Raw genomic sequence first — 57128 nt, 5'->3', positions numbered from 1 at the left:
GCGTCCCTTCTTCGGCCAGCCTGCGGCGCAGCGTCCAGGTGGGCAGTTGCAGCGCAACGGCCACCTCATCCAGCTCCGGTTCACGGCCCCCACTGAGCAGCGGCCCGAGCAGGTGGGTAATACGCTCGCCCAGGCTGCGCACGCGTGTCAGTTGCTGCAGTTGGGCTTCACACAACTGCTGCAAATGCTGCCAGGTGCTCGGGCAGTGCCCAGGGTTGGGTAGGCGCAAGGTTTGCTGGCTAAGCCTCAGCTGGTTGTATGCAGCGCCGAATTGCACCGGGGTGCTGGACAACACCTGGTACTGGCCGGCGTAGGCGGGTGCGGTAAACTCGATTTCCAACCGCTCCGCCTGCACAGGCTTGCCGGCCAGGTCAGCCAGTTGAGCCAGCCAACCCGCAAGCAGTGAGTCCACCACGAAGCGGTTGTAGGCGTTGTAGGGGCTAATGGAATAGAAACGCAGCCATGCTCCGCTGGCGTCTTCATGAAAACTCGAGTGCCCACGGTAATTGGCGGCATACAGGGGTTCGAAGCGCAGCAGCGTGCGTGCCGCCTCACCCAGCGTTGGGGCTTGAGCCGCAGTCACCCCAGCCAGCCCTGCCTGGGCCAGCCGGCTGCGCAAGCCCATATGCAGCCCCAGTGCGGGCTCCTGGCACAGTTCTATGGCCGCGTGACCCAGGTGCATGTACCGCGGGATCGATAGGCGAGCACCGGCTTCGGCCAGGCGGGCTGGCCCCAGGCCATAGCGGCGCAGGAGTGGTTCGGGGTCATGGCCCAGCGCCCTGACGGCTTCGGCCAACGGCTGCACGAACCCTACCGACAGGTCGCCAAGCCTCACGCGAGGGCGGGCCATACACCTACAGCCATAGGTTCAGCAGACGGGCGCCGGCACTGGGAGCGCCGGTGAACAATTGCCCAGACTGGCGTGCAAAACCCTGACCATCCGTCCCTTGCTCCCAGAACTGACCTCGCATGAACACGCTCATGCTGCCGAGCATCGGCCCCGTAGTGTCGGTGAGGCGATGCCAGGCCACTTGCTCGCTGACCTCCCCGCGCTTGAGCGGCAGGTGTGTCGCCGCCGGTTGATGACGGTTGCCGCGCCAGGGTGATTGCCAGCTGCCCTTGCCAGGCAGGTACACCGGGTTCACCACCAGTTCCACAGCCTGGCTGGCCAATTGTTGGTGGGTTTGCGGGTACCAGCTGTCGCTGCCCAGCAGCACCCCCAGCCGGCCGGCCGGGGTTTGTACAACGTGCAGGGGCTGTTGCCGACCGTTGTGGATGTAGCGGCGGCTCTCGCTGTCTGGATACTGCTGGCGCTGAGGCTCGCCCAGCAGGGAGCCATCGCTTGCGAACACGACGCTGTTGTTGAACAGCGGGCCGCGCCCGGCATGCAGAGCGCCCTGTTTGACGTAGGGCGCTGGCAGCACGATGGACCCTGCCACCAGGGTGACACCGAACTCCCTGGCCAGGCCGCCGAACAGCTGCTGGTAATCCGTTGCCATTTGCCCTGCTTTCATGCGCAGGTGAGCATCGGCGCGCCGGTCATCGCCTTCGGCGGCAAGCATGGCCAGGCCGTAGCGCAACGGGTTGCTCAGTTCCAGCCATTGCAGGGCCTCACGGCTTTGCGTCACCTGGTACAGCTCGTTCTTCTCGCCCCGTGCCCATAACCAGGTACCAATATGCTCGGGCAGCACCACCACCGTTCTGGCATTCACCAACCCCAGTGCGCGTGCCTGCTCCAGATAGGCGGCAAGTTTGCGGTGCAGACGTTGCAGGTTCTGGTAATCACCTGGATAAAGCAGTGGTTCAACGCCAAGCAGGTTGCCACGGTCGCCGGGCACGCCTTGGTCGACCGCCAGTTCGATACGCAGGTCAGAGAGGTAATGGCCTTCCGGGCGTTGTTGTGTCCAGAAACCGTACCCGCACAGGGCGGCAACCATCACCAGCGCCAGGGCGCTTGCCAGAATTTTTCGCATGAAGCTGTAAGGTGCCTTCAGAGCAGGGGAGGCTTAGGTTAGCCCTGCTGTACGTCAGGATCAATAACTTGTCAGTTTCAGTCATTGAGCCTGTTCAAACGGCTGTTTAATGTCAGGGGCATACAACAGCGGGGCCGCCAAGGGCGAAGCACCCGAATACCGTGATCACCTGGGAATCGAACCATGGCAACCGACCTTTACCCGCACCTGCTGGCCCCGCTGGACCTGGGCTTCACCACGCTGCGCAACCGTGCATTGATGGGTTCCATGCACACTGGCCTGGAGGAACGCCCGGGTGGCTTCGAGCGTATGGCTGCCTACTTCGCGGAGCGTGCCCGGGGCGGCGTCGGTTTGATGGTGACCGGCGGTATAGCGCCCAACGATGAGGGCGGCGTGTACGCCGGTGCCGCCAAGCTGAGCACCGAGGAAGAGGCTGACAACCATCGCATCGTGACCGAGGCGGTGCATGCTGCAGGCGGCAAGATCTGCCTGCAGATCCTGCATGCCGGGCGCTATGCCTACAGCCCGCGACAGGTGGCACCCAGCGCGATCCAGGCGCCGATCAACCCCTTCAAACCCCAAGCACTGGACGAGGCAGGTATCGAGAAGCAGATCGCTGACTTCGTAAACTGCGCGGTCCTGGCCCAGCGTGCCGGGTACGACGGCGTAGAGGTGATGGGGTCGGAGGGTTACTTCATCAACCAGTTCCTGGCCGCCCACACCAATCACCGCACTGACCGCTGGGGTGGCAGCTACGAAAACCGCATGCGCCTGGCGGTGGAAATCGTCACCCGGGTAAGGGCGGCGGTGGGCCCGAACTTTATCATCATCTTCCGCCTGTCCATGCTCGACCTGGTCGAAGGCGGCAGTAGCTGGGAAGAAATCGAGCAACTGGCCAAGGCCATCGAGCGGGCTGGCGCCACGTTGATCAACACCGGTATTGGCTGGCACGAGGCGCGCATTCCGACGATTGCCACCAAGGTGCCACGCGCTGCATTCACCAAGGTTACCGCCAAACTGCGGGGTGCGGTCGGCATCCCGTTGATTACCACCAACCGCATCAATACCCCGGAAGTAGCCGAAAGGGTGCTGGCCGAGGGCGACGCAGACATGGTGTCCATGGCGCGGCCATTTCTGGCGGACCCGGCATTCGTCAACAAGGCGGCCGCGGGCCGTGCCGACGAAATCAACACCTGTATCGGCTGCAACCAGGCGTGCCTGGACCACACGTTTGGCGGCAAGCTGACCAGCTGCCTGGTCAACCCACGTGCCTGTCACGAAACCGAGCTCAACTACCTGCCGGTGCAAACGGCCAAACGTATTGCCGTGGTGGGCGCAGGCCCGGCCGGCCTGGCAGCGGCCACCGTCGCCGCCGAGCGGGGGCATGCAGTGACGCTGTACGACGCCGCCCGTGAAATAGGCGGGCAATTCAACGTGGCCAAGCGGGTGCCCGGCAAGGAGGAGTTCTACGAAACGCTGCGGTACTTCGGCAACAAGGTGCGTAGTACAGGCGTTGACCTGCAGTTGAACACCCGCGTTGATGTACCGACGCTGCTGGCGGGCGGATACGACGAAATCATCCTGGCCACGGGTATTGCGCCCCGTACGCCAGCCATCCCGGGTATCGAACACCCGATGGTGCTCAGTTACCTGGACGTGCTGCTGGAGCGCAAGCCGGTAGGCAGGGCTGTCGCGGTCATCGGTGCGGGGGGCATCGGCTTCGACGTATCCGAGTACCTGGTGCACCAAGGTGTGGCTAGCAGTCAGGACCGGGAGGCCTTCTGGAAGGAATGGGGCATCGACACGCACCTGCAGGCGCGAGGTGGCGTGGCAGGCATCAAGCCCGAGCCTCACGCCCCGGCGCGCCAGGTCTATCTGTTGCAACGCAAAAAGACCAAGGTAGGCGACGGCCTGGGCAAGACCACCGGCTGGATCCACCGTGCCGGGTTGAAGAACAAGCACGTGCAGATGTTGAACAGTGTCGAGTACCTGGCCATCGACGACGCCGGCCTGCACGTGCGGGTAGCAGGCGGCGAGCCCCAGGTGCTTGCGGTGGACAACATCGTGATCTGCGCCGGGCAGGAGCCACTGCGTGAACTGCAGGCGGGGCTGCTGGCAGCAGGGCAGTCGGTGCACCTGATTGGCGGCGCCGACGTGGCGGCAGAGCTGGATGCCAAGCGGGCGATCGACCAGGGGTCCAGGTTGGCGGCGCGGCTTTGATACGGTGGAACTCACGCCCTTTCTGCTACCCGTTTGCATCTGCAAATTCGCCCCTAAGGCGTTCAGCCGCAATGTGTTGCGTTACCCTGTTTGGGGTTGAGTTATGAACCTTTTTTGGTACACTTGTGCATGAGTCAGATCCCTCCGACGCTGAATGTTCATTTTTATCGTACAGAAGTAGGCAACGAACCCGTTCGAGAGTGGCTGGCCCAGATCCCTCGTGAGCACAAACGAATGATCGGTACCGAAATCAAAACAGTTCAAATTGGCTGGCCAATTGGGATGCCGGTGGTCAGGAAGCTTGACAAAGGCCTATGGGAAGTCAGGGTGAATCTTGTGGACACTGTGGCTCGTGTCCTCTTCACCATCCACGGGAACGCCATGGTTCTACTGCATGGTTTTATAAAGAAGAGTCAGAAAACACCGGCTTCTGACCTGGACACTGCCAAGCAGCGTAAGGCAACACTGGAGAGGAACAAGCAATGAATCAGCATATTGGCTCGGATTTCGACGATTTCCTTTCAGAGCAAGGCCTTGCAGAAGAAGTGTCTGCTGCTGCCCTAAAACGCGTCATTGCATGGCAGATCGCTGAAGCCATGAAAATGCAGAAGGTCACAAAAAAAGCACTCGCTGAACGCATGCATACCAGCCGAACCGCAGTTGATCGGGCGCTTGATCAAGATGACCCAGGTATGACGTTGGCAACCTTGGCTAGCGCCGCGCGTGCGCTCGGGCAGCGCGTTGAGGTAAGGCTTGTACCTGAGCAAGAGACTGTCCGCGCTCAATTCCGATGAGCCGAGCCATCTAGGAGCGCTTTCCAGCTGCGATGACCCATGCGCTTCGACCTCCCCCAAGCCCCTCTGCAACCGCTGCACATGCCCTGGCTGGCCAGTGCCAGGGTGCAGGTCGCTGTCTTGCGCCTTGACCTGATCGACCCGCTGATCAGCGGCAATAAATGGTTCAAGCTGCGCCATCACTTGGCGCAAGCCGACGCCAGCGCGGCCCCGGGGCTGATCAGCCTGGGCGGCAACCACTCCAACCACCTGCACGCCTTGGCGGCTGCCGGCAGGCGTTTCGGTTTTGCCACGGCTGGCCTGCTGCGTGGCCAGCCGCAAGACACGCCCACCGTGCGCGATATAAAGGCTTTGGGTATGCAATTGCACTGGTTGGGCTACCAGGGTTACCGCGCACGGCACCAGCCTGGTTTCTGGGCGCCTTGGCAGGCGCAGTACCCAGGCTGGCATTGCATTGCTGAGGGCGGCGGTGGGTTGGCGGGGGCCGAAGGTTGTGCACTGATCATGCAGCAGGCACGTGCGGGGCTTTCGGCGATAGGCTGGGCCGGCTATGACGCCTGGTGGCTGGCTGCCGGTACGGGCACCACGCTGGCCGGCCTGGTGCTGGCGGAGGCGGGGGAGCACACCGTGCATGGGGCACTGGCGGTACCTTTGGGGCATGGCGTGCCGCAGGCAGTTCAGGCGCTGGCTGGCGACCATGGCTACCAGTTGCATGAGGCGTGCCGTGGCGGCTTTGGCAAATTTGATGAAGAATTGCTGACCTTTATCGAAGCCAGCGAACAGGCCACTGGCGTACCCCTCGAAGCCCTTTACACAGGCAAGGCGTTGCTCGCGTTGCGCGATAAGGTAGAGGCCGGATACTTTGCCCCCGGCACGCGGCTGGTCTTCGTGCATACCGGGGGGCTGCAGGGGCGCCGGGGTTACTTGTAGGGCAGCATCCGCAACAGAGTGTTATCGCGCTTGATGTAGTGGTGATACAGCCCGGCCACGGCGTGCAGGCCGATCAACCAGTAGCCCCAGGTGCCGATACGTTCGTGCCAGCCCTTGATGAACTTGGCCTGGTCGGGGTCTGCGCCTACCAGGTGCGGCAGTTCCAGCCCATAGAAGGGCACAGGCTTGTCGGCCGCGCTGAGGATCAGCCAGCCGGCCAGCGGCATGCCGATCATCAACACGTAGAGCAACAGGTGCATCAGGTGTGCAAGGCCTGTCTGCCAGGCTGGAGGCTTGGGCAGGATGGGCGGCGTAGGGTGTACCAGGCGCATGGCCAGGCGCAGCCAGACCAGCACGAAGACGCTGAGGCCGAGCATGAAATGCAGGTCTTTCATCAGGTTGCGTTCGGCGCTGTCCCGCGGGAACAGGCCGCGCAGTTCGATGCAGGCATAGACGGCAGCCAGCAGCACCAGCATCAGCCAGTGCAGGATTATGGACGCGCGCGCGTAGTGGGGCGCCGGGGTGGATGAAACCATGCGTGTTCCTCATCGTCAGGTCGGGGGGCGCTCTTGATGGCGCTCAGGTGCCAGTGTACCGGCAACCTCAGGCAGATCTTTGCTTCAAATCCGTGAAAATTGTGTAGTCGGGCATCGCTACTCAGGCGGCTGGCGCGCACGGCCAACCCTCTGACACCACGAACACGCGCTCGGCCTCCTGCCAGGCACCGTTGCCATCCGGCACCAAGCGCACCAGCAATTGCGCGGGTGCATGGACAGGCAGCAGGTGCAACCAGGCCGCGAAGCGCGCCGTACCCCAGACATCGGTGGCCTCCGCCCGCGCAGGTGCCAGCCAGGCGTGGCGTGGCAATGGCTGCCAACAGTCACCTGCATGGGTGTACCACGCCGGGCGCCGCACCCAGCGGCCGCGCAAATGATAGGGGTTTGCCCCTTCAGGCGCCTCGGCGTGCGCGGGCCATGGGTAGAACAGGTACCCGCCCATCCACACGTGCGCCTGCAGCGCGCCCACATCGAGGCTGTCCAGCCTGGCCCGGCCCTGGGCACTGGCCGACATGGGCAGCTGGTGATGCCCGAGGTGGGCGAGTTTGCTTCCCAGCCGGTCATGGCAGCCTGGCCCCAGCCAGCCGTCACGGTCGGTGCCGGCTCCCTCCGGGCCGAGGTACAGCTTGATGGCAAGTTCCAGGTGGTGCACCCCGTCGCGGTCGCGCACTACTGCATCCAGCTCGCCCAGTGTGCGCCCCCCTTCGCGAATGGCCAGGTTGGCACCCAGCAGCTCCACCCCTGGCGCATGGTGCAAGGCAAACTGCCAGAGCCGCTCGTAATACATGCCCAGGCGGCGGCTGGTCAGGGTTGCCAGCCATGCCTGCAAAGGGCCATCGTCGGCGTCCAGTGCCCGCAGCCAATGCTCGAGCTGCTGCGGATGGTCCACCCACAGGCTGCCCGCCAGCGGATGGCGCTGGGGGCAAGGCGCGGCGCTGAGCAGCGGCGGCGACAGCAGCGTCCAGGCCAGGTCGCGGACGGCAGGGCGGCGTAACTGGCGTGGCAGGTGTTCAAGCTGGGCAAATGGCATCATGCTGCGAGCATAGCCGGTTTGCTGCTGCCCTGTGGTTTCGCCCATAATCGCTGCATCGTCACCCGTCGCAGAGCCTTGCAGGAGCCCCATGGAGCAATTTCGCAATATCGGTATCATCGGTCGCCTTGGCAGCTCGCAGGTGCTCGACACTATCCGCCGGCTGAAGCAGTTTCTCCTCGAGCGCCACCTGCACGTGATCCTCGAAGACACCATTGCAGAAGTGCTGCCCGGCCATGGCCTGCAAACGTCTACCCGCAAGCTGCTGGGGGAGGTCTGCGACCTGGTGATCGTGGTGGGTGGTGATGGCAGCCTGCTAGGCGCGGCCCGCGCGCTGGCGCGCCACAACATTCCGGTACTGGGCATCAACCGTGGCAACCTGGGCTTTCTCACCGACATCCGCCCCGACGAGCTCGAAGAGAAGGTGGCCGAAGTGCTCGATGGCCACTACCTGGTGGAAAACCGCTTCCTGCTGCAGGCCGAGGTGCGCCGGCACCATGAAGCCATCGGCCAGGGCGATGCCCTGAACGATGTGGTGCTGCACCCTGGCAAGTCCACCCGCATGATCGAGTTCGAGATCTACATCGATGGCCAGTTCGTCTGCAGCCAGAAGGCCGATGGCCTGATCGTGGCCACGCCTACCGGCTCCACGGCCTATGCCCTGTCGGCAGGCGGCCCGATCATGCACCCCAAGCTCGATGCCATCGTGATCGTGCCCATGTACCCGCATACCCTGTCTGGGCGGCCCATCGTGGTGGATGGCAACAGCGAACTGAAGATTGTGGTGGCCAAGGACCTGCAGATCTACCCGCAGGTGTCCTGCGACGGGCAGAACCACTTCACCTGTGCCCCGGGTGACACCATCACCGTAAGCAAGAAGCCGCAGAAACTGCGTCTGATCCACCCCCTGGGCCACAATTACTACGAGGTCTGCCGTACCAAGCTCGGTTGGGGCAGCCGCCTGGGGGGCAGGGACGACTGATGCTCGATCCGGCGCGCAGTTTCGACATCATCGGTGACGTTCACGGCTGTGCCCACACCCTGGAACGCTTGCTCGACACCCTCGGTTACCAGCGCATCGGCGGCGTCTGGCGCCACCCACGGCGCCAGGCGCTGTTCTTGGGCGACATCGTCGACCGCGGCCCACGCATTCGCGAGGCCCTGCATATCGTCCATGGCATGGTCGAGGCGGGGCAGGCGTTCTGCATCATGGGCAACCACGAATACAGCGCCCTGGGCTGGGTGACCCCGGCGCTGCCGGGCAGTGGCAAGGCGTTCGTGCGTGAGCACACACCACGCCATGCGCGCCTCATCGACGAAACCCTCACCCAGTTTGCCCAGCACCCTGGCGACTGGCACGCGTTCGTCAACTGGTTCTATCAACTGCCCCTGTTCATCGACGCCGGCCGTTTTCGCCTGGTGCATGCCTGTTGGGACGCGAGCCTGATCGACCCCCTGCGCCAGCAGTACCCGGATGGTCGCATCGACCAGCACTTTCTCCAGGCCTCGGCGGTGAGCGGCAGCTTTGCCGCCAATGTCTGCAACCGGCTGCTGCGCGGTACGGACATGCGCCTGCCTGACGGCCTTACCCTGACCGGGGGCGATGGCCTGACCCGCGCCTTCTTCCGCACCAAGTTCTGGGAGGAAGACCCGAAAACCTACGGCGACATCGTGTTCCAGCCCGATGCCCTGCCCGCAGAAGTGGCCAGCACGCCGCTCAGCCACAGCCAGAAAAACGCCTTGTTGCGGTATGCCGAGGACGAGCCGTTGCTGTTCGTCGGCCACTACTGGCGCAGCGGGCGCCCGGCGCCGATTCGCAGCAACCTGGCCTGCCTCGACTACAGTGCAGTGCTGTACGGCAAGCTGGTCGCCTACCGGCTGGATGACGAAACCCGTATCGACCCGCACAAGTTCGTGTGGGTGGATGTCGACCGACCACAGGCAAGCCAATGAACATTATCGAAGTGATGCGCCTGCCGCTGGCGGTGGACCTCAGCGGCTTCATCCAGTTGCTGCAGCGTCTGCAGGTGCCGCACCGGGTCAGCGAGGAGGGTGAGAGCCAGGTGCTCTGGGCGCCCGATACCCTGGCCGAGCAAGTGCAACAGCTGTACCAGCGCTACCCGGACGGCGATGCCGATCTGCAACTGGCCGAGCCTGCCGACGGGCCAGATGCAGGCGAACGAGCGCCCGCACAGCCATCCCTGGCTGCCCAGGCCAAGGCCTGCAAGGTCACCGCCCTGACCTTGCTGCTGTGCCTGGTGGTGGCCGGGCTGACCAGCCTTGGCGAGAACTTCACCACCCTGCGCTGGTTCACCTTCCTCGATTTCCGGGTGCAGGGTGATTACCTGTATTTCCGCCCGCTGGCCGAAGGCCTTGCGCAAGGCCAGTGGTGGCGGCTGGTGTCGCCCATGTTGCTGCACTTCGGTGTGCTGCACCTTGCCATGAACAGCCTGTGGTTCTGGGAGCTGGGCAAACGCATCGAGCTGCGTCAGGGGGCATGGTCCCTGCTGGGCCTTACCCTGCTGTTCAGCGTGGTGTCCAACCTGGCGCAACACTTCACCAGCGGGCCAGGCTTGTTCGGCGGCTTGTCAGGGGTACTGTACGGGCTGCTCGGGCACATCTGGTTGTACCAGTGGCTGGCGCCCAACCGTTACTTCGCCCTGCCCAAGGGCGTTCTGGTGATGATGCTCATCTGGCTGGTGGTATGCCTCACCGGCGTGGTCGGCACGCTCGGCCTAGGCCAGATCGCCAACGCGGCACACGTCGGCGGGTTGCTCATCGGATGCCTGACCGGGCTCTTGGGCGGGGCGCTGGCGCGGCGTAAACTGTCGGCTTGAATCAGGAGACACTATGTCCACTTTCGCGCAAATGATCGAAAACATCACACCGGAAATCTACGAAAGCCTGAAGCTGGCCGTGGAGATCGGCAAATGGTCCGACGGGCGCAAGCTGACCGCCGAACAGAAAGAACTGTCGTTGCAGGCGGTCATCGCCTGGGAGATTAAAAACCTGCCCGAGGACCAGCGTACCGGTTACATGGGCCCGCAGGAATGCGCGTCCAAGTCCGCGCCTGTCCCTAACATCCTGTTCAAGTCGGACTCGGTACATTGATCGAACTCGCTCGTGGCTCGTTGAGCAAGATGGCTGTCAGCCTTGCAGCCCCCGTTGTGCAGTACAGCTTTCGCCTGGGCGATACCCAGGTACCGGTCAACCCGCTGATCGGTCAGCGGGTGCGCCTTGAGTACCTGGGCGCCATTCACTGCAGCCACTGTGGCAAGCGTACCAAGACCAGCTTCAGCCAGGGTTACTGCTACCCGTGCATGACCAAGCTGGCCCAGTGCGACATCTGCATCATGGCGCCGGAGCGCTGCCACTACGACGCAGGCACCTGCCGCGAACCCTCCTGGGGCGAGCAGTTCTGCATGACCGATCACGTGGTCTACCTGGCCAATTCCTCCGGGATCAAGGTTGGCATCACCCGCGCCACTCAACTGCCCACCCGCTGGCTCGACCAGGGTGCCAGCCAGGCACTGCCGATTCTGCGGGTTGCGACCCGCCAGCAGTCCGGGCTGGTCGAAGACCTGCTGCGCAGCCAGGTGCCTGACCGCACCAATTGGCGGGCACTGCTCAAGGGCTATGCCGATGTGCTCGACCTGCCGGCGGTGCGTGACCAGGTGCTGGAGGCGTGCGCGCCTGGCCTGGCCGAGCTGCAGGCGCGCTTCGGCTTGCAGGCCATCCAGCCGCTCACCGATGCTGAAGTGGTGCACATGAACTACCCGGTACAGGCCTACCCGCAAAAGATCGTTAGCTTCAACCTGGACAAAGACCCGGTCGTTGAAGGCACGCTGCTGGGTATCAAGGGCCAGTACCTGATCTTTGATACCGGCGTGATCAATATTCGCAAGTACACGGCCTATCAGTTGGCCGTGCTCCAGTAAAAAGGACCTGCACATGCGTACCGAACAACCCCAAGTGATCTACCTCAAGGATTACCAGGCGCCCGATTACCTGATCGACGAGACGCACCTGACCTTCGAGCTGTTCGAGGACCACACCCTGGTGCATGCGCAACTGGTGATGCGCCGTAACCCGGCGCAGGGCGCCGGCCTGCCGCCCTTGCGCCTCGATGGCCAGCAGATCGAACTGCTGCGCGCAGCCCTGGACGACGAAGCGTTGCAGCCAGGTGATTACCAGCTGGCCGCCGACAGCCTGACCGTGCAGCCCAGGGCCGAGCGTTTCACCCTCGACACCAGCGTCAAGATCCACCCCGAGAGCAATACCGCGCTGGAAGGCCTGTACAAGTCGGGCAAGATGTTCTGCACCCAGTGCGAGGCCGAGGGCTTCCGCAAGATCACCTACTACCTCGACCGCCCCGATGTCATGAGCACCTTCACCACCACGGTGATTGCCGAGCAGCATCGCTACCCCGTGCTGCTGTCCAACGGCAACCCGGTGGGCAGCGGCCTGGCAGAAGATGGCCGCCACTGGGCCACCTGGGAAGACCCGTTCATGAAACCGGCCTACCTGTTCGCGCTGGTGGCAGGTGACCTGTGGTGCGTGGAGGACAGTTTCAGCCGCCAGTCGGGCCGCGACGTGACCCTGCGCATCTACGTGGAGCCGGAGAACATCGACAAGTGCGACCACGCCATGGTCAGCCTGAAGAAATCCATGCGCTGGGATGAAGAGGTGTACGGCCGCGAGTACGACCTGGACATCTTCATGATCGTCGCGGTGAACGACTTCAACATGGGCGCCATGGAAAACAAGGGCCTGAACATCTTCAACTCCAGTTGCGTGCTGGCCCGTGCCGAAACCGCCACGGATGCTGCGCACCAGCGTGTTGAAGGGGTGGTGGCCCACGAGTACTTCCACAACTGGTCGGGCAACCGTGTCACCTGCCGTGACTGGTTCCAGCTGTCGCTCAAGGAAGGCTTCACGGTGTTCCGCGATGCCGAGTTCAGTGCCGACATGAACTCGCGCACGGTCAAGCGTATCGAGGACGTCGCCTACCTGCGCACCCACCAGTTCGCCGAAGACGCAGGCCCCATGGCCCACCCGGTGCGCCCTGACAGCTTCATCGAGATCTCCAACTTCTACACCCTCACGGTGTACGAGAAGGGCGCGGAGGTGGTGCGCATGGTGCGTACCTTGCTGGGGGCAGATGGCTTCCGCAAGGGCAGTGACCTGTACTTCGAGCGTCACGATGGCCAGGCGGTGACCACCGACGACTTCATCAAGGCGATGGAGGACGCGAACGCGGTAGACCTGGCCCAGTTCAAGCGCTGGTACAGCCAGGCCGGTACACCACGGGTGGAGGCCACCGACGCCTACGATGCCGCCGCGCAGACGTACAGCCTGACCTTCCGCCAGAGCTGCCCGCAGACGCCGGACAAGGCCGAGAAGCTGCCGTTCGTGATCCCGGTCGAGCTGGGCCTGCTGGATGCCCAGGGTAACGACCTGCCCCTGCAACTGGCCGGGGAACCTGCGGCGGGCGGCACCACGCGGGTGTTGTCGGTAACCGAGGCCGAACAGACCTTCACCTTCCAGGGCGTACAGGCCAAGCCACTGCCGTCGTTGCTGCGAGGCTTCAGCGCGCCGGTCAAGCTCAGCTACCCCTACGACCGTGACCAGTTGATGTTCCTGATGCAGCACGACAGCGACGGTTTCAACCGCTGGGAAGCCGGCCAGCAGTTGTCGGTGCAGGTACTGCAGGAACTGATCGGCCAGCATCAGCGTGGTGAAGCCTTGACGCTGGACCCACGGCTGATCACTGCCCTGGGCACCGTGCTGGGCGACGCCTCGCTGGACCCGGCCATGGTGGCTGAAATGCTGTCGCTCCCTGGTGAGGCCTACCTGACCGAGATCAGCCAGGTGGCGGATGTGGACGCCATTCATAGCGCACGCGAATATGCGCGCCAGCAGATCGCCGAGCAGTTGTTCGATGCCTTGTGGGCCCGCTACCAAGCAAACCGCGAAGTGTCCCGGAGCACGGCGTACGTTGCCTCTGCCGAGCATTTCGCCCGCCGCAGCCTGCAGAACATTGCCCTGTCGTACCTGATGCAGACTGGCCGGCCCGAGGTGCTGCAGGCTACGCTCGAGCAGTTCGAGCACTGTGACAACATGACTGAACGCCTGACGGCACTGGCGGTGCTGGTCAACTCACCGTTTGAGGCTGAGCGGGCCAAGGCGCTGGAAACGTTCGCCGAACACTTCAAGGACAACCCGCTGGTCATGGACCAGTGGTTCAGCGTGCAGGCAGGCAGCACCTTGCCAGGTGGCCTGGCACGCGTGAAAGCCCTGATGCAGCACCCGGCGTTCACGCTGAAGAACCCGAACAAGGTGCGCGCGCTGGTGGGGGCGTTTGCCGGGCAGAACCTGGTCAACTTCCATGCTGCCGACGGTTCCGGTTACCGCTTCCTGTCGGATCTGGTGATCGACCTGAATGCGCTCAACCCGCAGATTGCGTCGCGGCAATTGGCACCGCTGACCCGCTGGCGCAAGTACGACGCCGCCCGCCAGGCGCTGATGAAGGCCGAGCTGCAGCGGATTCTCGCCTCTGGTGAGCTGTCCAGTGATGTGTATGAAGTGGTGAGCAAGAGCCTGGCCTGAACCGCGCCCCCGCGCGGCAAACCCCGTTATGCCAATCAGGGCATGACGGGGTGTGTGTGGGGGTAATTAACAAAACATAACGTCCCCCCCGTTGCATCCCCGCCACCACCCCTCCTACGATCCACGCAAACCCTTGCAGGCCTTGGCCCGAACTGCTGCACGGCGCCTGTAACGCACAGATCCACCCAACAATAACAACTACGGGGGCAGGGATGAGCTTGAAGCCGATTGCGGGTGCGCTATTGATGATGCTGTGGGGGGCAGGCGCCGTCACTGCCGCCCCCGCCGAGGAATACTCCACCGAGTCGGCCCAGGCCACTCAAAGCCTGCTGATCGATGCCACGCACGCCGGCAAGCGCCTGGTGGTGGTCGGTGATCGGGGCCATATCCTGTTCTCGGACGACCAGGGCACCACCTGGACCCAGGCCCGCGTGCCGACCCGGCAATTGCTTACAGCCGTGTTTTTTCTCGATGACAAGCGGGGCTGGGCGGTAGGCCACGATGCGCAGATTCTTGCCAGTACCGATGGCGGCGCCACTTGGAGCAAGCAGTTCGAAGACTTGGCGCGCGAAGCCCCGCTGCTGGATGTCGCCTTTACCGATGCTCAGCACGGGTTCGCCGTGGGTGCCTACGGTGCAATCCTCGAAACCACCGATGGCGGCCAGCACTGGCAGGATGTGGCTGAGCGCCTCGACAACCCCGATCAGCTGCACCTGAACGCGATCACCCAGGTGCGCGAAGCCGGCCTGTTCATTGTCGGCGAGCAGGGCGGCATGTACCGCTCGGCAGACAACGGCCAGCGCTGGGCGAAGGTGCAGGGCCCTTACGAGGGGTCGCTGTTTGGCGTGATCGGTACGGCGCAACCCCGTACCCTGCTGGCGTTCGGCCTGCGCGGCAACCTGTTCCGCTCCACCGACTTCGGCGACACCTGGCAGCCCATCGAACTGAAAGCCGCACGTGGCGAGCTGCAGTTCGGTCTGGCCAGCGCCACACTGTTGGATGACGGCACCGTGGTGCTGGTGGGCAATGGCGGCAGCGTGCTGCGCAGCACCGACGATGGCCAGCGCTTCACGGTCTACAACCGAGCCGACCGTATCGCCCTGTCTGGCGTCAGCGCTGCGGGCGAGGGCGGGCTGCTGCTGGTAGGGCAGGGTGGTGTGCACCTGGCCAATGCCGAAGGCGCCGACCGTGCCCCCCGCGAGGTGCGCCCATGAACAGCAAGGAGAGCCTGCCCATGCAGCCGCACCATCAGGACAAGGCCACACTGCTCGAGCGCCTGATCTTCAACAACCGGCCCGTGGTCATTACCTTGTGCGTGCTGGTCAGCATCCTGCTGTTCTGGCAGGCCACGCAGATCCGCCCGTCCACCAGTTTCGAAAAGATGATCCCGCTGCAGCACCCATTCATCGAGCAGATGATGGAACACCGCAACGACCTGGCGAACCTGGGTAACACCGTGCGGATTTCCGTGGAGGCGGTCGAGGGTGACATTTTTGACAAGGCCTACATGGAGACCTTGCGGCAGATCCATGACGAAGTGTTCTACCTGCCGGGTGTCGACCGTGCCGGGCTCAAGTCTTTGTGGAGCCCCAGCGTGCGCTGGAGTGAGGTCACCGAAGAGGGCTTCTCCGGTGGCGAAGTGATCCCCAATACCTACGACGGCTCGCAGGCCAGCCTCGATACACTGCGCGACAACGTGCTGCGCTCCGGGCAGGTTGGTCGGCTGGTGGGCAACAACTTCAGGTCGAGTATCGTCGACGTGCCCTTGCTCGAAAGCTACCCGGACCCGCAGGACCCGGGCCGCCAGGTCAAGCTCGACTACCAGCAGTTCTCGCACCAGCTTGAAGAAAAGATCCGCGACAAGTTCCAGGCCCAGAACCCCAATGTGAAGATTCACATCGTCGGCTTCGCCAAGAAAGTCGGCGACCTGATCGATGGGCTGGTGATGGTGGTCATGTTCTTTGGTGTGGCGTTGGCGATCACCTGGGTACTGCTGTACTGGTTCACCTGGTGCATCCGCAGCACCATTGCCGTGCTTGTCACTACCTTGGTGGCGGTGGTCTGGCAGCTCGGCCTGATGCATGCAGTGGGTTTTGGCCTGGACCCTTATTCGATGCTGGTGCCGTTCCTGATCTTCGCCATCGGCATCTCCCACGGGGTGCAGAAAATCAACGGCATCGCCCTGCAGTCCAGCGACGCCGACAATGCCCTCACGGCGGCGCGGCGCACCTTCCGGCAATTGTTCCTGCCCGGGATGATCGCCATTCTGGCCGATGCCGTGGGCTTCATCACTTTGCTGATCATCGATATCGGCGTCATCCGCGAGCTGGCCATTGGCGCGTCCATCGGCGTGGCGGTGATCGTGTTCACCAACCTGATCCTGCTGCCGGTAGCCATCTCCTACGTGGGTATCAGCAAGAAAGCCATCGAGCGCAGCAAACGGGACGCTACCCGTGAACACCCGTTCTGGCGGCTGTTGTCGAACTTCGCCAACGCCAAGGTGGCGCCGGTATCCGTGGGCCTGGCGCTGTTGGCCTTCGGCGGCGGGCTGTGGTACAGCCAGAACCTGAAAATCGGTGACCTCGACCAGGGCGCGCCAGAATTGCGCCCCGACTCGCGCTACAACCAGGACAACCACTTCATCATCAGCAACTATTCCACCAGTTCCGACGTGCTGGTAATCATGGTCAAGACGCCGCCAGAGCACTGCTCGGTTTACTCGACCCTGGCGCCCATCGACGAATTGATGTGGACGATGGAAAACACCCCGGGTGTGCAATCGGCCATCTCCCTGGTGACCGTGTCCAAGCAGGTGATCAAGGGCATGAACGAGGGCAGCCTGAAATGGGAAACCCTCTCGCGCAACCCGGATGTGCTCAACAACTCCATCGCCCGTGCAGACGGGCTGTACAACGGCGACTGTTCGCTGGCGCCTGTGCTGGTGTTCCTCAACGACCACAAGGCCGAAACCCTGGAACGGGTCACCGCGGCCGCCAAGGCGTTTGCCGAAAGCCACGACAAGGAGGGCCTGCAGTTCCTGCTGGCGGCGGGCAATGCCGGCATCGAGGCCGCGACCAATGAGGTGATCAAGTCGGCCGAGCTGACCATCCTGGTGCTGGTGTACATCTGTGTGGCCATCATGTGCCTGATCACGTTCCGTTCGTTTGCCGCCACCTTGTGCATCGTGTTGCCGCTGGTACTCACCTCTGTGCTGGGCAATGCGTTGATGGCGTACATGGGCATTGGTGTAAAGGTCGCCACCTTGCCGGTGGTGGCGCTGGGTGTAGGTATTGGCGTGGACTACGGCATCTACATCTACAGCCGCCTGGAGAGCTTCCTGCGGGCCGGCCTGCCGCTGCAAGAGGCGTACTACCAGACCCTGCGCTCCACTGGCAAGGCGGTGCTGTTCACCGGTTTGTGCCTGGCCATCGGTGTGTGTACCTGGATCTTCTCTGCCATCAAGTTCCAGGCAGACATGGGCCTGATGCTGACCTTCATGTTGCTGTGGAACATGTTTGGCGCCCTTTGGCTACTGCCCGCCCTGGCGCGGTTCCTGATAAAACCCGAAAAAATGGCAGGCAAGGCCGGGGGGTCAATTTTCGCTCACTGACATGCTGGGTGGATCCAGGTCGCGCCTTCCTGTAGCCAACTGGCCGAACAGCGTGCCGGCCACTTTATGGCCGAACGTTACGGTAGAGCATCACCCTTGAGGTTTCGTGCATGGCACGCGTGAGTTCAGTGAGGCGGCTGAACGCTTCTGGGTGTTGGCCGGCTACGTTGTCCAAAGGCGTTGGTGAGTAGAGGTCGTGAAGTGTCGGTGAGCTGCCGTCGTGCTGCATTTGCAGTAGAAACCGCTTGGTAACGCCTCCGATAACCGGGAAAGTACCTTCTTGAAGCACCAGAGGTACCACACGTTCGCCTTCGGGGGCAGGTTGCATCAAGTCCCGCCCCATGCCGTTGTTCATGTACGGTTTTCCAAGCATCCCCAGCACGGTGGGCAGCAAATCAACCAGGCCGGCGGCCTCGTCGACGTTTCCAGGTTCAACGAGGCCGGGCGCGTAGATGATCATGGGCACATTGTTGCTTTCAAGGCCAAGCTGCTCGAAGGCCGGGGCCATGTGCGGAATCTGGCTGATGCGCGTGTTGTGGTCCCCGAAAAATACAAAAATAGTGTTCTTCAAGAACCCTTCGTTCTCTGCCATCTCCAACAACTTGCCAATGTTGAAGTCCAGAAGACGAACCGCGTTGAACTGCGCTACGCTGCGTGAGCCTGCGTGCTGCACCACCTCAAGCGGCAGATCAAGCGGCTCGAAGCCATCGTTCTCTTTTGGGATCGTAAAGGGTCTGTGGTTCCCAGAGGTTTGCAGGAACGCGAAGAAGGGCTGGTCGTCACGGTGCTCGCCAAGGATTGCTGTACTTTCTTTGAAGAAGTTCAGGTCGGAAATCCCCCATACATCGATACGCGGAGACCGCCAGTCGGGCTCGTCGTAGAGGTGAATGCCGTCCACGCTCTGTTGTACGACAGCATTGATGTTGGCCCAGCCTGCGTTACCACCGATCATGTAATATTTTTCGTAACCCGCCAATGCGTTGAGCAGGCTGTGCTGCTTGGAGATGAGCGGGTTACGGGTTGCAGTCTGCTCCCTCGTCACATCAGGTACGCCAGTAATACTTGCCCACACGGTTTTTGCCGTGCCTGTCACGGGGACGTAGAAATGGCGAAAAAACAGACCTTGGCTGGCGATGCGGTCGAGGTTTGGGGTTGGGTTGAGCGGGTTGCCATAAGCACCCACCGCACTGGTGCCCAATGATTCAAGCATGACAAATACGACGTTAGGTGTCTTGTGGGTGGTAAAAACTGACGGATGCGCTGAATGCTCGCGTTGATAGTTCAAAGTGACGGGGTCAGGTTTCGTGACCCCCAGATAGTTTGCGATTGCTGGGTAATGGCGCCGTGCCTCTTCTTCATCGTAGGAGACACGGTCAACCCGAAGGGTATCGTAAAGAAATAGAACAGGGTTCAATCCCGTTGCAGCGATTTGAGCATTGCCCGTGTAAAACGCATCGCTCCAGCGTAGAGGCACCGGGTTTTTGATATTGAGGTTCTCTAAACGGCCCACCAACCCCAAGAGCGTGACACTTAAAACGATGGCTGTTCCAAACGCTATCGCCCCCCTGGAGATGGGGATTGAGGGTGAGCGAAGGGTGCGCCTTTCGACCCACCTGACGGCCGCCAGCGTGGCCATTATCGCGCACAGCCAGCCGAGGCAAATCCATACAACAGGGTACGTCTGCCAAACCATCTCCGAAGCAGTCTTTGCGTCTTCGAAATAGCGTAATACGGTGGCATTGATCCGGACGCCAAGGTAGGCGTAATGACCAAAATCAATAATGTAAACCAGCAGTACCAGTGAAACGGCCAGCGCCAGGTAGGCATTGGATAGTGTAATTGCGGTGCTGTTAGTCACCAGGTTTATTTTTGGGGCCCACGCCAACAGGGCCAGTGGAGCGGTCACCAGCAACGCAAGCCGAAGATCAAATCGCAACCCGATGCCTGTGGTAAACAGGATGTCGTTGCGGCTCAGTATTTCCTGCAGGGGTACGCCAGAGAACCCCAGTAGGAACACCAGGCGCAGGGCAATGAAGAGGGTAAATAGAACCGCGACTACACCGGCTAGATAACGGAGTCGCCTTGAGTGAGTCCAGTTCATCGAGGCGTCTCGGTAGATTCGGCGGAGGCCGTGTGAGTAGCAAGCGTTGGCGTGGCGATGATGCGGATACGGTGGACTGAAAACCGTGCGAGTGAGCGTAAGCCGTACAGTAGCGCAAGCATTACCAGTGCTGGATCAATCAAATAGTTCCAGTAGTTTTCTGTCGTGCCCAAGTCCAGGCAATAGACCAAGGCAGGGAGCGTCAATACCGTGGCCCCGAACATATTGCCGCTGTGGAGGAAATACAGTGCAATCGCGCCTGTCGCCAGCATCAGCCCTGCAGGCTCGTAACCCCAACGATAGGGATCGAGGTAGCTCAGGCCGAGAGAAGCTGGGTAGAGCAGCATGGCCCCTGCGCCTATAACCCAGAGCAGGTGGCGATGATCGGCTGGAGCAATATCAATGAGCCCGAGCTTTTTCAGGCAATAAAAACAGACCATCACAACGAAGCTGACGGATACGTCATGCGTAAGGCTCCGCACGGCCTCGGTGAGTGTTAGTTCGCCCACTGGCACAAAGGTGAGCGTGACGGCCAGCGCCAGTTTACAACCTTGTAAATAAACGCCGGTGCCAAAGGGAGCGAGCACAAGAAATAGAAGGGCTGCCAGCGCCACGTGTGCTTGAATCAGGTCGATGATCATTTTTTGCCCTCCACCCAGGCGTCACTGAAGCTGACGTGCTTGATGAATGTGTCGTTCCAGGAATACACCAGGTGGTAGCGCCCTGATGTGTCGCGCGTGAAGTACGGGTACTCATACTCGAATCGGCACTTTCCGGACTCACACATACGCTCGCTGACACGTGACAACATCGCGTGTTTGGTCTGGGGTAATGTTGAGCCCCGCGCCGCCCAGGCCTCACCAATCTTTGCGTGGAAGGCGGTTTGGTCGATGGGATCACCCCAAGGGTCGGGGGACTCATCAACGTGGGAAATGAGCGTCCAGTCACGCATTTCCTTATCGGTCTCATAAAGTGTGAGACGGAAACGCCCATCCTCCAGGTCGTTCATCGCTACCAGGAGCTTGCCATTGTCGCGGCCGACAGCCGCAAGTGAAGAGTTGGGATTACTTGGCTCAACCGGCTGGGGCTCGGTCCAATGGCGACCCGAGTCAGTGGTACGGCTTGCGAGAACACGGTGATATCGCTCCCCGGCGTAGCGGAGTAGAGCGACGGCTTCGCGGCCATTTTGAGCCACGATCGTTGGCTGGAGCGAATGCTTGCCCTTGCTGATGCGAAACTTGTCGACGACTTCGCCATTCGAGTTCAAGTACAGGTATTCAGCGAATTTACCCATGAACTCGTGATAGATCGGCAAGCCGATAGAGCCATCCGTATGAAATACCGGTGTACTCCGCACGAGGGTGCTCAGGTTGAAAAAGGGCGTGGTTACCAGCTGGCGAGGTGCAGTCCAGGTCGTGCCTAGATCGTCGGAGTACATGACATTAACGGCGCTTCCGGCCCAACCACCGACTGAGACGGAGACATAGAAAAGCCACAACCGATTGTTCGGTGAAAGCGCAATCACCGGGTTCCCGAGTTTACGAACATGCTTGCGGACGGCTGTTTGCGTACCTATCCGGGTGGCCAGTACCCGCTCCTGGCTCCATTCATCAGCGCGAGGGTCGAACTGGGAAGCACGGATTTGCACATCTGCTGCGCCTTCCCGGCTTCCTGCGAACCATGCCGCAATTGCCCCGCCGTTTGGCAGTGCAGTAATGGAGGCAGAGTGGACGAAGGCCGTCATGTCAGCCGAGGCGAAGCGGTGTTTCACGTCCGGGGCTGATTCGACATTGGTCGCGTGTGCGTTAATCACCGAGAAGTCAGCGACCTTGACAGTGGGTGCCTTGCTCAAAGCGAACCCAAAAACGGTGACGACTACAGACAGGTAGACGGTTTTTTTTAGAAGGCTCATCGCGTGTATCTCACCGCTGGGGAACTGGCTCAGCCTTGACCAAGGCAAAGGTGATCGGGTGGAAATACAGCTCCACCCGTTTGCCCTCTGTGTCAAACCCGTAGATTTCGTAACAGTTGCCCTCCGTCACGCGAAATTTAGTGATGCGGTAGCCGCTCTGCTTGATTGATCGTCTAAAGTCGGACTCAGACTTCCAGGTGGATTTTTCGGCGGTAGCACACAAAGTGTCGGCCTGTGCGACCTGGGTAATGCCAAGAACTGCAGTAAATAGACACAGGTTACGCACGGTGAACCCCCCGTTATTGATTGAGGCGCGAGGCTAAAGAGGGGGAAGTGAAGGATATGTAAAAATTAATATGCGGTTACACACTTCACAACGCACTTCAATGCAGGGAAGTTGACCAGCGGCATCGTTTCTATGGAGGCAATGAAAAGGGTTACCCTGTGCGAATTTCAACGTGCCGCCGTGACGTACGCAATGAGGCTTTTTTTTTCGGTCTTTTCACGAAATTTTCATAGGTGTATCCATAACCTCTCTCGCTTCTTTGGGGAGTAGCCTGCTTTCGAGCTTTCGAAGGCGCCTTGGTCAACATTCTCGGCAATCGCCGTGGTCAAGGCATCCATCCGGACTGGTGAGACCAACGACAACCCTGCGTAGTGAGTCGGGCGCGCAGGGCCGATGTCGTTTGTCTTATGCCCGGCTGGAGTTTGCATTGAGCCCTCTCTCCCTCGTTTTCCTTGCCTTTGCCATGTCGACAGATGCTTTTGCAGCGGCGATCGGCAAAGGGTCCGTCCTCCAGAAACCTAAATTTTCAGAAGCACTTCGGACAGGCGTTATTTTTGGCGCAATCGAAGCTGTTACGCCTGTGGTGGGTTGGTTTCTGGGTCAGGCTGCCAGTGCCTATGTTGAGGCCTGGGACCACTGGATTGCGTTCGGGCTGTTGATCGCGTTGGGTCTACATATGGTTTACAACGGCGTGAAGCCGGAGGAGGCTGAAGTTGAGAAGCCGGTTCAGCATTCTTTCTGGTTGTTGGCTGCGACGGCTTTGGCTACCAGTATTGATGCCCTTGCTGTGGGTATTGGCCTTGCCTTCGTTGACGTGAACATCCTGGTTGCGGCGGCTGCAATAGGCCTCGCGACCACCACCATGGTCACCATTGGCGTGATGCTAGGGCGAGCACTGGGTGCGGTTGTGGGCAAGCGCGCTGAAGTCATCGGCGGCGCTGTACTGATGCTGATCGGCGCGACGATCCTGTACGAGCATTTGACGGCGATCTAGCGCATGGCGAAACCCCCGAAACGCCAGAGCCGACCGTTGAGAAAACAGCAACGCCCTGGCGCTATAATCCAGACCCCTTTACCCCGGTGCCTCCCATGTCTGCTCTCGCAACCGCCTTGACCTCTTGTGACATGATTCTCATCGATGGGCTGCATGCCTTCGACTTCACCTGCGATGAAAACGGCCTGACCATCGAATGCATGGATGGCCGCCAGCTCCGTCGCTGGGTGTTCACCGCCGATCAGGTGGCCGCAGCCTCCCGTGAAGGGAACGACTGGTGTATCGCTGCTGCCGAAACTGAGCATCGGCTTACCTGCCTGGATGCATTTCGCGCACCGGATGAAGACGACCATGAACCGGACCTGGAAGACACTGCTGACCGCTAGCCTCATGCCCGTAGTCCTCAATGCCCAGGCGGCTACGCTGCTGGTGGGCAGCTACACCGACAGCCCCAGCAAGGGCATCTACCGCTACGCATTCGATACCACCACCGGCAGGATTACCCCCGCGCCGCTGCAGGTGGTGGAGAGCGTCAGCCCGTCATGGCTGGTGCTCTCGGAAGACAACCGGCAACTGTTCGCGGTCAATGAAACGCCCCAAGGCCATGTGAGCAGTTTTGCCGTTGGCAGCGACGGCGCCATCACCTTCATCAACCAGGTTTCCAGCCTGGGTGACGAGCCCACCCACGCCAGCCTCAGCCAGGACCAGCGCTACCTGTTCGTGGGCAATTACTCCGTCAGCGCCGAAACCGGCGGCAGCCTGGTGGTGCTCCCTGTAGACAAGCACGGCAAGCTCGGGCCTGCGGTGCAGCAGGAGCGGCACGTGCCCAGTGGCGTCAACCCCGAACGCCAGGCCGGTGCCCATGTGCATGCCATGGTTCCATCACCGGATGGCCAGCATGTGTATGCCAGTGACCTGGGCGCAGACAAGGTGTTCATCTACCGCTACGACGGCGCCAGCCAGGGCCACCCCTTGACCCCCGCCATTCCCCCGGCAGCTGCCTTGCCACCCGGCAGCGGCCCCCGTCACCTGGTATTCGATGCCAAGGGCAGCCATGCCTACCTGACGCTGGAGATGAGCGCCGAGGTGGTGGTGTTCGATGTGCAAAAAGGCGCGCTGGTGGAACGCCAGCGCCTGCCATTGACCGAGCGGCCTGAGGCAGCAGCGAAGGCCGCTGGCGGTTTGCACCTGTCAGCCGACGGTCGGTTCCTGTACGTCAGCAATCGCGGCACGGTGAACCAGATAGTGGTGTTTGCGGTGGGCAAGGATGATGGTCGGCTGGCGCTGTTGCAGCGCCGCTCCGTAGAGGGTGACCACCCCCGTGAATTCACCCTGGACCCCAGCGGCAATTTCCTGCTGGTCGCCAACCAGAAAAGCAACGAGATCGTGGTGCTGCACCGCGACCCGCTCAGCGGCAAGCTGGGCGAGGCGGTGCAGACACTGCACCAGCCCGCGCCCTCGGACCTGAAGTTCATTCCCTAGCCGTTAGCCGCACACTTCTACGTCGCTGAGGCCATTGCCTTGGCGGCGAACCTGGATCTGCACCGGGATGCGCTCGTGCATTTCCTGCACATGGGAAATGACCGCCACCTTGCGGCCTTGGGCCTGCAGGCCATCGAGGGCATCCATGGCCAGTTGCAGGGACTCAGGGTCGAGGCTGCCAAAGCCCTCATCGATGAACAGCGATTCGATACGCAAGGTGCTGGACGCCATCGACGCCAGCCCCAGGGCCAGGGCCAGCGACACCAGGAACGTTTCCCCGCCTGACAGCGAATGCACCGAGCGCAGCTCATCACCCATCTCGGTGTCAAGTACCAGCAGGCCCAGCGCGCTGCCACCACGCTTGAGCCGGTAGCGACGTGCCAACTGGCGTAGCTGGGCATTGGCATGGTGCAGCAGCAGGTCGAGGTTGTAGCCCTGGGCGATCTTGCGGAATACGTCGCCGGACGCCGAGCCGATCAGGCTGCTGAGCCGGGCCCAGCGTTGCCACTGCTGGCGGGCCTGCTCGATCTGCCCGGCCAGCGCCTGGTGGGCCTCTTGGCGGCGTTGGTCATCGGCCTGTTGCCCGCGCAGTTCGGCGCACTGCTGTTCGTGGCTGGCCAAACGCTGTTGCACGTCGCTCAAGGCCTGTTCAAGCGCCTCGGCAGAGCTGTCCACCGCCATCTGCGCGGCATGCTGTTGCAGGCGCTGTTGGCGTTCCTGCTGGAGCACACGGCCCTGCTCAACGGCCTTCTCAGAGGCCTGCAAACGGGTGCGCAAGGCATCGACTTGCCCATCGTCCATCCCCAGTAGCCGTTCCAGCCCGCTGTCGTCCAGCTCGGGATGGGCACCGCGCCACTGCTCGACCTGCGTTTGCAACGCCTGGGTTTCCGCCTCGAGGGCCTGGTGCTGTTGAGTGTTGGCGCCGAGTTCGCTGGCCAGCTGCACGCCTTGTGTGCGCAGGGCCTGCAGGCGCTGGGCGGTTTCGGCCTCCAGCGCCCGGGCGTGCTCCACCGCGGTTTCCATGTGCTGCTGCCAGGCTTCAGCGCTGGTGTGGGAGGCTAGCAATTCAATCAGCGATGCCTGGGCTTGCTGGCGCTGCGCATCCAGGCTGGCGAGTTTCTGCTGTTGCTGCTGCAGGCTCACAATGCGCGTTTGCTGCTGGCCGTTCAGCTTGTCGAGTTCGGCCTGACGGGTTTGCAGGTCCTGCTGTTCGTCCTTGCGCCGTTCGACCTGCTCCAGGCGCTGGGCAATCTGCTGGTCGAGGGCGAGGAAGGCATTGGCGGGGTCTTCCTGCAGGGCCTTCACAGTGCTGGTTGGCAGCACGCTGGCCAGGTCGCCCAGCCCTTGCTCCAGCTGCTGCTGGTCAGTGGCCAGTGCCTGGTGCTGCTCGGCCAGGTGGCGCTGTGCCTGTTGCTGGGCTTCTTGAGCGGCGTGTAGCTGCTGGGTCAGCTGCGCTGCATCCTTTTGCAGGGCGAGCAGGGCACGTTGGCGCTTTTCGTCGCGGTCAATCTCGTCGGTGAGGCGACGCAGTTGGCCGTCGAGCCAGGTGCCGCGGGCCTGATCGTCCTGGGGGGCGAGTGCGTGCCACAGGCTGTGAGACTGCACCTGCGCCTGCAGTGGCTGCAAGTGTTCGGTCAGCTGCTGTTGCTGCTGGTGCAGCTCCTTGAGCTGGGCGTTGATGACGCCCAGTTGGGTGCGCAGCTCTACCAGTTGGGCGCCAAGGGTATCGACCTGTTGCTGGGCGTTTTGCTGCTCTGCCTGGTCGTTAAGGTCCAGGCTCTGCAGCAAGGCGTCGGGCTGGTGGAACGGGTGCTCGGCGCTGCCACACACGGGGCACGGCTCGCCCTCGTGCAACTGGCTGCGCAGTTCCTCGACGCTGGTGTTACGGGCCAGGCGCTGGCGCTCCAGCAATTGGCGGGTCAGGGTAAGCGCCTGTTGCGCGGCGTCCAGTTCAGCCTTGGCGGCGGTGCCTTGGGCAATCAGTTGCTGGCGCTGCTGCATGGCCTGCTGCTGGCGCTGGCGGGTGGTGTCCAGTTGCTGGCGCAGCTCGTGCTCGCGGGCATGCAGGCGTGACAGCTCCTCGACGGCCCGGTGCTGTTTGCGGTTGTCCTGCAGCATGCCGCTCAACAGGTCCACTTGTTCGGCCAGTGCTTGGGGTTCGGCATTGGCTTCGCGGAACAGCAGTTCGAACGCATCACGCTTGGCCTGCCACTGGGCGGTGGCCTGGCTGGCCTGGGCCTGCAGCCCCGGCAGCTCTTCGCGGCCCTTGGCCAACCGGCCCCCCACCAGCATCACTTGCTTCAACTGGGGCAGGTAGGCTTGCCAGGCTTGTGCCAGCTCAGCCAGGTGCTGGCTGCTGGAAAGCGCGGTATCGATCTGCGCCAGGTTCTGCTCGCTGCGCTGCTGGTTGGCCTGCAGTTGCTGAATTTGCGCCTGGCCCTGGGTGACTTCTTGGTCGGCCTGCAGCTGGGCGGCATGCTGCGCTGCCAGTTCTTGTTCAAGCCTTGCCACCGTGTCCTGGGCGGCAAAGGCCTGGCGCAAGCGCGGGGTGCTTTCGCTGTAATGGGCCTGGCTATCGACCAAGGCCTTGGCTGCTGCGGCGAGTGTTTGTTCGAGTGCAGCGGCATCACGCTGCAGTTGCGCGTCCTGCTGCTGTTGCTGGTCGATTTTCGACGCCATCGACGCCACCTGTGCGCTCAAGGCCTGCCGGCGGATGAACGCATGGCGTTGCGGGGCCAGGCGTTGCAGGCGCTGCAGGTCCAGCCGGGCATCGGCCAGTTGCTGCCACTGCTGCTCGGCGGCCTGTAGTGCGCTACTGGCTTCAGTCAACTGCGTTTGCAGCTGCTGTTGCTCATGCAGCCAGGTGCGTTGCTGTTCCAGTTGCCGCTCGGCAGCCTGATCGGCCTTGAGCTGTTGCTGCGCCTGCTGCAGGTGTTGGTCGAGCGCTGCCCGTGCTTCGGCAGCCAGAGGCAGGAGGTGGCTGGCACGCTCCTTCAGCGCATTATGGGCATCGCCAGCTTCGCGTGCCTTGCTGAATGCGCGTTGGCCCAGGCGAGTATAAATAGCCGTGTTGGTGAGCTTCTCCAGCAGTTCGCTGCGCTCACGGTCGTCGGCTTTGAGGAAGGCGCCGAATTCGCTTTGGGCCAGCATCACCGCCCGGGTGAACTGCTCGAAATTCAACCCCAGGCGTGCCTCTACCAAGGCTTTGTACTCATTCTTGGCGCTGGCCAGCACCTGCTCGCTGTCGAGGTCGTAGAAGCTCTGGCGGCTGAGTTGCAACTTGCCGTTGGCCTTGTCGCGGGCGCGGTTGGCTTCCCAGCGGGCGCGGTAGCGACGCCCGTCGATGCCGACGAAGTCAACCTCTGCAAAGCCGCTACCGGTGCCCCGGCGCAGCAGGTTGCGCGGGTCGGAGGTGGGTATTTCACCGTCTGTATCGGGCACCTTGGCTTCACGGCCAATGTCGTTCAGCCGTGGCACCGTGCCGAACAACGCCAGGCACAGGGCATCGAGCAAGGTGCTCTTGCCGGCGCCGGTTGGCCCGGTGATGGCGAACAGGCCGGCGCTGGCCAAAGGTTCGCGCGTGAAGTCGATGTCCACGGGGCCTGCCAGCGAGGCGAGGTTCTTCAAACGAATGGCGAGAATTTTCATGGCTGTTCCTCTTCCTGCAGCACGTCTTGCAGCAACAGGGCGAAGTCGGCCAGCGCCTGCTCGTCGGCAGGCTGGCCGTAGGCCTGTTCCCAGGCGCGGCCAAACAGGTCGTGCGGGGTCATCTGGGCCAGTTCGACAAAGGCCTGTTCGTCGTCATCGGCCTGGTGGCGCCCGGCGTATTCGACGCCGATGCGGATCAGCCGCACAGCCTTGCCTTCAAGCGCGGCCTCTATCTGCTGGCGCAGGTCGGGTTGCGGCTCGTCCAGCACAACGCGCACTTCAAGCCAGGGCTTGCGGTTGGGGTCATCCAGCAGGTCGATGACCGGCAGGTCGGCCAACTGCGCCAGCACTTCGCCCAGCGGCGCCGGGCCCAGGCGTTGCAAGGCCACGGCACGTGGCACCGGGCGCGGCTCCACACTGACCAGCGCGGCACCGTCCAGCTCCACTTCCAGCACCTGATGGGGGTAGTTGACCTCGGCAAACGACAAGGGGATGGGCGAGCCGCTGTAGCGGATGCGGTCTTCGCGGTTGACCTTTTGTGGTTTGTGCAGATGGCCCAGCGCCACGTAGCTGATCGCTTTGTCGAACAGCCTGGCTGGCAGCGCTTCGGCATTGCCGATGATCAGGCTGCGTTCGGAGTCTTCCGACACCGCGCCGCCGGCCATGTGCGCATGGCTGATGGCGATGAGCGCCTGATCCTTGCGGCGCCTGGCCTGGGCTGCGGCGATCAGCTGCTGGTGCACCTGGGTGATGCCCTGCAGGTAATCGTCGCCCAATTGCAGGCCGGTGACTTCGGCCGGGCGCAGGAAGGGCAGGGCCAGGCACCATGCCGTGACCTTGCCACGGCTGTTGGTCAACGGGATGAGTAGCCGCTCGGCATCCAGCTGGCCTTCATCCAGCCAGTGCACGCGGCCCAGGGCGTGGGTACGCAGGCGGCGCATCAGCGCCGCAGGCAGCTCGATGCGCGAGCCGGAATCGTGGTTGCCGGCGATCATCACGATGTCCAGTTTGGGCTGTTGCTCATGGGCATTGACGATGAAGTCGTACAGCCGCTCCTGGGCTTTGACCGGCGGGTTGACGGTGTCGAAGATATCGCCGGCAATCAGCAGCGCGTCGGGCTGACGCAGTTGGAGTTGGCCGAGCAGCCAGTCAAGGAAACAGGCGTGTTCGAAGTCGCGTTCCTGGCCGTGCAGGCTTTGGCCCAGGTGCCAGTCGGAGGTGTGAAACAGACGCATGGGTGACCTGTTGGTGTCGAGTCGAGCAAGCGTTGGGGCTTGGCTTTGGGAGTGGGGCGTATGGTAACCCATCGCGAGCTACCTGCTGCCATGCCAGGTACCCCGTGGCAGAGCGTGGGGCGTTATTTGGGGTAGAGGGGCGGGAGGCTGCCGGTGTCGGTGGTTGGCAACAACACGTGTTCGGCTGGCGGTATGGTGCCGATTGCGCGCCACAAGTCTTCACCCTGCCAATGCTGGCCGCTCTCACTGTACAACGCGCCATTCAGGCCATCCAGCGCGTCCGACAGGGGCACGAAGCGCGCGGCCATCTCGGCCAGGGTTTCTGGCTGTTGGCGGGCCCATGCATCCAAGGCCTGGCGGGTGGCCTGGGGGTCGTTGGCAAGGCACGCGCGCTTGAGGTCGTCCAGCAAGGTGCGCGGGCTGGGGCCTGCCTGCGCGGTGCGCAGCACGGCAGGCTGCGACCGGGCGCGCCACCACAGGGTAAACCCCAGCAGGGTGGTGAGGGCGAACACCATCGTTGCCAGTTGCCAGGGCCACGACGGGTTGCTGGCGCTGCGGTTGTCGCCAACCGGCGTTTCGGCGGTAAGTGCCGGGTTGTCCAGCACGGTGATCGCCCGCGCCGGCAGGCTGCTGTGCTCCAGGTGATCCTCGCGGGTATTCCACCAGGTGACTTCCAGCGCAGGCAGGGCCAGCGCGCCGCTGTGGGTGGGGACTAGCGCTTCGCGCTCCTCCCGGGTGGCCGTCATGCCGCGCTCGCTGACTTCGTTGCGCAGCAGGGGCTGGTCGGGGTAGCGCCGCAGGCCAGGGGCTTCGGTAGCCGGCAGGGGCGGCAGTTGGGTGCTGGACAACCCTTCGGCGCGCAGCGTCACGTTGCGGGTCAGCGAGTCGCCAATCTGCACCTGCTGGCTGCCGGGGTCCGGGCTCCAGCGCTCTTCCAGGCTCAGGCCACGCGCCGGCAGCCAGGGCTTGTCAGCAGGCCAGCCGGGCGGGATGGCCCGCACATTCAGGCGCAGAGGCAGCGAGCTGACCTGCACCTGGCGGCCAGTGCGCGCACCGCTGGTTGGCTGCGCCTCTTCGTTACTGGCCGCTGCAGTGGCGGTGAAGGTCAGTGACGGGATAGCCAGGGTGCCGCTTTGCTGGGCGTACACTGCGTAGCGCGTTTCGATCACACCGTGCCTGACGCCGTTGATTTCCTTCTCGTAGGTGCGCGATTCACCCAGCGGTTCCACCTTGGCGTTGTCCAGTTGCAGCGGGCTGAGGCTGCTGTCGTCGTACAGGGCTACGGAGTGGTAGATGCGCAGCGTCAGCACCGCTTGGGCCTGCACGTACACGTCGGGGGCGTCGAGCGTGGCCTCGATGAATACCTGGGCGTTGTCCTGGCGGCTGGCATCGGCTTGCAGCACCTGCAGGTCGATGGGTTGGCTGTACGACTGGCCCAGCTGCAGGGCCGGGATGCGCAGGCTGCCGCTGCGCCGCGGCAGCAGGGTGATGATCCAGCGGGTGCTGGCCCGGGTTTCACCGTCCAGGCTGTGCAGGCTGTTGAGCTGGCGGGTGCTGCGCACGTCGAAGTCGCCCTCGAGGGCACGCAGGTCCGGTTTGCCGAACTCGGTCACATCCTGGCTTTCCAGCGTCAGCTCAAGGCTTTCACCGGCCTCCAGGCGGCTGCGGTCGACGCTGGCGGTCAGCGAGGGTTCGGCATGGGCCAGCACGGCCCACAGCAGACTGAGGAGAAAGACGCCGTAGCGACTCATTGTGTTGGGGTTTCCTGATGCAATTGCTGTTCATACCAGAATTTGCGCCGCAGCAGCTGCGCCGGGTTGTCCGGGATTTCCCGCAGCCATTGTTCCAACGCCTGACGCTGCTCGGCGTCCAGTGCATTGGATGCCGGGCGCTGTGGGGGCTGGACGACGCTGTCATCGTCGCCGGCCTGGTTGCCCGGGCTGGCCTGGCTATTGTCGCTGCTGTCCCCGCTGTTGTCTGCGCCTGCCTGTGGGTCGTTGCCGGGTGTGCCCTCGGCCTGGCTGCTGGCCGAGCTGCTGTTGCCGTCGGTTTCCCGGCCGGGCGTGCCTTGGGCCTCGCCGCTGGCGGGCTGTTCTTCGGCCTTGCCCTGGCGCTGTTGCAGCATTTGCTCGACCAGCGCCTGGTTAGCCAGCGCTGCCTGCAAGTCTGGCTGGCGGTCCAGTGCCTGTTCATAGGCATCCAGGGCGGCTTCCAGTTCACCGCTGCGTGCCAAGGCGTTGCCGCGGTTGTAGTGGTCGGCAGCTGTATCCCCCTGGGAAAATGCCTCGGCGGCCCCTGCATAGTCACCGGCCTGGTACAGCGCCATGCCGCGCCATTGCGGGTTCTGGAAGTGGCGTGCGGCGCTGGCCGGGCGGTTTTGCTCAAGCAGGTGCTGGCCTTGCTGGTCGGGCCGCAGCCACAGGTCGGTGAACTCGAAGGCGTGGCTGGGCTGAGGCACGGCCAGCAACAACGGCAGGCAGAACAACCAGCCGCGCCGCCCGGCGCAGGCCGCCAGCAGCAACAGGGGGATGAGCAACCAGTAACCCTGGTCGGCCCAGCTGTCCAACTGCAACGTCTGCCCCTCGTTGCGCGCCGTACGCGGGTTGTCGAACAGCCCCAGGCCGCGCAGGTCGAGGTCGTCGATACGGGCATGCCGGTAGCGCCCGCCGGTACCACTGATAAAACCCTTGAGCGCGGCGTTGTCCAGCCTGGGCAGCAGAATGCCCCCCTGATCGTCCTTGAGATACTCACCGTTGGCCTGCCGCACGGGCGCGCCGTCGCGGCTGCCAATCCCCAGCATCAGCAGGCTTGGCCCCTGGCGGCCCAGCGCCTGGCTGATACCTTGGCGCTCTGCCGCGCTGAGTGACGAACCGATCAACAGCAGCCGCCCCTGGCCCAGGCCGCTCTGGGCCAGTAATGCCAGGCCTTTCTGCACGGCCAGGTCAGCGCGTTGGCCGGGCTTGGGCATGATCGAGGGGTCGATGGCCTCAAGCAGGTTGCGGGTGGTCGCCAGGTCGTCGGACAGCGGCACCAGGGTGTGCGCAGAACCTGCATAGACCACCAGCGCAGTCTGGCTGTCGCGGCGGTGCTCGAGCAGGTCGAGCACCTTGCGCCGAGCCTGCTCCAGGCGGTTGGGCGGGCTGTCCTCGGCGAGCATTTGCGGGGTGAGTTCCAGCAGGATCACCAGCGGGTCGGCGGGGCGCTGGCGGCTCTCTTCCACGCGTTGCCAACTGGGGCCCAGCAGGGCCAGCACCGCCAGTGTCCAGGCCAGGCCAAGGGCCACCCATGGCAGCTTGCTGGTGCTGCCACTGCCACCCCCCAGCAGCACACCATGGAACGCCGCTGGCAGGATCATCTGCCAGCGCCCGGCGCGCTTGCGCCGGTGCCAGAGCTTGAACAGCAGCCAGGCCAGCACAGGCACGGTCAACAGCCACAGGGGGCGCAACCATTGCGGCCAGAGTTCGATCATCGTGGTTTCCTCAGGCGCAGGCGCTTGAGGCGCTGGCGCCATTCGGGGTGCGGCTGCAGGAAGCGCGGCTTGCGTAACTGGCGTTGCAACAGGTTGTCGGGCCATTGCACTGCCACCACCAGCAGCACGCTCAGTAGCAGCGCCAACGCCAGTGGCCAGGCATACAAGGCCTTGGCCGTACGCGCCTGGGTGGGCTGCTGGGCCACCGGTTCCAAGCGGTCAAGGGTATCGCCGATGGCGCTCAGCTCGGCGCCATCGTGGGCGCGGAAATACGCGCCGTGGGTAATCTCGGCGATTTCCCGCAGCGAGGCTTCATCCAGGTCCAGGCTTGGGTTGAGGCCGAGCAGGCCAGGCGTGCCGGTGGCGTCCGGGTTGGCACCGATACCGATGGTGTAGATACGCACGGCCTCCTGCGCGGCCAGCCGGGCAGCGGTCAGCGGGTGAATCTGCCCGCCGTTGTTGGCACCGTCGGTGATCAGCACCAGCACCCGGCTTTGCGCGGGGCGCTGGCGCAGGCGCTTGACCGCCAGGCCAATGGCGTCGCCCAGCGCGGTGTTCTTGCCGGCGATGCCGATTTGCGCTTCGTCAAGGAAGGTGCGCACGGTGCGCCGGTCGAAGGTAAGCGGGGCTTGCAGGTACGCCTGGCTGCCAAACAGGATCAGGCCAACCCGATCGCCCCGGCGGTCCTGCAAGAAGTCGCCCATCAACGCCTTCACCAGGTCCAGCCGGCTGATATCGTCGTTTTTCCACTGCATGTCGGGGAAGTCCATCGACCCCGACACGTCCACCGCTACCAGCAAGTCGCGACCGCTGGCCGCCACTGGCACGGGTTCGCCCAGCCATTGCGGGCGTGCGGCCGCCAGCAGCAACAGCGACCAGATGATGATGAAGGGTGCCTGGTGGCGCCAGGTGGGCAGGTTCAGCCGCGCCCGGCGCCCGGCCAGGCCTTCCAGCTCGCGCAGGAAGCCCACCTTCAGCACCGGCTCGCCGCTGTCGGCAGCCGGCAGCAGCAGCCGTGCCAGCCAAGGCAGCGGCAACAGCACGAAGACCCACGGCCAGGCCAGCTCAAACATGTTTGCGGATCCAGGTTTCGACGGCCTGACTGAGCCCGACGATTGCCTTGTCGTCGAGCCGACACTCAGGCTTGTAGGCGCCTTCTACCAGCACCATCCAGCGCGTCAGGCCAGCCGCTGGGCAGCGGTTGTCGAGAAACGCCAGCCATTGCCGGCCATTGAGCGTATGACTGTTGGCGAAAGGGTAGTGGCTGCGGCACAAGCGCTTGAGCAATGCATTGAGCTGCTGCAGCCAGGCACCGGCCGGGGCGTTGTCGTAAGGGCGCGCCAGGCGGGCCAGCTCGTCGAGGGCGGCAACACGGGCCGGGTCCAAGGGTTGCTCGGCACGCACCACGCGGCGCTTGCGCGGCCGCCAGTGGCGCACCCGCCACAGGCCCCAGCCTGTCAGTGGCAGCAACGCCAGCAACACCCACCAGCCCGGTGCCGGTGGCCACAGGCTTACAGCGGCCGGTGCGATCAGTGGCTGCAACTGGTCCAGGGGGTTCACGGGTTGCTCCCCCCGCGTTGGGCGCTCAGGTATTCACGCAGTTGCTCGATCATCTCGCTCTGGGTGCTCAGCGGCATCAGCAGCACCCGCAGCTTCTGCGCCATCAGCTCCCAGCGTTCGATACGGGCCTCTGCCTGCTGCCGGTAGGCCAGGCGCAGGCCATCGTCCAGGGTGTCGAGCTCCAGTTGCGCGCCACGCTGGGCAAAGCGCAGCAGGCCAGCGGCCGGCAGGGCATGGTCGAGCGGGTCTGACACCGGCATCAGCAGCAGATCGCAATGCCGCGACAGCATGGCCAGGTGCTGCTCGCACTGAGGGGTCAGCGAGCGCTCGTCACAGATCACGATGGCCAGGCTGCCGGGGCGCAGCACCTCGCGCGCACGGCGCAGGGCCAGGCCCATGCTGTCGGCCTGGGCAACGCCCTCGGTGTGCAGTGACTGGTTGACCTTGGCCAGCCGGTTGAGCAGTTGCAGCAGGCTCTGCTTGCTGCGCCTGGGCTTGATTTCGTGCGGGTCGTTGTCGCCGAACACCAGGCCGCCGATCCGGTCGTTGTGGCCCAGCGCCGCCCAACCGAACAGTGCCGCTGCCTGAGCCGCCAGCACCGACTTGAACATCAGCCCCGAGCCAAAGAACAGCCGTTGGCTTTGCTCGACCAGAATGAAGATGGGCCGCTCGCGCTCCTCATGGAACAGTTTGGTATGCGGTTCCTGGGTACGTGCGGTAACCCGCCAGTCGATGTTGCGCACGTCGTCGCCTGCCTGGTAGACCCGCACCTGGTCGAAGTCCACGCCGCGCCCGCGCAGCTTGGAGTGGTGCAGGCCCACCAGCGGGCTGCGTTGGCCCGGCTTGGAAAACAGCTGGATCTCGCGCACGCGGTGGCGCATGTCGATCAGCTCGGCAAGGCCGATGCGGATGCCGGGTTCGGCCAGCTGGGAGGGCGGCATGGGTCAGGCGACGGCGACGACGTCGAGGATGCGCTGGACCACCCGGTCCTGGTCGATCCCCGCTGCCTCGGCCTCGAACGAGAGGATGATGCGGTGGCGCAGCACATCGAACAGCACCGCCTGGATGTCCTCGGGGCTGACAAAGTCACGCCCGGCCAGCCAGGCGTGGGCGCGGGCGCAGCGGTCCAGGGAGATGGAGCCACGCGGGCTGGCCCCGTAGGCGATCCAGTCGGCCAGCTCGGTGTCGAACTTGGCCGGGGTGCGGGTGGCCATCACCAGCTGCACCAGGTACTCCTCCACCGCATCAGCCATGTACAGGCCCAGGATTTCCTTGCGTGCGGCAAAAATGGCCTGCTGGCTGACCCGGCGCTCGGGCTTGGTTTCGCCGCCCAGGGCTTCGCCGCGGGCCTGGGCCAGGATACGGCGCTCTACAGCAGCGTCGGGGAAGCCGATCTTGACGTGCATCAGAAACCGGTCGAGCTGGGCTTCGGGCAGCGGGTAGGTGCCTTCCTGCTCGATCGGGTTCTGCGTGGCCATCACCAGGAACAGCGGCGACAGGTCGTAGGTGCTGCGGCCCACGCTGACCTGGCGCTCGGCCATGGCCTCGAGCAGGGCGGACTGCACCTTGGCCGGCGCCCGGTTGATTTCGTCGGCCAGCACCAGGTTATGGAAGATGGGCCCCTGCTGGAACACGAAGCTGCCGGTTTCGGGGCGATAGATCTCTGTGCCGGTGATGTCGGCCGGCAGCAGGTCAGGGGTGAACTGGATGCGGTGAAACTGCGCCTCGATGCCCTCTGCCAGTTCCTTGATGGCCTTGGTCTTGGCCAGGCCCGGCGCGCCCTCTACCAGCATGTGGCCATCGGCGAGCAGGACGATCAGCAGCCGCTCGACCAGCTTTTCCTGGCCCAGGATCTGGGTGGAGAGAAAGGTGCGCAGCGCGATCAGCGCTTCACGGTGTTCCATCGATGGCGGTTCCTGGTAGGGGGCCACGGGCTGCTGATAGCAGCAGCCCTGGCAAGGGCTGATACTTTAATCCATCCGGGGGGGCGGCGACCAATGGCGGCTTGGAAATTTATCCGCGGCCGTGCGCTGGCAACTGCAGAAATGTCCGGCCCAGGGTGGGGCATTGGCTGATGGTGGGGCGGTGGCGGGCGGCGCTTGCTTGTGTTTTTCAGCGAGCAGGCGCGACCATGATGAAGGCCGATAGCCCCAGCTTTGACTCAACCAGCCCAGTCACACTGCGCTTTGGCGTGTTTTTCGACGGTACGGGTAACAACCAGCACAACGCGCTGGCGCCATCACCCAAGGGCGGGAAGGGCGCGAGCTACGAGAGCGCCCTGACCAATGTGGCCCTGTTGCACGCGCTCTACCCGGTGCATTCGTTGCGGGGCGAACCATTGCAAGTGTGCTTCAAAGTTTACGTGGCCGGTATCGGCACCCAGGCCGGGGAGGCGGACGATGCGTATTCGTCGGCAACCGGCCGCGGCCGTAGCGGGGTGCAGGCGCGGGTGGAGGAGACCTTGGCCGACATCGCCCGGGCGTTGGCGCAGTGGCGGCAGCAGCACCCGCACGCCAACGTGCAGTGCGTGGCGTTCGACCTGTTTGGCTTCAGCCGTGGCGCCGCAGCGGCGCGGCACCTGGCCAACCTGTTGCATGATCGCGGTGCGATACCGCTGAACTGCGCTGTGAATGTGAATTTCGTCGGCCTGTTCGACACGGTGGCGGCCATCATCGCACCGCTACGAGGCGGCTTCGACCCGGCTGATGAACGCCTGGGTGGCCTGCGCCTGGGCCTGAGTGCCGGCATTGCCCGGCAGGTGGTGCAGTTGGTGGCTGCCGATGAGCAGCGGCATAACTTCCCGTTAGTACTCAGTGGCCACGACATCCGGTTGCCGGGTGTGCATTCGAACATCGGTGGTGGCTACCCGGACACGACCCATGAGCAGGTATTGCTGTGCAAGCCCGAGTCCCAGCACGTGCCGTTGGCCACGCGTGTCGAGCACACGGGTGCCTACGCCAAAGTGGCCGCCTTGCAGGGTGGCCTGGCTGGCAAACTGGGTGATCCGGCCCCGGAACTGGTGACCTGGGAGCACCCCGTCCCTGGCGGCGCGCGGGGCGAGGAACAGAAGCAGGTCTATGTGGCGCTGAGCCGGGCACGAGACGTGGCGGGGCATCTGTCGCGGGTGTACCTGAGCATCATGCATGCATTGGCGCTGCGGGCCGGCGTACCCCTCGCGCCGCTGGGCAATGACCCGCATCACCAGGTGCCTGAAGACTTGCATGCCATAAGCCGCAAACTGCATGCTTACGCGTTGGGCGAACAGAAGCAGCTGGGGCTGGACGCCGCCGAAGCGCGCCTGCTGCAAGCCCGCTACGTGCATACATCGGCGCACTGGAATGCCCTCAAAGGGCTGCGCAGCAGTGCACTCGACGCGCTGTTCATCAACCGGCCCGCGGCGGCGGGCCGGGTAATCCTTGCCAACCCGGTCTAGCGGCTGTTCGGGGCGCGGCTGAGCGCCGGGGTTGGCGCCACCTATCGATCACGTTGATGAATACTATCGACTGGCGTGCCTCCGGCTCTGCCACCCAGCCCTTTACAATCACCCCCCTGATGTCACCCGCCTTGCGCCTGTTCCAGGCGCCCTGTAATGGAATTTTGCCCAATGCCAAGCGCCAGCCCGGCCCCTCGCGGTCTGCCCGAGCACAATCAACAGAGCCTGACCCAGCAGTGGTTGGCGATTCTTTCGGTCGCCGTTGGCGCATTCGCCCTGGTGACCAGTGAATTCCTGCCGGTGGGGGTGCTCAACGATGTGGCCAACGACCTGGGCATCAGTGCCGGCCTTGCCGGGCTGATGGTGACCTTGCCCGGTATCATGGCCGCCCTGGCGGCACCGGCCATTTCCGTAGGGGTCGGCGGGCTGGACCGTCGTTACCTGCTGATCGGCCTGACGCTGGTGATGATCCTGGCCAACGCGATAGTGGCCTTCGCCGGCAACTTCCACCTGTTGCTGCTCGGCCGCGTGCTGCTGGGCGTGAGCATCGGCGGCTTCTGGGCAACCGCCATCGCGCTGAGCGGCCGCCTGGCACCTGACGGCATGGGCGTGGCCAAGGCCAACTCGATCATCATGGCCGGTGTCACACTGGCCACGGTGGTGGGCGTACCGGTAGGTACCTGGCTGAGTGGCTTGATGGGCTGGCGCATGACCTTTCTGGTCACTGCACTAGTCGGCGTGCCGGTGCTGTTGGCCCAGGTGTTCCTGCTGCCACGGCTGATGCCGGAGCAGGCCATCCGCGTGCGTGACTTGCCCGCGCTGTTCATCAACCCGCAGGCGCGTGTCGGCCTTATTGCGGTGCTGCTGATAGGCATGGCGCACTTTGCCGCCTATACCTACGTAGCGCCGTTCTTCAAGCAAAGTGCGGGCTTCGATGGGCCCACGATCGGTTCACTGTTGCTGCTCTACGGGGTGGCCGGCTTCATGGGCAATATCTTTGCAGGGTTCGCTGCCAACCGAAGCGTGCGCCACAGCCTGTTGCTGGTAGCGCTGCTGATTGCGCTGAGCACCGCGTTGTTCCCGCACTTCGCCACCGGCATGAGCGGTGCGGCGATGCTGATTGCCCTGTGGGGCTTCGCCTTCGGCGCGTTCCCCGCGTGCGCCAACATCTGGATGTTCGTGGTAGCGCCCAAGGATGTGGAGCGGGGCATGCCGCTGTTCGTGGCCATGTTCCAGGTGATTATCGCGGTGGGGTCGTTCTTTGGCGGTCAGGTGGTCGACCACCTGGGCACCGGCGTATTGCTGAGCATGGCCACTGCCCTTGCAGGGTGCGGCTTTGTGACCGTGCTGGTATTGGGGCGTGGTGTCAGCAATGAGTTGGCTGGGCAGCCTGGCTGATCGAAGTGCCAGCCCCATCCAACTGAACGTTGCGCAATGCTGCCCGGTCGCATCCTTACACCACTCGATAAGGATGTGCGTCATGAAAGCGATCAAGCAATTGTTCACTGGCCTTGCCCTGATTGGCACCCTGAGCGCCGCTTCGGCCTGGGCCGACCAGCCTGGCGCTGACTGGAAAGTGAACAAGGACCAGGCCGAGGCTGCCTTGAAAGGTGCTGGCTACACCCAGATCACCAAGATCGAGGCAGACGATGGTCACTGGGAAGGTGAGGGCATCAAGGCCGATGGCAAGCAGTATGAATTCAAGGTCGACCCTCGCGATGGGCGCATCGTCAAGGATGAGTTGGACGACTGATCAAGTGCCAGGCCCGCGCAGTCGTGCGGGCCTGGTGCGTTCGATCAGCGGCGCAGCAGGCGCGACACCACCAGGGTGATGGCTGCGGTAATTGCCAGTGCGGCAATGGGTTTTTCCTTGACGAAGGTCGACACGCAATCCACGGCATCGCCGTAGCTCTTGGTCACCTGGCCTGCCGCCTGGCGGCCTTCGCCTTCGGCTTCCAGTGCCGGGTCATCTACCAGCCGGCCCACAGCGCTCTGTGCCTTGCCCGCAAGATTCTCTGCTACACCTTCGATCTGTTCGCGCTTCATGGTTTGGTCATCCTTTCTCTGAACGGCATGGGTTAACAGCACAAGGTTAGGGCGCCCAGGGTGTGGAATGGTTCAAACTCAGCGTAATCGGTGCAGCCTTGGTCATCGCGCCGTCAGCGTGCCTTGTCTTCCAGCAGGCGCGCCCCGCTGCCTTCCTGGCCCAGTACGTCCTGCGGGTTACGCAGCGGGCATTCATCCAGTGACAGGCAGCCGCAGCCTATGCAGTTGTCGAGGTTGTCGCGCAAGGCCTCCAGCATGCGAATGCGGCTGTTCAGGTCTTCGCGCCAGGCGCTGGACATTTCACCCCACTGGGCGGCCGTGAGCTTGCTGTTGGGCGGATAGCGCCCCAGGGCGCGCTTGATTTCTTCCAGGGCGATGCCGGTACGTTGGGCCACTTTGATGATTGCCAGCGTGCGCAGCACCAGGGACGGGTAGCGGCGCTGGTTGCCAGCCGTGCGGGTGCTGGCGATCAAGCCTTTGCTTTCGTAGAAGTGCAACGCCGACACGGCCACGCCGCTGCGCCTGGCCACTTCGCCCACCGTCAGCATCCGGGTTTTGTCCGCTGCCATGCGTCGTTTCTCCAGGGGTCAGGGGGCAGGTGAGGGGGAACGGTCCCGGCGCATCTGCGTCACCAGGCTAAAACGGTCGGCAGGGTGGACCGTTTCGGAAACTGCCATCAAATCACCGTTTTCTTCACGGTAGTGGCGGATGATCTCAAGCCCGGGCGCCCCAACCTCGGCTTTCAGGGCACGGGCCACCTCGGCGCTGAGCACCACAGCCCGTACCTGCTGGTCCACCACCGCGATCACCCGGCCATAGTGCTGCTCGATGAGCCCTGCAATCAGCTGATCGGGGTTTGCCTGAGCCTTCTCGATGACCTGTTCGTAGTCCCGTTGTGCATACACATCCGTCCAGCACAGCGGCGCGGCATTCTGCTGGTGGTCTACACGGATGCTGGACACACAGAAGTAATGCTCGCCCGGCACCAGGCCCAGCCGTGCCGCCTCGCTCAGGTCCGCCACAAAGTGACGCACGTTCTGGATTTCCCGCTGCTGGGTCTCGGCAAGGTGGGCGAGGTCGGCAATGCTGGCCAGCGAGTGGGAGTAACCACCACGCGGGCTGCTGGCCTCGACCCGGGTACCCACGCGCTTGCGCCGCGACACCATGCCCTGGCCTAGCAACTGGTCAATCGCCGCCCGCACCGTGTGGCGGCTCACGCTGTACAGCTCGCACAGCTCGAACTCGGTGGGCAGCAAGCCGCCCACCGGGTAGCGGCCGCTGGCAATGGCCTCCATCAAGTCCTTGGCCACGATGGCATAGCGCGCCTTGTTCATACCTTTGGTCTGTCTCGCAAATTTCGTCGGTTGACAGTGTAACAGCGACGAGGCAAGAATTATGTACGTACATTACATATATGTACGGTCAAAAAATAACATTTCAGGATTCCAGCCCATGTCCACCACTGTTTTCGACTCCACCCTGTTCCGCGACATGTTCGGCACTGCCGAAATGCGTGCCGTGTTCTCAGACAAATCGCTGATCGAGCGGTACATCGAAGTGGAGGTAGCCCTGGCCAAGGCCCAGGCGCGCTGCGGTGTGGTGCCTGCCGAAGCGGCCGCCCAGATCGCCCGGCTGTCGCGCTACGAAGACCTGGACCTGGCGCTGATGCAGCATGAAACGGAGATTGTCGGCTACCCGATCCTGCCGTTGGTGGAGCAGCTGTCCAAGCTGTGTGGCGAGGCTGGCCGCTACGTGCACTGGGGCGCCACCACGCAGGACATCATGGACACCGCCGTGGTGCTGCAAGTACGCGCTGCACTGGCCATCGTCGGCCGGGATATCCAGGCCGTGCGCGGCCTGCTGGCGGAGCTGGCGCAGCGTTACCGTGACACGCCGATGGCCGGCCGCACGCACCTGCAGCACGCGCTGCCCATCACCTTTGGCTACAAGTGTGCCGTGTGGCTGAGCATGTTTGACCGCCATGCCGAGCGCCTGGTGCAACTGCGCCCACGGGTAGAAGTGGGGCAGTTTGCCGGTGCCGCCGGTACCCTGGCTTCGCTGGGTGACAAAGGCCTGGAGGTGCAGGCCGCGCTGATGGACGAACTGGGCCTGGGCATACCGCAGGCTACCTGGCACGTGGCGCGCGACGGGCTGGCCGAGGCGCTGAACTTCCTCGGCCTGGTCAGCGCCTCGCTGGGCAAGGTGGCGCTGGACATCATGATGATGATGACCAGCGAGTTGGGCGAAGCCTACGAGCCGTTCGTCAAGGGCCGCGGCGCCAGCAGCACCATGCCGCAGAAGCGCAACCCCATCTCCTGCGAGCTGATGTACGCCGCGGCCAAGGGCGTGCGCCAGCAGGCCGGCCTGATGCTCGATGCCATGATCCAGGATTTCGAGCGCTCCACCGGCCCATGGCAGGCCGAATGGATCGCCATCCCCGAAGCGTTCGCGCTGACCGCAGCCTCCCTGGGCCAGGCGCGGTTCATGCTGGCCGGGCTGGACGTGCGCACCGAGCGCATGCGCAAGAACCTGGACATGACCCAGGGCCTTATCGTTGCCGAAGCCGTGATGATGGGGCTTGCCCCGGCCTTGGGCCGCCAGGTGGCGCATGACGTGGTGTATGCCGCCTGCCGCCTGGCCAACGACCAGGGCATCAGCCTGCTGGAAGCCCTCAAGGCCCAGGGTGAAGCGACTGCGCGCCTGGACCTGGCAACGCTGGAGCACCTGTGCGACCCGGGCAACTACCTGGGCCTGGCGCCACAGATGGTCGACCAGGCACTGGCCTGGCCAGCTGCCGTACCCCGCTGAAAGCCCGCTGCCCGGCCAGGTCGGGCCATGACGGGTGACTTCCTACAAAAACAATGAGAACGCTACCATGGCTTCCACTTCGAAAAAGCCGCTGTACAAGGACCTCACGTTCCAGGTGCTGGCGGCAATGCTGCTCGGTATTGCCTTCGGCTTCATCGCCCCCGAACTCGCTGCCAAGTTCAAGATGCTCGGGGACATCTTTCTCAAGTTGATCAAGACGGCCGTAGCACCCCTGGTGTTCTTCACCGTGGTGCACGGTATTGCCTCCGCCGGCGACATAAAGCGGGTCGGCAAGGTGGGCTGGCGGGCGTTGGTGTACTTCGAGCTGTTGTCCACCTTCGCCCTGGCGCTGGGGCTGCTGTGGGGCAACCTGATCGGCATCGGCTCGGGCATGCACGGGGCCCACGCCAGCGGGGCGGCCACGGCGGCGGCCAGCGCAGCGGTGGCCAAAGGGCATGCGCCCACGTCCACGGTCGAGTTCATCTACGGCATCTTCCCCGACAACTTCGTCGGCGCCTTCGCCGGCGGGCAGTTGTTGCAGGTGCTGGTGATTGCGGTGTTGTTCGGCTTCGCGTTGCTGGCGCTCAAGCAGGAGCGCCGGGTGGTGATCGAGGACGGCCTGAACCGGGTATCGGAATGCTTCTTCGAGTTCATCAACCTGATCATGAAGTTCGCCCCCCTCGGTGCATTTGGCTCCGTTGCCTATGCGGTGGGCAGCAATGGCTCGGCCGTACTCATGTCGCTGGCCAACCTGGTGCTGATGTTCTACCTGGCCATCGCGTTCTTCCTGTTCGTGGTGCTGGGCGCCGTGTGCCGGCTCTCGGGCTTCAGCCTGTGGCGCTTCCTGCGTTATATCAAGGACGAGATCCTGATCGTGCTGGGCACGGCCTCGTCGGAAAGCGCATTGCCGCGCTTGCTGCAGAAGCTCGAGCGCTTCGGCTGCTCCAAGCAGAGCGTTGGCCTGGTGTTGCCCACCGGTTACGCGTTCAACCTCGACGGTACTTCCATCTACATGTCGATGTGCGTGCTGTTTATCGCCAACGCCTACGGTGTGCCGCTGGGCTGGGAGCAACAACTGGGTATTCTGGCCATCATGCTGGTGACCTCCAAGGGCGCCGCCGCCGTGTCCGGTGGCAGCTTTGTGGTGTTCGCCGCCACGGTGACGGCCATCGGTATACTGCCGGTGGAAGGGCTGGCACTGCTGTTTGGCGTATACCGCTTCATGTCCATGGCCATGGCAGCCTGCAACACCATCGGCAACAGCGTGGCGACCGTAGTGGTGGCCAAGTGGGCGGGGGAGTTCACAGAGCAGTCGGCGCGTGAGGAATACACCCGCGTGCTGGGCCGAGCGCCAGGTGCCGTGCTTTGACATGATTCACCCAGCAAAACGTGCCGGGGCGCTTGCGCCCCAGGCATTCACCTGGCCGGGCGTGTTCTGAGCAATAGCGCCCCCAGCGCGCAGCCGAGCAGTGCCAGGCACGCCAGGTAGAACGCGTCGCTGTAGGCCATCAGGTAGGCTTCGCGGCGAATGGTCCCGGCCAGCCCTTCCAGCATCTGCTGCGGGTGGGGCAGCCAGGTGGGCACCGTCTGGCCGAGGCGGGCCTGCACCTGGGGCTCGAATACCGTCACGTGCTCATGGATGTGCGCACTGTGAAAGCGCTCGCGGCTCGCCACCAGTTGGGTCAGCCCTGCGGTACCAATGGCACCGCCCAGGTTGCGCAGCATCGCGAACACCGCAGACGCCGAGCCGGCCTCGCGCTTGTCCAGCCCGGCCACGGCCAGTACCGACAAGGCCACCATGATGAACGGCTGCCCGATGCCACGCACCACCGTGGATGGGATGATCACGTTGTCGGCGCTGTCCGCGCTCAGGCTGGCCCCCAGCCAGCACCCCAGGGCCATGATCAGAAAGCCGCTGGCGACCATGAACTTGGCACTGGTCCAGCCCATCAGCCGGGGCATCAGCGGGGCCAGTACCAATTGCACCACCCCATAGGCAATTAAGGTGACCCCGACATCGTGGGCGCTGAACCCCTGTATCTGGGACAGGTAGTTGGGCACCAGAAACACCAGGCCAAACGTGGCGGCACCGAAGATGAACATCGCCAGGCTGGCCACGCCGAAGTTGTAGCGGCCCAGCAGGCGCAGGTTGATGAAGGCGCGGCGGCCAAGCAACTGCGTCCCCACGAACACCACCAGGGCGGCCGCCGACACCACGCTCATGCCCGTGATGAAGGGCGAGCCGAACCAGTCCAGCCGGCCGCCTTCCTCCAGCACCACCTGCAAGCCTCCCAGGCCGACCACCATGGCCGCGATGCCAGGCCAGTCACCCTTGCGCAACAACTGCAACTGCATGGGTTTGGCGTCGATCGACCAGGCGATGGCCATCAGCAGGGCGATGCCGGGGAACAGTTGCAGGTAGAAGATCCAGCGCCAGGAGTAGGCATCGGTCAGCCAGCCGCCAATGGACGGGCCTGCCGCCTGTGCCACACTGTTGGCCAGGCTGAACAGCGCCATGCCCATGGCCATGCGGCTGGGTGGCAGTTCGGTGATGATCAGCTGGAACGACAACGGGATCAGCACGGCCCCGGCGGCACCCTGGATAACCCGGATGGCAATCATTGCCTCCAGGTTGGGCGCCCAGGAACAGGCCACCGAGGCGATCAGGAAGATCAGGGAGCCGGTCCACATCACCCTGCGCAGCGAAAACACCTCCACCAACCATGCCGTCAACGGAATCATCACGATTTCGGCCACCAGGTAGGCGGTGGAAATCCATGAGCCTTCTTCGAAGCTGGCGCCCAGCGAGCCGCGGATTTCCGGCAGGGCAGCACTGGTGACGTGCACGTTCATGCCCGCCATGAAGCAGCCGAACAGGCCCCCCAGCACGGCCACCCAGGCACGCAACGGCACTGCAGGTTCAGGGCGCATCGGCAGGCTCCGCATCGCGTGTATCCACGGTGGCCACCACCGACATGCCTGGCCGCAGTGGGCCGTGCAGCGGTGAATCGAGCAGGATGCGCACGGGAAAACGCTGCACGATCTTGGTGAAGTTGCCGGTGGCGTTATCGGACGGCAGCAGGGCGAAGACATTGCCCGAGGCGGGCGAGAAACTCGCCACGTGCCCCTGCAGTGGCTTACCGGCGAAGCTGTCCACCTGAATGCGCACTGCTTGCCCGGGGCGCATGTGGGTCAACTGGGTTTCCTTGTAGTTGGCCACCACGTAGGCCTGCTGCAACGGCACAACCGCCAGTAGTGGCTGGCCGGGCACCACGTACTGGCCGGCACGCGCTCGGCGTTGGCCGACGACGCCGTCGATCGGGGCGCGGATAACGGTGTCCTGCTCGTCAAGCTCTGCCAACTGCTGTTCTGCGCGGGCACGGGCCAGGGCAGCCTGGCGTTGCTCCAGTGTGGCATCGGCCTGAGCGGCAAGGGCCTTGGCCACACGCTGCTGCGCCCGCTGCTCACGCCAGGCTGCTTTGGCGCCTTGCTCGGTGGCCAGCGCCTGGCTGGCCTGGGCGCTGGCGCTTTCCAGCCGTTGCCGGGTGGCGGCTTCGTCGCGCACCAGGCCGCGGTAGCGCTGCAGGTCCAGCTGGCTTCGCTGGCGTTCGGCCCGGGCGCTGCGTACGGCTGCTTCGGCCTGGAGCACAGCCTGTTGTTGCTGGTTGATGCGCTCGGCCGCCACCTGTTGATGGGCCCGGGCCGCCGTGACTGCCGCCTTGGCTTCTGCCACGGCGGCCATGGCGCTGCCCAGGCGGGCGCGATAGTCGCGTGCCTGCAGGCGTACCAGCACATCACCCGCTTTTACCGGCTGGTCGTCGTTCACTTCCACCTTGGCCACATAACCGGCCACACGCGGGCTGAGTGCTACCCAGTCTGCACGCACATAGGCGTCATCGGTGCTTTCCAGGTAGCGGCCTGTGGTCACCCAGTAAAAGGTAAACGCCAGCGTGGCGAGCAGGCCCACCGCACCGGCAGTCATTGACATCAGGCGCCTGCTCGCCAGGCTGCGGGCCTGGGGCTCGGTAGACGCCGGTGTGGAGGTTTGTGCGGCAGCATTCATGGTGGTTGCTTCCTGGGTGAGACTGTTGCGGGTGTGTTGCAATGAACTACCGTTCGGCGACGAGGCTTACCAGCCGCCGCCCAGTGCGCGGAACAACTCGATCTGGGCACTGGCAACACTGCCTTGGGCGGCGATGTGGCGGTCTTGCAGGCGGATCAGCTCGCGCTCACTGTCGAGCAGTGCCAAGCCGTCCACGGTGCCAGCACGGTGGTTGCTGCGGGCCAGGTCATAGCCGCGCTGGCTATGCGCCAGGGCACTGGCCAGTGCCTGCAGGCGTTGCTGCGTGGCGTCATGGCGCGCCAGCGCCTGGCGGACGTCTTTCAGAGCCCCCAGCGCCACGCTCTGGTAATGGGCAACCTGGGCTTGCTGCAGCGCCTGGGCCTTGCTCAGGCGGGCACGGTTGGCCTTGAGGTTGGGGAATTCCCAGTGGATCAACGGGCCGATGCCGAAGGTAATCGCCCGGCTGCCCCCCACATTGCCCAGCCGGGGGTCTGAGGCGCTGAGTTGGGCTCCGAAACTGACTTTGGGGTACAGGTCGGCCTTGGCGATCTGCGTTTGCAGGCTCGCGGCCTGCAACTCACGTTCGGCCTGGCGCACGTCCGGCCGGCGCGCAAGCAGGTGCCAGCCATCGCCGGCTGGCAACGGGCCTGTGAGCCTGGGGATGGCTGTGCAGGGCGGCTGCGCCTGAACGGTTGCCTGCCCGCCCAGCATGCTCAGCTCGAACTGCGCAATGTCGCGCCCGGCCTCAAGCACTGGCAGCCGTGCCCGCACCTGGTCACGCAGGCTGAGCAACCGCTCGCTGTCCAGTGCGGTAGCGGCGCCAGCCTGGCGCTGACGATCACTGAGCCATACGCTGTTGTCCAGCGTACTCAGGGCTTGGTGCGCGGCTGCTATCCGGGCCTGGTAGACGCACTGCTGCACGTAGGCCCGGGTGGTCTGGGCGACTACCTGCAACCGCAGCAGATCGTGGGCCGCCGCGCTCGCCTGCGCGTGCGCTGAGGCCCGCTCGATGGCGGCCCGCACCTGGCCCCAGGCGTCCACCTGGTAGGCCAGCTCGACACCGGGGCTGAACTGCCATTGGGCCGCCGCATGGGTATGGGTCGCCTCGGCGAGGGTCTGGTCATCGGTGCTTTTGCCGTAGGTGGCGGCAAGGTTCAGCGAGGTGGCAGGCAGGCGCTGCGCCTGGCGTTCACCTATACCTGCCAGCATGGCCTGCACGTTCGCCTTGGCTTGCGCCAGGTCCTGGTTGTTGGCGAGGGCCTGTTCGACCCAGCGGTCGAGTTGCGGGTCGCGCAGTAACTGCCACCACCGCCCGGGCACTGGCTGCTGGCTGATGCTTGCCGGGCTATCGGCCAGCGGGTTGGGCAGGCTGCCTGCGAACGTGGGGTCGGGTGCAGGCTGCCGGGCGCAGGCTGCCAGCAGGCTCAAGCCGATCACGGTGCCCAGCCGTGTGGGGGAGGGCAGGGTTGGCAGTAAACGCATCACGACGCTCTCGGAAGGTGTGATGCGAGGTTAGCGAGGGCGCCACAGGCGGCGCTGCCGCAAGCGGGACAACCCTGCGCGTCAGCAGGACAATGTGCGCTCGCCAGGGCGGGGGTTCTGGCATTGGCTGGGGGCGTAGCCAAGGATGCGCTTGAACATCGCCGCGAAGGCGCTGGCGCTCTGGTAGCCGTGGTCCAGGGCGACAGCGAGAATGGGCTGGCCTGCCGCCAGGCATTGCTGGCTCAGCATTACCCGCGCCCTGGCACGCCATTGCCCATGGGACATGCCCAGTTCACGCTGGAACAGCCGTGCCACGTTGCGCGCACTCATGTTCAGCTGCTGGCCGCATTGCTCCAGGGTGAGGTCCTGGGCGGGGGCCTGCAGGAAGCGTTCGCACCAGGTGCGCAGGCGTGCATGACGGGGCATTGGGATGAAGGTATCGACGCGGACGGCACCGGCCAGTTCTGCCAGGATCAGCGCCCGTACGTGGTCGCCATCCTGCACGCCCAGCATGCGCGAGGCGGCGAGTATCAGTTCGCGCAGCAGACCCGATACCACGATGACCTGGCAGGTTTCGACCTGCGCTTCAAGCAACAGGGACCGCATGGACACCGCGCCCTCGGTGCGAATGCCATGGCTGACCCCGGCTGGCATCCATAGCGCGTGGCCGCCCTGAATCACCCAGTTACCGCGCTCGCTGCTGACATGCACCACGCCACTGGCCGCGTAGATCAACTGGTCATGGGCGTGGCAGTGACTGGCGACGACATCGCCGTGGGTGTAGTCCATTTCAAGCGTTTGCATGCAGGGGGTCCTCAATAATGGATCCAATTGTAAGACTGTAAGACCTGCTCAAGGTTGCTCAGAATGGCTGATACATAAGGTTTATTGATCAAATATCGCTTCAATTGGGTGATTAGCGATGTTCAATTGTTTGGCTGCCCACTGCTCAAGCAAGGCTGGGCGAACCGTCTACGCGCTCGCCCAAGGTTTTCAGCAGCATTCAGACTCCAGTTTGAGCAGATCCTCGAGCGTCTGCCTGCGCCGAATCATCCGCAACGTGCCGGCTTCGATCAGGAGCTCTGGCAGCAGCGGCCGGCTGTTGTAGTTGGACGACATGGACGCCCCGTAAGCGCCGGCATCATGAATGACCAGCAGGTCGCCCACCTGGGCCTGGGGCAGGTCCTGTGGCGTCAGCTCGTGCTCGTCCTGGGTGAACACGTCACCCGATTCGCAGAGCGGCCCGGCGACGACGGTCGGTTGCCGTGGGCGCTCCACGGGCTGGCCGTTTGCGTCCAGCAGCGTCATGCGGTGGTAGGCCCCGTACATGGCCGGGCGCATCAAGTCGTTGAAGCCGGCGTCGATCATGACGAACGTGTTGCGCCCCACCTGTTTCACGGCGCGCACCTCAGCCACCAGGTAGCCGGACTCGGCTATCAGAAAGCGCCCGGGTTCTATTTCCATACGCACGGGGTGGCCCAGCATGGCTTCGACTTCCTTGCGGGCAACGGCCCAGGTTTGCGCATAGCGCTGCAGGTCAACCGGTTTGTCCGTGCTGCGGTACGGCGTGGACAGCCCGCCGCCGATGGAAAATGCCTCGATATCGGTGCCCAGGCGGCCCACTAGCTCGATCATCGACCTGGCCACCTGCTCCAGGTGCTGGTAATCCACCCCGGAGCCGATGTGCATGTGCACGCCCACCAGGTGCAAACCGTAGGCCCGGATACACGCCAGTGCCTCGTCCAGTTCTTCGTGCCAGATACCGTGCTTGCTGTTTTCACCGCCGGTATTGGTCTTGCGGCTGTGCCCATGCCCGTAGCCCGGGTTGATGCGGATCCACACCCGGTGCCCTGGGGAACGTTCACCCAACTGGCGCAGCATGTCGATGGAGCCCGCATTCACCTCGATGTGCTCGGCCACCACGCGCTCGAGGGTGGCCCGGTCCAGCGCATCGCAGGTCAGCACCACCCCGGCAGGTTCGCCATCCACGCGAGCGCCCGCGGCAAAGGCGCGTTCCATTTCACCCAGTGAGACGGCATCCAGCACCAGCCCGTGGGCACGCATCAGGCGCAGTACATGCAGGTTGGGGTTGGCCTTTTGGGCAAATCGCACGGTGTCGAATACCTGCAGCTGGCTGACGCGCTCGGCGATGGTGGCGGCGTCATAGGCCCAAAGCGGCGAGCCATGCTGGCGAACGGCGTCGGCAAGCAGGGTGAAGGGTGCAGTCATGGTCAGGTTCTTCTTAGGTGGCAAGGGTAAGCAGCATGGGCGAAACCTTCGATTCATAAAAATAGCTTTTCTTTGGTTAGTCATTCATTTTTGATATGCCCGTCCATTATTTCCGGAATTGCCATGCCACTCACTGCCCGCCACATTGAAGTGTTTCGCGCCATCATGGCTGCCGGCAGCGTCACAGGCGCCGCGCGGCTGCTGTTCACCTCGCAGCCCACCGTCAGCCGCGAGCTTGCTCGCCTGGAGCAGGTTTCGGGGTTGCACCTGTTCGAGCGGGAAAGTGGCCGGCTGGTAGCCACTGCCCAGGCGCTGTTGTTGATCCAGGAGGTGGAGCGGGCGTATGTGGGGCTGGAGCGGATTGACCGCTTCGCCCAGGCCATCCGCAACTTCGAGCAAGGCCGGCTGGCCATCACTTGCCTGCCCCTGTTCTCGCAGACGTTATTGCCCAGAGCCTGCCAGCGCTTTCATCAGCAGCACCGGGGCGTCAGCGTGAGCATCCTGGCGCAGGAGTCACCGCTGCTGGAGGAGTCACTGGTTGCCCAGCAGCACGATCTTGGCCTGACAGAAATCGAGCAGGTGCCCCGTGGCGCGTATGGCGAGTTGCTGTTCAGCGCCAACATGGTGTGCGTGCTGCCCGAGCATCACCCGCTGCAGGCCAAGGCCGAGCTCGCGCTCAGTGACTTCCACGAGGTCGACTTCATCAACCTGGCCAGCCTCGACACGTACCGCCAGCGCCTGGACCAGCAGTTCCGCGCGGCCGGGGTAAACCGGCGTACGGTGATCGAAACCACCAGCGCGGCATCCGTGTGCGCGATGGTCAGGCAAGGCCTGGGCGTGGCGATCATCAACCCGCTGAGCGGGTTGGAGGCGGCGCAGGCTGGGTTGCCGATCAGAAGGCTGCAGGTGCAGGTGCCCTACAAGGTCATGTTGATCCGGCCAGACCACCGCCCGGCCTCCACCGCCGTGGCGCCGTTCTGCGATGCCTTGCGCGAGCAGGCCAGGCAGATGCAGCTTGCCCTGCGCTAGGCATCAAAGGTCGCAGACAAACGTACCGGTGCCATCCAGGATGTTTTCCAGGGTCTGCCTGACCTCATCCAGGTCGCTCAGCTCACTGGTCAGGTTGATCTGCAGCACCTCGTCGCCCTTCAGGGCATCGCGGTCGCCGGCGGCCACTTCGATCAGCAGGCGACGGGCGCTCAGGGTCACTTTCAGCCCATCCAGAGTCGACGGCTCGTCGTCCAGGGTGAGGTCCACCGTGTCTTCGTCCGGGTAGCGGGTCAGCAGGAACATCTGGCCCTTGTCACTGTGGCAGCACAGGGTAGCCATGTTGTCTTCCTCGTCATCGCAAGGGGTAGCGAACAGCAGGGCGGTATCGATTTGCATGGCAAGGGCTCGGATCAAAGGAAACGGAAGGGAATTCTGACAGTCTTGCTGGTAGGCATAAACGTAAAGTTACCGCCCCTTGAACGAAATTGTCGCAGCGCTGCAAGCCTTGATGACCGGTCACTCGGTAAGCTTCGCCCAGCCCTGGGCGTGCCTGCGCACGTTCAACGCCTGATTTCACCGTTCGCCTTGGCACGGGTTGGCTATGGTAGACCCGTGCACGGCGCACGCAGCGACGCTTCAACTACTACAAAGCCCAAGCGGAGTACCACAGATGGCGTTCTTCACCGCAGCCAGCAAAGCCGACTTCCAGCATCAACTGCAAGCGGCCCTGGCGCAGCACATCAGCGAACAGTCCCTGCCACAAGTGGCGCTGTTCGCCGAGCAGTTCTTCGGCATCATCTCACTGGACGAACTCACCCAGCGCAGGCTTTCCGACCTGGCCGGCTGCACCCTCTCGGCCTGGCGCGTCATCGAGCGGTTCGACCCCGCCCAGCCCGTGGTGCGCGTGTACAACCCCGAATACGAACGCAATGGCTGGCAATCGACCCATACCGTGGTCGAGGTGTTGCACGACGACCTGCCGTTCCTGGTAGATTCGGTACGCACTGAGCTCAACCGCCGCGGCTACAGCATTCATACCCTGCAAACCACCGTGCTGAGCGTGCGCCGTGGCGCCAAGGGCGAACTGCTCGAACTGCTGCCAAAAGGCAGCCAGGGCGAGGGCGTCGGCCACGAGTCGCTGATGTACCTGGAGATCGACCGCTGCGCAAACGCCGCCGAGCTGAATGTACTGGCCCGCGAGATCGAGCAGGTGCTGGCTGAAGTGCGCGTTGCGGTGGCCGACTTCGAGCCGATGAAGGCCAAGTTGCGTGAGGTGGTTGCCCAGGTCGAGCAGACCGCGTTCGGCCCGGCACAGCACGAAAAAGCCGAGGTAACGGCGTTTCTCGAATGGCTGCTGGACAACCACTTCACCTTCCTGGGCTACGAAGAGTTCACCGTCCAGCAAACCGCCGATGGCGGCCAGATGGTCTATGACGAACAGTCGTTCCTGGGCCTGCCCCGGCGCCTGCGGGTGGGCCTCACGGCCGAAGAGCTGCGCATTGAAGACTACGCGGTAGCCTACCTGAACGAGCCGTTGCTGCTGTCGTTCGCCAAGGCTGCCCTGCCTAGCCGAGTGCACCGCCCGGCGTACCCAGACTATGTGTCCATCCGCCAGCTGGACGCCGACGGCCGGGTGCTCAAGGAACACCGCTTCATGGGCCTGTACACCTCGTCGGTATATGGCGAGAGCGTGCATGCCATCCCCTACATCCGCGGCAAGGTTGCCGAAGTGGAGCGTCGTTCCGGTTTTGACGCCAAGGCGCACCTGGGCAAGGAGCTGGCCCAGGTACTGGAAGTGCTGCCCCGTGACGACCTGTTCCAGACCCCGATCGATGAGCTGTTCAGCACGGTCATGGCCATCGTGCAGATCCAGGAGCGCAACAAGATCCGCGTCTTCCTGCGCAAGGACCCTTACGGGCGCTTCTGTTACTGCCTGGCCTACGTCCCCCGCGAGGTGTACTCCACCGAAGTGCGGCAGAAGATCCAGCAGGTGCTGATGGAGCGCCTGAAGGCCAGCGACTGCGAGTTCTGGACGTTCTTCTCCGAGTCGGTACTGGCCCGGGTGCAGCTGATCCTGCGGGTGGACCCGAAAAACCGCATCGACATCGACCCGCAGCAGCTTGAGCGCGAAGTGGTGCAGGCCTGCCGTTCGTGGCAGGACGATTTCTCTGCCCTGGTGGTGGAAAACTTCGGCGAGGCCCAGGGCACCAACATCCTTGCCGATTTCCCCAAAGGGTTCCCGGCGGGTTACCGTGAGCGCTTCGCCGCGCACTCGGCGGTGGTCGACCTGCAGCACGTGCTGGCCTTGTCGGAAAGCAAGCCGCTGGCCATGAGCTTCTACCAGCCGCTGACCCGGGTGGGCGAGCGCACCTTGCACTGCAAGCTGTACCATGCCGATACCCCACTGGCGCTGTCCGACGTGCTGCCGATCCTGGAGAACCTCGGCCTGCGCGTGCTGGGTGAATTCCCCTACCGCCTGCGCCATGCCAATGGCCGCGAGTACTGGATCCACGACTTCGCCTTCACCTACAGCGAAGGCCTGAGCCTGGATATCCAGCAGCTCAACGATACCTTCCAGGATGCCTTTATCCACATCGTTGGTGGCGATGCCGAGAACGACGCTTTCAACCGCCTGGTGCTGACTGCCGGCCTGCCATGGCGTGACGTGGCATTGCTGCGTGCCTACGCCCGTTACATGAAGCAGATTCGCCTGGGCTTCGACCTGGGCTATATCGCCAGCACGCTGAACAACCACACCGATATCGCGCGCGAGCTCACCCGCCTGTTCAAGACGCGCTTCTACCTGGCGCGCAAGCTCACCCTGGACGACCTGGATGACAAGCAGCAGCGCCTCGAGCAGGCCATCCTGAGCGCACTGGATGACGTTCAGGTGCTCAACGAAGACCGCATCCTGCGGCGCTACCTGGACCTGATCAAGGCCACCCTGCGCACCAACTTCTACCAGACCGACGCCAACGGCCAGAACAAGGCCTACTTCAGCTTCAAGTTCAACCCGAAGCTGGTGCCCGAGTTGCCTAAACCGGTGCCCAAGTTCGAGATTTTCGTCTATTCCCCCCGTGTTGAAGGCGTGCACCTGCGCTTCGGCAACGTGGCCCGGGGTGGCCTGCGCTGGTCGGACCGTGAAGAAGACTACCGCACCGAAGTGCTGGGCCTGGTGAAGGCGCAGCAGGTGAAGAACTCGGTCATCGTGCCGGTGGGTGCCAAAGGCGGCTTCCTGCCCCGGCGCCTGCCGCTGGGTGGCAGCCGTGACGAAATCGCCGCCGAAGGCGTGGCGTGCTACCGCATCTTTATCTCCGGCCTGCTGGACATCACCGACAACCTCAAGGACGGTGGCGTGGTGCCGCCTGCCAACGTGGTGCGCCACGACGACGATGACCCCTACCTGGTGGTGGCGGCCGACAAGGGCACGGCCACCTTCTCGGACATCGCCAACGGCATTGCCATCGACTACGGCTTCTGGCTGGGCGACGCCTTTGCGTCGGGCGGCTCGGCCGGCTACGACCACAAGAAAATGGGTATTACCGCCCGGGGTGCCTGGGTGGGTGTGCAGCGCCACTTCCGTGAGCGCGGCATTGATGTGCAGAAAGACCCGGTTACTGTCATCGGCGTGGGCGACATGGCCGGCGACGTGTTCGGCAACGGTTTGCTGATGTCCGACAAGCTGCAACTGGTGGCCGCGTTCAACCACCTGCACATCTTCATCGACCCCAACCCGGAGCCGGCCTCCAGCTTTGTCGAGCGCAAGCGCCTGTTCGAGCTGCCGCGCTCGGCCTGGACCGACTACGACACCAGCATCATGTCCGAAGGCGGCGGCATCTTCCCCCGCAGTGCCAAGAGCATTGCCATCAGCCCGCAGATGAAGGAACGTTTCGCCATCGAAGCCGACCGGCTGACCCCCACCGAGCTGCTGAACGCCCTGCTCAAGGCGCCAGTGGACCTGCTGTGGAACGGCGGCATCGGCACCTACGTCAAGGCCAGCAGTGAAAGCCATGCCGACGTTGGCGATAAAGCCAACGATGCGCTGCGGGTGAACGGTAACGAGCTGCGCTGCAAGGTGGTGGGCGAGGGCGGCAACCTGGGCATGACCCAGCTTGGCCGGGTGGAATTCGGCCTGCACGGCGGTGCTACCAACACCGACTTCATCGACAATGCCGGCGGCGTGGACTGCTCCGACCACGAGGTCAACATCAAGATCCTGCTCAACGAAGTGGTGCAGGGTGGCGACATGACCGAGAAGCAGCGCAACCAGCTGCTGGGCAGCATGACTGACGAAGTCGGCGCCCTGGTGCTGGGCAACAACTACAAGCAGACCCAGGCGTTGTCGCTGGCGGCCCGCCGGGTGCGCGAGCGCATTGCCGAATACAAGCGCCTGATGGCAGACCTGGAAGCCCGGGGCAAGCTGGACCGCGCCATCGAGTTCCTGCCGTCCGAAGAGCAGTTGGCCGAACGGCTGGCCGCGGGGCAGGGCCTGACCCGTGCCGAATTGTCGGTGCTGATCTCCTACAGCAAGATCGACCTCAAGGAGCAACTGCTCAAGTCCCAGGTGCCGGATGACGACTACCTGACGCGCGACATGGAAACCGCCTTCCCGCCGTCGCTGGTCAGCAAGTTCGCCGAGGCCATGCGCCGTCACCGCCTGAAGCGCGAAATCGTCAGCACCCAGATCGCCAATGACCTGGTCAACAACATGGGCATCACCTTCGTGCAGCGCCTGAAGGAGTCCACTGGCATGAGCCCGGCGAACGTCGCGGGTGCCTATGTGATCGTGCGTGACATCTTCCACCTGCCGCACTGGTTCCGCCAGATCGAGGCGCTGGACTACCAGGTGCCTGCCGAGGTCCAGCTGACCCTGATGGACGAGCTGATGCGCCTGGGCCGCCGTGCTACCCGCTGGTTCCTGCGCAGCCGCCGCAACGAGCAGGACGCCGGGCGCGATTGCGCGCACTTCGGGCCGAAGATCGCGCAATTGGGGCTGAAGCTGGACGAACTGCTGGAGGGCCCGACCCGGGAACGCTGGATGGTTCGCTACCAGAGCTTTGTCGATGCCGGCGTCCCTGAGCTGCTGGCGCGCATGGTCGCCGGTACCAGCCACCTCTATACGCTGCTGCCGATCATCGAAGCAGCTGATGTCACCGGCCATGAACCGGCGCAGGTGGCCAAGGCGTTCTTCGCCGTGGGCAGCGCTCTGGACCTGACCTGGTATCTGCAGGAAATCAGCAACCTGCCGGTGGAGAACAACTGGCAGGCGCTGGCGCGTGAGGCGTTCCGTGACGACATCGACCTGCAGCAGCGGGCGATCACCATTTCTGTGCTGCAGATGGTCGATGCACCGCAGGATATGGACGCCCGGGTGGCATTGTGGGCCGAGCAGCACCGAGTGATGGTGGAGCGCTGGCGTGCCATGCTGGACGACCTGCGCAGTGCCACAGGGCACGACTATGCGATGTACGCGGTGGCCAACCGCGAGCTGGTCGATCTGGCCATGAGCGGGCAGGCGACCGTGTTGCCGTCCTGATGATAAAGCTGCAATGAAGAAGCCCCGGCAGTGATGCCGGGGCTTTTTGGTTCGCCGTCACGGTTGCAGCGCCTGTGAGGCCGAGCGCCGCCCGCGCGGCGCATCGCGAGCTGCGCTCGCTCCTACGTTTG

47 protein-coding genes and 1 riboswitch (1 of these 48 running past the window's edge) are annotated in these 57128 nt (G+C 63.7%); of the genes, 22 read left to right on the top strand and 25 right to left on the bottom strand.

From position 1 onward, the window contains the following. Positions 1 to 850, bottom strand: partial view of an AraC family transcriptional regulator gene (locus IAE36_RS17635; RefSeq protein WP_201213738.1) — the 5' portion only. Its footprint begins 191 nt before the window's first position; the window shows 850 of its 1041 coding nt (coding positions 1–850); it begins with the start codon at positions 848 to 850; its stop codon lies beyond the left edge, outside the window. Positions 851 to 854: 4 nt separating this feature from the next. After that, positions 855 to 1973: a nitrilase-related carbon-nitrogen hydrolase gene (locus IAE36_RS17630; protein ID WP_201213736.1), complete on the bottom strand. Its 1119-nt coding sequence runs from the start codon at positions 1971 to 1973 to the stop codon at positions 855 to 857. A 183-nt stretch (positions 1974 to 2156) separates the two neighbouring features. Between IAE36_RS17630 and IAE36_RS17625 the strand changes: the two genes are divergently transcribed. The 4 genes from IAE36_RS17625 to IAE36_RS17610 all read left to right on the top strand — a co-directional run bounded on the left by IAE36_RS17625 (position 2157) and on the right by IAE36_RS17610 (position 5917). Continuing rightward, positions 2157 to 4193 carry an NADPH-dependent 2,4-dienoyl-CoA reductase gene (locus IAE36_RS17625; protein WP_201213735.1) on the top strand — a complete coding sequence of 679 codons (2037 nt, stop codon included), beginning with the start codon at positions 2157 to 2159 and terminating at the stop codon, positions 4191 to 4193. Positions 4194 to 4322: 129 nt separating this feature from the next. Further along, positions 4323 to 4679, top strand: a complete 357-nt coding sequence (locus IAE36_RS17620; protein WP_201213733.1) for a type II toxin-antitoxin system RelE/ParE family toxin — start codon at positions 4323 to 4325, stop codon at positions 4677 to 4679. Next, positions 4676 to 4987, top strand: a complete 312-nt coding sequence (locus IAE36_RS17615; protein ID WP_201213731.1) for an XRE family transcriptional regulator — start codon at positions 4676 to 4678, stop codon at positions 4985 to 4987. Before IAE36_RS17620 ends, IAE36_RS17615 begins: the two co-directional genes overlap by 4 nt. A 39-nt stretch (positions 4988 to 5026) precedes the next feature. Beyond that, positions 5027 to 5917: a 1-aminocyclopropane-1-carboxylate deaminase/D-cysteine desulfhydrase gene (locus IAE36_RS17610; RefSeq protein WP_201213729.1), complete on the top strand. Its 891-nt coding sequence runs from the start codon at positions 5027 to 5029 to the stop codon at positions 5915 to 5917. Here the strand turns inward: IAE36_RS17610 and IAE36_RS17605 are convergent. Together IAE36_RS17605 and IAE36_RS17600 are read right to left on the bottom strand one after the other, a co-directional pair. After that, on the bottom strand, positions 5908 to 6453 hold the full coding sequence (locus tag IAE36_RS17605; RefSeq protein ID WP_201213727.1) for a cytochrome b: 546 nt from the start codon (positions 6451 to 6453) through the stop codon (positions 5908 to 5910). The two genes, IAE36_RS17610 and IAE36_RS17605, sit on opposite strands and share 10 nt — an antisense overlap. 121 nt (positions 6454 to 6574) lie before the next feature. Continuing rightward, a complete protein-coding gene (locus IAE36_RS17600) occupies positions 6575 to 7552 on the bottom strand; it encodes a DUF1853 family protein (protein WP_201213726.1) in 978 nt (325 codons plus the stop codon). 43 nt (positions 7553 to 7595) lie between these two features. Between IAE36_RS17600 and IAE36_RS17595 the strand changes: the two genes are divergently transcribed. The 8 genes from IAE36_RS17595 (at position 7596) to IAE36_RS17560 (ending at position 17723) form a co-directional block, all read left to right on the top strand. Further along, positions 7596 to 8486, top strand: coding sequence for an NAD(+) kinase (locus IAE36_RS17595; protein ID WP_028632385.1), 891 nt, complete (start codon positions 7596 to 7598; stop codon positions 8484 to 8486). Further along, on the top strand, positions 8486 to 9457 hold the full coding sequence (locus IAE36_RS17590; protein ID WP_028632386.1) for a metallophosphoesterase: 972 nt from the start codon (positions 8486 to 8488) through the stop codon (positions 9455 to 9457). The genes IAE36_RS17595 and IAE36_RS17590 overlap by 1 nt, the downstream gene beginning before the upstream one ends. Continuing rightward, the gene (locus IAE36_RS17585) at positions 9454 to 10341 is read left to right on the top strand and encodes a rhomboid family intramembrane serine protease (protein WP_201162658.1); all 888 of its coding nucleotides are present in this window, start codon (positions 9454 to 9456) and stop codon (positions 10339 to 10341) included. The genes IAE36_RS17590 and IAE36_RS17585 overlap by 4 nt, the downstream gene beginning before the upstream one ends. Positions 10342 to 10354: 13 nt before the next feature. Further along, positions 10355 to 10615 carry a YeaC family protein gene (locus IAE36_RS17580; protein ID WP_028632388.1) on the top strand — a complete coding sequence of 87 codons (261 nt, stop codon included), beginning with the start codon at positions 10355 to 10357 and terminating at the stop codon, positions 10613 to 10615. After that, positions 10612 to 11442, top strand: a complete 831-nt coding sequence (locus IAE36_RS17575) for a DUF2797 domain-containing protein (RefSeq protein ID WP_201213725.1) — start codon at positions 10612 to 10614, stop codon at positions 11440 to 11442. Before IAE36_RS17580 ends, IAE36_RS17575 begins: the two co-directional genes overlap by 4 nt. A 13-nt stretch (positions 11443 to 11455) precedes the next feature. Beyond that, positions 11456 to 14113: an aminopeptidase N gene (gene pepN, locus IAE36_RS17570; RefSeq protein ID WP_201213724.1), complete on the top strand. Its 2658-nt coding sequence runs from the start codon at positions 11456 to 11458 to the stop codon at positions 14111 to 14113. A gap of 245 nt (positions 14114 to 14358) precedes the next feature. Next, positions 14359 to 15327 (top strand): WD40/YVTN/BNR-like repeat-containing protein, encoded by a 969-nt coding sequence (locus IAE36_RS17565; RefSeq protein ID WP_236409000.1) that lies wholly within the window; start codon positions 14359 to 14361, stop codon positions 15325 to 15327. A 20-nt stretch (positions 15328 to 15347) separates the two neighbouring features. Then, positions 15348 to 17723 carry an efflux RND transporter permease subunit gene (locus tag IAE36_RS17560; RefSeq protein ID WP_201213743.1) on the top strand — a complete coding sequence of 792 codons (2376 nt, stop codon included), beginning with the start codon at positions 15348 to 15350 and terminating at the stop codon, positions 17721 to 17723. A 64-nt stretch (positions 17724 to 17787) separates the two neighbouring features. Here the strand turns inward: IAE36_RS17560 and IAE36_RS17555 are convergent, their stop codons facing one another. Genes IAE36_RS17555 through IAE36_RS17540 form a run of 4 tightly spaced genes read right to left on the bottom strand, consistent with a single transcriptional unit; the run spans position 17788 to position 22022 of the window. Beyond that, positions 17788 to 19824, bottom strand: coding sequence for an LTA synthase family protein (locus IAE36_RS17555; protein ID WP_201213722.1), 2037 nt, complete (start codon positions 19822 to 19824; stop codon positions 17788 to 17790). Next, positions 19821 to 20465, bottom strand: coding sequence for a hypothetical protein (locus tag IAE36_RS17550; RefSeq protein WP_201213720.1), 645 nt, complete (start codon positions 20463 to 20465; stop codon positions 19821 to 19823). The genes IAE36_RS17555 and IAE36_RS17550 overlap by 4 nt, the downstream gene beginning before the upstream one ends. Next, the gene (locus IAE36_RS17545; protein WP_201213718.1) at positions 20462 to 21736 is read right to left on the bottom strand and encodes a sialidase family protein; all 1275 of its coding nucleotides are present in this window, start codon (positions 21734 to 21736) and stop codon (positions 20462 to 20464) included. Before IAE36_RS17545 ends, IAE36_RS17550 begins: the two co-directional genes overlap by 4 nt. 10 nt (positions 21737 to 21746) lie before the next feature. Continuing rightward, entirely contained in the window at positions 21747 to 22022 is a 276-nt protein-coding gene (locus IAE36_RS17540) for a PepSY domain-containing protein (RefSeq protein WP_201162672.1), read from the bottom strand. 249 nt (positions 22023 to 22271) lie between these two features. Continuing rightward, positions 22272 to 22442: riboswitch (yybP-ykoY riboswitch) on the top strand. Positions 22443 to 22449: 7 nt separating this feature from the next. Between IAE36_RS17540 and mntP the strand changes: the two genes are divergently transcribed. From mntP to IAE36_RS17525, 3 genes are all read left to right on the top strand, one after another. Then, positions 22450 to 23016: a manganese efflux pump MntP gene (mntP, locus tag IAE36_RS17535; RefSeq protein ID WP_201162674.1), complete on the top strand. Its 567-nt coding sequence runs from the start codon at positions 22450 to 22452 to the stop codon at positions 23014 to 23016. Positions 23017 to 23111: 95 nt separating this feature from the next. Next, on the top strand, positions 23112 to 23402 hold the full coding sequence (locus tag IAE36_RS17530; protein ID WP_201213717.1) for a DUF5629 family protein: 291 nt from the start codon (positions 23112 to 23114) through the stop codon (positions 23400 to 23402). Further along, positions 23368 to 24498 carry a lactonase family protein gene (locus IAE36_RS17525; RefSeq protein ID WP_201213714.1) on the top strand — a complete coding sequence of 377 codons (1131 nt, stop codon included), beginning with the start codon at positions 23368 to 23370 and terminating at the stop codon, positions 24496 to 24498. The genes IAE36_RS17530 and IAE36_RS17525 overlap by 35 nt, the downstream gene beginning before the upstream one ends. A gap of 3 nt (positions 24499 to 24501) precedes the next feature. Here the strand turns inward: IAE36_RS17525 and IAE36_RS17520 are convergent, their stop codons facing one another. The 8 genes from IAE36_RS17520 to IAE36_RS17485 all read right to left on the bottom strand — a co-directional run bounded on the left by IAE36_RS17520 (position 24502) and on the right by IAE36_RS17485 (position 36314). Then, positions 24502 to 28146 (bottom strand): AAA family ATPase, encoded by a 3645-nt coding sequence (locus IAE36_RS17520; RefSeq protein WP_201213712.1) that lies wholly within the window; start codon positions 28144 to 28146, stop codon positions 24502 to 24504. Continuing rightward, positions 28143 to 29381: an exonuclease SbcCD subunit D C-terminal domain-containing protein gene (locus IAE36_RS17515; protein WP_060482133.1), complete on the bottom strand. Its 1239-nt coding sequence runs from the start codon at positions 29379 to 29381 to the stop codon at positions 28143 to 28145. Before IAE36_RS17515 ends, IAE36_RS17520 begins: the two co-directional genes overlap by 4 nt. Positions 29382 to 29503: 122 nt before the next feature. Further along, positions 29504 to 31132, bottom strand: a complete 1629-nt coding sequence (locus tag IAE36_RS17510) for a BatD family protein (RefSeq protein WP_201213710.1) — start codon at positions 31130 to 31132, stop codon at positions 29504 to 29506. After that, positions 31129 to 32850 (bottom strand): tetratricopeptide repeat protein, encoded by a 1722-nt coding sequence (locus IAE36_RS17505; protein WP_201213709.1) that lies wholly within the window; start codon positions 32848 to 32850, stop codon positions 31129 to 31131. Before IAE36_RS17505 ends, IAE36_RS17510 begins: the two co-directional genes overlap by 4 nt. Then, complete coding sequence (locus IAE36_RS17500; RefSeq protein ID WP_060482135.1) at positions 32847 to 33923, bottom strand: vWA domain-containing protein; 1077 nt, start codon at positions 33921 to 33923, stop codon at positions 32847 to 32849. The genes IAE36_RS17505 and IAE36_RS17500 overlap by 4 nt, the downstream gene beginning before the upstream one ends. Then, positions 33916 to 34410, bottom strand: coding sequence for a DUF4381 domain-containing protein (locus IAE36_RS17495; protein ID WP_060482136.1), 495 nt, complete (start codon positions 34408 to 34410; stop codon positions 33916 to 33918). Before IAE36_RS17495 ends, IAE36_RS17500 begins: the two co-directional genes overlap by 8 nt. Next, the gene (locus tag IAE36_RS17490; RefSeq protein WP_201213707.1) at positions 34407 to 35351 is read right to left on the bottom strand and encodes a DUF58 domain-containing protein; all 945 of its coding nucleotides are present in this window, start codon (positions 35349 to 35351) and stop codon (positions 34407 to 34409) included. Before IAE36_RS17490 ends, IAE36_RS17495 begins: the two co-directional genes overlap by 4 nt. Before the next feature lie 3 nt (positions 35352 to 35354). Continuing rightward, positions 35355 to 36314, bottom strand: a complete 960-nt coding sequence (locus IAE36_RS17485) for an AAA family ATPase (protein WP_003247242.1) — start codon at positions 36312 to 36314, stop codon at positions 35355 to 35357. 227 nt (positions 36315 to 36541) lie between these two features. Between IAE36_RS17485 and IAE36_RS17480 the strand changes: the two genes are divergently transcribed. From IAE36_RS17480 to IAE36_RS17470, 3 genes are all read left to right on the top strand, one after another. Beyond that, positions 36542 to 37843: a T6SS phospholipase effector Tle1-like catalytic domain-containing protein gene (locus IAE36_RS17480; protein WP_201213705.1), complete on the top strand. Its 1302-nt coding sequence runs from the start codon at positions 36542 to 36544 to the stop codon at positions 37841 to 37843. 171 nt (positions 37844 to 38014) lie between these two features. After that, positions 38015 to 39241 (top strand): MFS transporter, encoded by a 1227-nt coding sequence (locus tag IAE36_RS17475; protein ID WP_201213703.1) that lies wholly within the window; start codon positions 38015 to 38017, stop codon positions 39239 to 39241. An 82-nt stretch (positions 39242 to 39323) separates the two neighbouring features. Next, positions 39324 to 39596: a PepSY domain-containing protein gene (locus tag IAE36_RS17470; RefSeq protein WP_201213701.1), complete on the top strand. Its 273-nt coding sequence runs from the start codon at positions 39324 to 39326 to the stop codon at positions 39594 to 39596. Positions 39597 to 39640: 44 nt separating this feature from the next. On the opposite strand, the gene IAE36_RS17465 is transcribed toward IAE36_RS17470, so the two are convergent. The 3 genes from IAE36_RS17465 to IAE36_RS17455 form a co-directional block, all read right to left on the bottom strand. After that, positions 39641 to 39889, bottom strand: coding sequence for a CsbD family protein (locus tag IAE36_RS17465; protein WP_028632405.1), 249 nt, complete (start codon positions 39887 to 39889; stop codon positions 39641 to 39643). A 113-nt stretch (positions 39890 to 40002) separates the two neighbouring features. Continuing rightward, positions 40003 to 40458, bottom strand: coding sequence for a redox-sensitive transcriptional activator SoxR (soxR, locus tag IAE36_RS17460; RefSeq protein WP_201213698.1), 456 nt, complete (start codon positions 40456 to 40458; stop codon positions 40003 to 40005). An 18-nt stretch (positions 40459 to 40476) separates the two neighbouring features. Continuing rightward, positions 40477 to 41223: a GntR family transcriptional regulator gene (locus IAE36_RS17455; RefSeq protein ID WP_201162694.1), complete on the bottom strand. Its 747-nt coding sequence runs from the start codon at positions 41221 to 41223 to the stop codon at positions 40477 to 40479. 118 nt (positions 41224 to 41341) lie between these two features. On the opposite strand from IAE36_RS17455, the gene IAE36_RS17450 reads away from it, so the two are divergent. After that, positions 41342 to 42697, top strand: coding sequence for a class-II fumarase/aspartase family protein (locus IAE36_RS17450; protein ID WP_028632408.1), 1356 nt, complete (start codon positions 41342 to 41344; stop codon positions 42695 to 42697). A 67-nt stretch (positions 42698 to 42764) separates the two neighbouring features. Further along, a complete protein-coding gene (locus IAE36_RS17445; protein ID WP_201162698.1) occupies positions 42765 to 44066 on the top strand; it encodes a cation:dicarboxylate symporter family transporter in 1302 nt (433 codons plus the stop codon). 47 nt (positions 44067 to 44113) lie between these two features. Here the strand turns inward: IAE36_RS17445 and IAE36_RS17440 are convergent, their stop codons facing one another. The 5 genes from IAE36_RS17440 to lysA form a co-directional block, all read right to left on the bottom strand. After that, positions 44114 to 45628: a DHA2 family efflux MFS transporter permease subunit gene (locus tag IAE36_RS17440; protein ID WP_201213696.1), complete on the bottom strand. Its 1515-nt coding sequence runs from the start codon at positions 45626 to 45628 to the stop codon at positions 44114 to 44116. Further along, positions 45618 to 46760 carry an HlyD family secretion protein gene (locus tag IAE36_RS17435; protein WP_201213694.1) on the bottom strand — a complete coding sequence of 381 codons (1143 nt, stop codon included), beginning with the start codon at positions 46758 to 46760 and terminating at the stop codon, positions 45618 to 45620. The genes IAE36_RS17440 and IAE36_RS17435 overlap by 11 nt, the downstream gene beginning before the upstream one ends. Before the next feature lie 66 nt (positions 46761 to 46826). Continuing rightward, entirely contained in the window at positions 46827 to 48242 is a 1416-nt protein-coding gene (locus tag IAE36_RS17430) for an efflux transporter outer membrane subunit (protein ID WP_201213692.1), read from the bottom strand. Between the two features lie 81 nt (positions 48243 to 48323). Next, on the bottom strand, positions 48324 to 49046 hold the full coding sequence (locus IAE36_RS17425; RefSeq protein ID WP_028632413.1) for an AraC family transcriptional regulator: 723 nt from the start codon (positions 49044 to 49046) through the stop codon (positions 48324 to 48326). 189 nt (positions 49047 to 49235) lie between these two features. Next, positions 49236 to 50471 carry a diaminopimelate decarboxylase gene (gene lysA / locus IAE36_RS17420; protein ID WP_201213691.1) on the bottom strand — a complete coding sequence of 412 codons (1236 nt, stop codon included), beginning with the start codon at positions 50469 to 50471 and terminating at the stop codon, positions 49236 to 49238. A 123-nt stretch (positions 50472 to 50594) separates the two neighbouring features. Here lysA and IAE36_RS17415 point away from each other — a divergent pair, with 123 nt between their 5' ends. After that, positions 50595 to 51500: a LysR family transcriptional regulator gene (locus tag IAE36_RS17415; RefSeq protein ID WP_201213690.1), complete on the top strand. Its 906-nt coding sequence runs from the start codon at positions 50595 to 50597 to the stop codon at positions 51498 to 51500. A 3-nt stretch (positions 51501 to 51503) separates the two neighbouring features. Here IAE36_RS17415 and IAE36_RS17410 read toward each other — a convergent pair whose 3' ends face one another. After that, the gene (locus IAE36_RS17410; protein WP_201162712.1) at positions 51504 to 51857 is read right to left on the bottom strand and encodes a hypothetical protein; all 354 of its coding nucleotides are present in this window, start codon (positions 51855 to 51857) and stop codon (positions 51504 to 51506) included. 274 nt (positions 51858 to 52131) lie between these two features. Here IAE36_RS17410 and IAE36_RS17405 point away from each other — a divergent pair, with 274 nt between their 5' ends. Then, positions 52132 to 56997: an NAD-glutamate dehydrogenase gene (locus tag IAE36_RS17405; RefSeq protein WP_201213689.1), complete on the top strand. Its 4866-nt coding sequence runs from the start codon at positions 52132 to 52134 to the stop codon at positions 56995 to 56997. The last annotated feature ends 131 nt before the right edge of the window (positions 56998 to 57128 follow it).

The sequence above is a fragment of the Pseudomonas sp. S36 genome, from assembly GCF_016647875.1.
Classification (GTDB): Bacteria; Pseudomonadota; Gammaproteobacteria; order Pseudomonadales; family Pseudomonadaceae; genus Aquipseudomonas; species Aquipseudomonas parafulva.
Note: the sequence above shows the minus strand (reverse complement) of the source record. Positions and strands in the feature narration are given on the sequence as shown.

Coding starts and splice junctions, on each gene's coding strand:
- IAE36_RS17615 (WP_201213731.1), top strand. CDS start 4,676: ATGAATCAGCATATTGGCTCGGATTTCGACGATTTCCTTTCAGAGCAA.
- IAE36_RS17580 (WP_028632388.1), top strand. CDS start 10,355: ATGTCCACTTTCGCGCAAATGATCGAAAACATCACACCGGAAATCTAC.
- IAE36_RS17425 (WP_028632413.1), bottom strand. CDS start 49,046: ATGCAAACGCTTGAAATGGACTACACCCACGGCGATGTCGTCGCCAGT.
- IAE36_RS17475 (WP_201213703.1), top strand. CDS start 38,015: ATGCCAAGCGCCAGCCCGGCCCCTCGCGGTCTGCCCGAGCACAATCAA.
- IAE36_RS17445 (WP_201162698.1), top strand. CDS start 42,765: ATGGCTTCCACTTCGAAAAAGCCGCTGTACAAGGACCTCACGTTCCAG.
- IAE36_RS17515 (WP_060482133.1), bottom strand. CDS start 29,381: ATGCGTCTGTTTCACACCTCCGACTGGCACCTGGGCCAAAGCCTGCAC.
- IAE36_RS17455 (WP_201162694.1), bottom strand. CDS start 41,223: ATGAACAAGGCGCGCTATGCCATCGTGGCCAAGGACTTGATGGAGGCC.
- pepN (WP_201213724.1), top strand. CDS start 11,456: ATGCGTACCGAACAACCCCAAGTGATCTACCTCAAGGATTACCAGGCG.
- IAE36_RS17555 (WP_201213722.1), bottom strand. CDS start 19,824: ATGAACTGGACTCACTCAAGGCGACTCCGTTATCTAGCCGGTGTAGTC.
- IAE36_RS17405 (WP_201213689.1), top strand. CDS start 52,132: ATGGCGTTCTTCACCGCAGCCAGCAAAGCCGACTTCCAGCATCAACTG.
- IAE36_RS17630 (WP_201213736.1), bottom strand. CDS start 1,973: ATGCGAAAAATTCTGGCAAGCGCCCTGGCGCTGGTGATGGTTGCCGCC.
- soxR (WP_201213698.1), bottom strand. CDS start 40,458: ATGGCAGCGGACAAAACCCGGATGCTGACGGTGGGCGAAGTGGCCAGG.
- IAE36_RS17410 (WP_201162712.1), bottom strand. CDS start 51,857: ATGCAAATCGATACCGCCCTGCTGTTCGCTACCCCTTGCGATGACGAG.
- IAE36_RS17545 (WP_201213718.1), bottom strand. CDS start 21,736: ATGAGCCTTCTAAAAAAAACCGTCTACCTGTCTGTAGTCGTCACCGTT.
- IAE36_RS17440 (WP_201213696.1), bottom strand. CDS start 45,628: ATGCGCCCTGAACCTGCAGTGCCGTTGCGTGCCTGGGTGGCCGTGCTG.
- IAE36_RS17565 (WP_236409000.1), top strand. CDS start 14,359: ATGATGCTGTGGGGGGCAGGCGCCGTCACTGCCGCCCCCGCCGAGGAA.
- IAE36_RS17450 (WP_028632408.1), top strand. CDS start 41,342: ATGTCCACCACTGTTTTCGACTCCACCCTGTTCCGCGACATGTTCGGC.
- IAE36_RS17610 (WP_201213729.1), top strand. CDS start 5,027: ATGCGCTTCGACCTCCCCCAAGCCCCTCTGCAACCGCTGCACATGCCC.
- IAE36_RS17415 (WP_201213690.1), top strand. CDS start 50,595: ATGCCACTCACTGCCCGCCACATTGAAGTGTTTCGCGCCATCATGGCT.
- IAE36_RS17585 (WP_201162658.1), top strand. CDS start 9,454: ATGAACATTATCGAAGTGATGCGCCTGCCGCTGGCGGTGGACCTCAGC.
- IAE36_RS17490 (WP_201213707.1), bottom strand. CDS start 35,351: ATGCCGCCCTCCCAGCTGGCCGAACCCGGCATCCGCATCGGCCTTGCC.
- IAE36_RS17485 (WP_003247242.1), bottom strand. CDS start 36,314: ATGGAACACCGTGAAGCGCTGATCGCGCTGCGCACCTTTCTCTCCACC.
- IAE36_RS17595 (WP_028632385.1), top strand. CDS start 7,596: ATGGAGCAATTTCGCAATATCGGTATCATCGGTCGCCTTGGCAGCTCG.
- IAE36_RS17480 (WP_201213705.1), top strand. CDS start 36,542: ATGATGAAGGCCGATAGCCCCAGCTTTGACTCAACCAGCCCAGTCACA.
- IAE36_RS17620 (WP_201213733.1), top strand. CDS start 4,323: ATGAGTCAGATCCCTCCGACGCTGAATGTTCATTTTTATCGTACAGAA.
- IAE36_RS17435 (WP_201213694.1), bottom strand. CDS start 46,760: ATGAATGCTGCCGCACAAACCTCCACACCGGCGTCTACCGAGCCCCAG.
- IAE36_RS17530 (WP_201213717.1), top strand. CDS start 23,112: ATGTCTGCTCTCGCAACCGCCTTGACCTCTTGTGACATGATTCTCATC.
- IAE36_RS17465 (WP_028632405.1), bottom strand. CDS start 39,889: ATGAAGCGCGAACAGATCGAAGGTGTAGCAGAGAATCTTGCGGGCAAG.
- IAE36_RS17520 (WP_201213712.1), bottom strand. CDS start 28,146: ATGAAAATTCTCGCCATTCGTTTGAAGAACCTCGCCTCGCTGGCAGGC.
- IAE36_RS17605 (WP_201213727.1), bottom strand. CDS start 6,453: ATGGTTTCATCCACCCCGGCGCCCCACTACGCGCGCGCGTCCATAATC.
- IAE36_RS17470 (WP_201213701.1), top strand. CDS start 39,324: ATGAAAGCGATCAAGCAATTGTTCACTGGCCTTGCCCTGATTGGCACC.
- IAE36_RS17560 (WP_201213743.1), top strand. CDS start 15,348: ATGCAGCCGCACCATCAGGACAAGGCCACACTGCTCGAGCGCCTGATC.
- IAE36_RS17430 (WP_201213692.1), bottom strand. CDS start 48,242: ATGCGTTTACTGCCAACCCTGCCCTCCCCCACACGGCTGGGCACCGTG.
- IAE36_RS17550 (WP_201213720.1), bottom strand. CDS start 20,465: ATGATCATCGACCTGATTCAAGCACACGTGGCGCTGGCAGCCCTTCTA.
- IAE36_RS17590 (WP_028632386.1), top strand. CDS start 8,486: ATGCTCGATCCGGCGCGCAGTTTCGACATCATCGGTGACGTTCACGGC.
- lysA (WP_201213691.1), bottom strand. CDS start 50,471: ATGACTGCACCCTTCACCCTGCTTGCCGACGCCGTTCGCCAGCATGGC.
- IAE36_RS17600 (WP_201213726.1), bottom strand. CDS start 7,552: ATGGGCGAAACCACAGGGCAGCAGCAAACCGGCTATGCTCGCAGCATG.
- IAE36_RS17525 (WP_201213714.1), top strand. CDS start 23,368: ATGAACCGGACCTGGAAGACACTGCTGACCGCTAGCCTCATGCCCGTA.
- IAE36_RS17500 (WP_060482135.1), bottom strand. CDS start 33,923: ATGTTTGAGCTGGCCTGGCCGTGGGTCTTCGTGCTGTTGCCGCTGCCT.
- IAE36_RS17510 (WP_201213710.1), bottom strand. CDS start 31,132: ATGAGTCGCTACGGCGTCTTTCTCCTCAGTCTGCTGTGGGCCGTGCTG.
- IAE36_RS17625 (WP_201213735.1), top strand. CDS start 2,157: ATGGCAACCGACCTTTACCCGCACCTGCTGGCCCCGCTGGACCTGGGC.
- IAE36_RS17505 (WP_201213709.1), bottom strand. CDS start 32,850: ATGATCGAACTCTGGCCGCAATGGTTGCGCCCCCTGTGGCTGTTGACC.